General features: G+C 72.6%; 50 protein-coding genes and 1 pseudogene (1 of these 51 only partly in view). 17 read left to right on the top strand and 34 right to left on the bottom strand.

The window, feature by feature from the left end; all coding sequences use genetic code 11:
* On the bottom strand, window positions 1-830 hold the 5' portion of the coding sequence (locus IH09_RS21590; protein WP_240150492.1) for a class I SAM-dependent methyltransferase. Its footprint begins 34 nt before the window's first position; only the first 830 of its 864 coding nucleotides appear in the window; the start codon lies at window positions 828-830; its stop codon lies off the left edge, out of view.
* 320 nt (window positions 831-1,150) lie between these two features.
* On the opposite strand from IH09_RS21590, the gene IH09_RS21585 reads away from it, so the two are divergent.
* Window positions 1,151-1,537: an SCP2 sterol-binding domain-containing protein gene (locus tag IH09_RS21585; RefSeq protein WP_094793252.1), complete on the top strand. Its 387-nt coding sequence runs from the start codon at window positions 1,151-1,153 to the stop codon at window positions 1,535-1,537.
* A 201-nt stretch (window positions 1,538-1,738) separates the two neighbouring features.
* On the opposite strand, the gene IH09_RS21580 is transcribed toward IH09_RS21585, so the two are convergent.
* Complete coding sequence (locus tag IH09_RS21580) at window positions 1,739-2,425, bottom strand: ABC transporter ATP-binding protein (protein WP_052858911.1); 687 nt, start codon at window positions 2,423-2,425, stop codon at window positions 1,739-1,741.
* A 553-nt stretch (window positions 2,426-2,978) separates the two neighbouring features.
* Here IH09_RS21580 and IH09_RS21575 point away from each other — a divergent pair.
* Window positions 2,979-3,794: an SAM-dependent methyltransferase gene (locus IH09_RS21575; protein ID WP_052858853.1), complete on the top strand. Its 816-nt coding sequence runs from the start codon at window positions 2,979-2,981 to the stop codon at window positions 3,792-3,794.
* 135 nt (window positions 3,795-3,929) lie between these two features.
* Here the strand turns inward: IH09_RS21575 and IH09_RS21570 are convergent, their stop codons facing one another.
* Together IH09_RS21570 and IH09_RS21565 are read right to left on the bottom strand one after the other, a co-directional pair.
* Window positions 3,930-4,838, bottom strand: coding sequence for a helix-turn-helix domain-containing protein (locus tag IH09_RS21570; protein WP_052858851.1), 909 nt, complete (start codon window positions 4,836-4,838; stop codon window positions 3,930-3,932).
* A gap of 91 nt (window positions 4,839-4,929) precedes the next feature.
* Window positions 4,930-5,172, bottom strand: a complete 243-nt coding sequence (locus IH09_RS21565) for a DUF397 domain-containing protein (RefSeq protein ID WP_052858848.1) — start codon at window positions 5,170-5,172, stop codon at window positions 4,930-4,932.
* Between the two features lie 198 nt (window positions 5,173-5,370).
* On the opposite strand from IH09_RS21565, the gene IH09_RS21560 reads away from it, so the two are divergent.
* Complete coding sequence (locus IH09_RS21560) at window positions 5,371-5,880, top strand: ATP-binding protein (protein WP_052858847.1); 510 nt, start codon at window positions 5,371-5,373, stop codon at window positions 5,878-5,880.
* 89 nt (window positions 5,881-5,969) lie between these two features.
* Here IH09_RS21560 and IH09_RS21555 read toward each other — a convergent pair whose 3' ends face one another.
* From IH09_RS21555 to IH09_RS21520, 8 genes are all read right to left on the bottom strand, one after another.
* The gene (locus tag IH09_RS21555) at window positions 5,970-7,046 is read right to left on the bottom strand and encodes a DNA-binding protein (protein WP_190233366.1); all 1,077 of its coding nucleotides are present in this window, start codon (window positions 7,044-7,046) and stop codon (window positions 5,970-5,972) included.
* A gap of 269 nt (window positions 7,047-7,315) precedes the next feature.
* Entirely contained in the window at window positions 7,316-8,335 is a 1,020-nt protein-coding gene (gene meaB / locus IH09_RS21550) for a methylmalonyl Co-A mutase-associated GTPase MeaB (RefSeq protein ID WP_052858909.1), read from the bottom strand.
* Between the two features lie 13 nt (window positions 8,336-8,348).
* Window positions 8,349-10,574, bottom strand: coding sequence for a methylmalonyl-CoA mutase (scpA, locus tag IH09_RS21545; RefSeq protein WP_052858843.1), 2,226 nt, complete (start codon window positions 10,572-10,574; stop codon window positions 8,349-8,351).
* Window positions 10,574-12,466 carry a methylmalonyl-CoA mutase family protein gene (locus IH09_RS21540; protein WP_052858841.1) on the bottom strand — a complete coding sequence of 631 codons (1,893 nt, stop codon included), beginning with the start codon at window positions 12,464-12,466 and terminating at the stop codon, window positions 10,574-10,576. The genes scpA and IH09_RS21540 overlap by 1 nt, the downstream gene beginning before the upstream one ends.
* Before the next feature lie 186 nt (window positions 12,467-12,652).
* On the bottom strand, window positions 12,653-13,054 hold the full coding sequence (locus IH09_RS21535; protein ID WP_052858837.1) for a DnaJ family domain-containing protein: 402 nt from the start codon (window positions 13,052-13,054) through the stop codon (window positions 12,653-12,655).
* Between the two features lie 100 nt (window positions 13,055-13,154).
* Complete coding sequence (locus IH09_RS21530; protein WP_052858835.1) at window positions 13,155-13,730, bottom strand: GerMN domain-containing protein; 576 nt, start codon at window positions 13,728-13,730, stop codon at window positions 13,155-13,157.
* Window positions 13,727-15,391, bottom strand: coding sequence for an ATP-binding protein (locus tag IH09_RS21525; protein WP_172450761.1), 1,665 nt, complete (start codon window positions 15,389-15,391; stop codon window positions 13,727-13,729). The genes IH09_RS21530 and IH09_RS21525 overlap by 4 nt, the downstream gene beginning before the upstream one ends.
* Entirely contained in the window at window positions 15,388-16,095 is a 708-nt protein-coding gene (locus IH09_RS21520) for a response regulator transcription factor (protein ID WP_052858833.1), read from the bottom strand. The genes IH09_RS21525 and IH09_RS21520 overlap by 4 nt, the downstream gene beginning before the upstream one ends.
* A 153-nt stretch (window positions 16,096-16,248) precedes the next feature.
* Between IH09_RS21520 and IH09_RS21515 the strand changes: the two genes are divergently transcribed.
* Window positions 16,249-17,025: a polysaccharide deacetylase family protein gene (locus IH09_RS21515; protein WP_052858832.1), complete on the top strand. Its 777-nt coding sequence runs from the start codon at window positions 16,249-16,251 to the stop codon at window positions 17,023-17,025.
* 86 nt (window positions 17,026-17,111) lie between these two features.
* Here the strand turns inward: IH09_RS21515 and IH09_RS21510 are convergent, their stop codons facing one another.
* From IH09_RS21510 to IH09_RS21500, 3 genes are all read right to left on the bottom strand, one after another.
* Window positions 17,112-17,525, bottom strand: coding sequence for a spore wall synthesis regulator SsgD (locus tag IH09_RS21510; protein ID WP_052858830.1), 414 nt, complete (start codon window positions 17,523-17,525; stop codon window positions 17,112-17,114).
* Between the two features lie 285 nt (window positions 17,526-17,810).
* The gene (locus IH09_RS21505) at window positions 17,811-19,487 is read right to left on the bottom strand and encodes a PH domain-containing protein (protein WP_110952479.1); all 1,677 of its coding nucleotides are present in this window, start codon (window positions 19,485-19,487) and stop codon (window positions 17,811-17,813) included.
* Window positions 19,484-20,002, bottom strand: coding sequence for a PH domain-containing protein (locus tag IH09_RS21500; RefSeq protein ID WP_052858907.1), 519 nt, complete (start codon window positions 20,000-20,002; stop codon window positions 19,484-19,486). The genes IH09_RS21505 and IH09_RS21500 overlap by 4 nt, the downstream gene beginning before the upstream one ends.
* A 144-nt stretch (window positions 20,003-20,146) precedes the next feature.
* On the opposite strand from IH09_RS21500, the gene IH09_RS21495 reads away from it, so the two are divergent.
* Complete coding sequence (locus tag IH09_RS21495) at window positions 20,147-20,782, top strand: TetR family transcriptional regulator C-terminal domain-containing protein (protein WP_052858828.1); 636 nt, start codon at window positions 20,147-20,149, stop codon at window positions 20,780-20,782.
* Between the two features lie 112 nt (window positions 20,783-20,894).
* Here IH09_RS21495 and IH09_RS21490 read toward each other — a convergent pair whose 3' ends face one another.
* The 3 genes from IH09_RS21490 to IH09_RS21480 all read right to left on the bottom strand — a co-directional run bounded on the left by IH09_RS21490 (window position 20,895) and on the right by IH09_RS21480 (window position 24,147).
* Complete coding sequence (locus IH09_RS21490; protein WP_052858826.1) at window positions 20,895-21,938, bottom strand: methyltransferase; 1,044 nt, start codon at window positions 21,936-21,938, stop codon at window positions 20,895-20,897.
* 764 nt (window positions 21,939-22,702) lie between these two features.
* Window positions 22,703-23,167, bottom strand: a complete 465-nt coding sequence (locus IH09_RS21485; protein WP_052858823.1) for a group II truncated hemoglobin — start codon at window positions 23,165-23,167, stop codon at window positions 22,703-22,705.
* A gap of 296 nt (window positions 23,168-23,463) precedes the next feature.
* A complete protein-coding gene (locus IH09_RS21480) occupies window positions 23,464-24,147 on the bottom strand; it encodes a helix-turn-helix domain-containing protein (RefSeq protein ID WP_052858821.1) in 684 nt (227 codons plus the stop codon).
* Window positions 24,148-24,591: 444 nt separating this feature from the next.
* Here IH09_RS21480 and IH09_RS21475 point away from each other — a divergent pair, with 444 nt between their 5' ends.
* Window positions 24,592-25,848 (top strand): Cmx/CmrA family chloramphenicol efflux MFS transporter, encoded by a 1,257-nt coding sequence (locus IH09_RS21475; protein WP_052858819.1) that lies wholly within the window; start codon window positions 24,592-24,594, stop codon window positions 25,846-25,848.
* Window positions 25,849-26,005: 157 nt separating this feature from the next.
* On the opposite strand, the gene IH09_RS21470 is transcribed toward IH09_RS21475, so the two are convergent.
* On the bottom strand, window positions 26,006-26,419 hold the full coding sequence (locus IH09_RS21470) for a spore wall synthesis regulator SsgD (protein WP_052858817.1): 414 nt from the start codon (window positions 26,417-26,419) through the stop codon (window positions 26,006-26,008).
* A 240-nt stretch (window positions 26,420-26,659) separates the two neighbouring features.
* Here IH09_RS21470 and IH09_RS40060 point away from each other — a divergent pair, with 240 nt between their 5' ends.
* Window positions 26,660-28,240: a sigma-70 family RNA polymerase sigma factor gene (locus tag IH09_RS40060; RefSeq protein ID WP_275126152.1), complete on the top strand. Its 1,581-nt coding sequence runs from the start codon at window positions 26,660-26,662 to the stop codon at window positions 28,238-28,240.
* A 71-nt stretch (window positions 28,241-28,311) separates the two neighbouring features.
* On the opposite strand, the gene narI is transcribed toward IH09_RS40060, so the two are convergent.
* The 4 genes from narI to IH09_RS21445 are packed head-to-tail and all read right to left on the bottom strand — an operon-like array spanning window position 28,312 to window position 35,079.
* Complete coding sequence (gene narI / locus IH09_RS21460) at window positions 28,312-29,037, bottom strand: respiratory nitrate reductase subunit gamma (protein WP_205379240.1); 726 nt, start codon at window positions 29,035-29,037, stop codon at window positions 28,312-28,314.
* A 5-nt stretch (window positions 29,038-29,042) separates the two neighbouring features.
* Complete coding sequence (narJ, locus tag IH09_RS21455) at window positions 29,043-29,735, bottom strand: nitrate reductase molybdenum cofactor assembly chaperone (RefSeq protein WP_052858810.1); 693 nt, start codon at window positions 29,733-29,735, stop codon at window positions 29,043-29,045.
* Entirely contained in the window at window positions 29,732-31,372 is a 1,641-nt protein-coding gene (gene narH / locus IH09_RS21450; protein ID WP_052858808.1) for a nitrate reductase subunit beta, read from the bottom strand. The genes narJ and narH overlap by 4 nt, the downstream gene beginning before the upstream one ends.
* Entirely contained in the window at window positions 31,372-35,079 is a 3,708-nt protein-coding gene (locus IH09_RS21445) for a nitrate reductase subunit alpha (RefSeq protein WP_052858906.1), read from the bottom strand. The genes narH and IH09_RS21445 overlap by 1 nt, the downstream gene beginning before the upstream one ends.
* A gap of 201 nt (window positions 35,080-35,280) precedes the next feature.
* On the opposite strand from IH09_RS21445, the gene IH09_RS21440 reads away from it, so the two are divergent.
* Together IH09_RS21440 and IH09_RS21435 are read left to right on the top strand one after the other, a co-directional pair.
* On the top strand, window positions 35,281-36,009 hold the full coding sequence (locus IH09_RS21440; RefSeq protein WP_190233365.1) for a helix-turn-helix domain-containing protein: 729 nt from the start codon (window positions 35,281-35,283) through the stop codon (window positions 36,007-36,009).
* A 447-nt stretch (window positions 36,010-36,456) separates the two neighbouring features.
* Window positions 36,457-37,668 (top strand): WD40/YVTN/BNR-like repeat-containing protein, encoded by a 1,212-nt coding sequence (locus IH09_RS21435; protein WP_240150484.1) that lies wholly within the window; start codon window positions 36,457-36,459, stop codon window positions 37,666-37,668.
* Between the two features lie 326 nt (window positions 37,669-37,994).
* Here IH09_RS21435 and IH09_RS21430 read toward each other — a convergent pair whose 3' ends face one another.
* From IH09_RS21430 to IH09_RS21415, 4 genes are all read right to left on the bottom strand, one after another.
* Window positions 37,995-38,501, bottom strand: coding sequence for a MarR family winged helix-turn-helix transcriptional regulator (locus IH09_RS21430; protein ID WP_052858902.1), 507 nt, complete (start codon window positions 38,499-38,501; stop codon window positions 37,995-37,997).
* Window positions 38,502-38,713: 212 nt separating this feature from the next.
* Complete coding sequence (locus tag IH09_RS21425; protein ID WP_318279512.1) at window positions 38,714-40,450, bottom strand: FUSC family protein; 1,737 nt, start codon at window positions 40,448-40,450, stop codon at window positions 38,714-38,716.
* A gap of 205 nt (window positions 40,451-40,655) precedes the next feature.
* A complete protein-coding gene (locus IH09_RS21420; RefSeq protein WP_052858801.1) occupies window positions 40,656-41,798 on the bottom strand; it encodes an acyl-CoA dehydrogenase family protein in 1,143 nt (380 codons plus the stop codon).
* Window positions 41,799-41,859: 61 nt separating this feature from the next.
* Entirely contained in the window at window positions 41,860-43,029 is a 1,170-nt protein-coding gene (locus tag IH09_RS21415; protein ID WP_052858800.1) for an acyl-CoA dehydrogenase family protein, read from the bottom strand.
* Window positions 43,030-43,134: 105 nt separating this feature from the next.
* On the opposite strand from IH09_RS21415, the gene IH09_RS21410 reads away from it, so the two are divergent.
* The 3 genes from IH09_RS21410 (at window position 43,135) to IH09_RS21400 (ending at window position 45,922) form a co-directional block, all read left to right on the top strand.
* Window positions 43,135-43,923: an SDR family oxidoreductase gene (locus tag IH09_RS21410; protein WP_052858798.1), complete on the top strand. Its 789-nt coding sequence runs from the start codon at window positions 43,135-43,137 to the stop codon at window positions 43,921-43,923.
* 68 nt (window positions 43,924-43,991) lie between these two features.
* Window positions 43,992-44,606, top strand: coding sequence for a TetR/AcrR family transcriptional regulator (locus tag IH09_RS21405; RefSeq protein ID WP_052858796.1), 615 nt, complete (start codon window positions 43,992-43,994; stop codon window positions 44,604-44,606).
* 113 nt (window positions 44,607-44,719) lie between these two features.
* The gene (locus tag IH09_RS21400) at window positions 44,720-45,922 is read left to right on the top strand and encodes an acetyl-CoA C-acetyltransferase (protein WP_052858792.1); all 1,203 of its coding nucleotides are present in this window, start codon (window positions 44,720-44,722) and stop codon (window positions 45,920-45,922) included.
* A 59-nt stretch (window positions 45,923-45,981) separates the two neighbouring features.
* Here the strand turns inward: IH09_RS21400 and IH09_RS21395 are convergent, their stop codons facing one another.
* From IH09_RS21395 to IH09_RS21375, 5 genes and pseudogenes are all read right to left on the bottom strand, one after another.
* Window positions 45,982-46,293, bottom strand: coding sequence for a hypothetical protein (locus tag IH09_RS21395; protein ID WP_052858790.1), 312 nt, complete (start codon window positions 46,291-46,293; stop codon window positions 45,982-45,984).
* Window positions 46,294-46,589: 296 nt separating this feature from the next.
* Window positions 46,590-47,750 (bottom strand): NAD(P)H-dependent flavin oxidoreductase, encoded by a 1,161-nt coding sequence (locus IH09_RS21390; RefSeq protein WP_110952486.1) that lies wholly within the window; start codon window positions 47,748-47,750, stop codon window positions 46,590-46,592.
* Window positions 47,751-47,803: 53 nt separating this feature from the next.
* Window positions 47,804-48,628, bottom strand: a complete 825-nt coding sequence (locus IH09_RS21385; protein WP_110952476.1) for a CoA-transferase subunit beta — start codon at window positions 48,626-48,628, stop codon at window positions 47,804-47,806.
* The gene (locus tag IH09_RS21380) at window positions 48,625-49,524 is read right to left on the bottom strand and encodes a CoA transferase subunit A (protein WP_052858788.1); all 900 of its coding nucleotides are present in this window, start codon (window positions 49,522-49,524) and stop codon (window positions 48,625-48,627) included. The genes IH09_RS21385 and IH09_RS21380 overlap by 4 nt, the downstream gene beginning before the upstream one ends.
* Window positions 49,525-49,733: 209 nt before the next feature.
* Window positions 49,734-50,498: pseudogene (locus IH09_RS21375) on the bottom strand (enoyl-CoA hydratase family protein); the annotation flags it as partial.
* Between the two features lie 88 nt (window positions 50,499-50,586).
* Between IH09_RS21375 and IH09_RS21370 the strand changes: the two are divergent.
* From IH09_RS21370 to IH09_RS37650, 5 genes are all read left to right on the top strand, one after another.
* Window positions 50,587-51,417 carry an SDR family oxidoreductase gene (locus IH09_RS21370; RefSeq protein WP_052858786.1) on the top strand — a complete coding sequence of 277 codons (831 nt, stop codon included), beginning with the start codon at window positions 50,587-50,589 and terminating at the stop codon, window positions 51,415-51,417.
* 26 nt (window positions 51,418-51,443) lie between these two features.
* Window positions 51,444-52,355 (top strand): SDR family oxidoreductase, encoded by a 912-nt coding sequence (locus IH09_RS21365; protein ID WP_052858784.1) that lies wholly within the window; start codon window positions 51,444-51,446, stop codon window positions 52,353-52,355.
* Between the two features lie 1,140 nt (window positions 52,356-53,495).
* Window positions 53,496-53,672 carry an SDR family oxidoreductase gene (locus IH09_RS40055; RefSeq protein WP_240150483.1) on the top strand — a complete coding sequence of 59 codons (177 nt, stop codon included), beginning with the start codon at window positions 53,496-53,498 and terminating at the stop codon, window positions 53,670-53,672.
* A 65-nt stretch (window positions 53,673-53,737) separates the two neighbouring features.
* Window positions 53,738-54,184, top strand: coding sequence for an SRPBCC family protein (locus IH09_RS21355; RefSeq protein WP_052858780.1), 447 nt, complete (start codon window positions 53,738-53,740; stop codon window positions 54,182-54,184).
* 600 nt (window positions 54,185-54,784) lie between these two features.
* Complete coding sequence (locus IH09_RS37650; RefSeq protein WP_172450763.1) at window positions 54,785-55,309, top strand: hypothetical protein; 525 nt, start codon at window positions 54,785-54,787, stop codon at window positions 55,307-55,309.
* Here the strand turns inward: IH09_RS37650 and IH09_RS21350 are convergent.
* Together IH09_RS21350 and IH09_RS21345 are read right to left on the bottom strand one after the other, a co-directional pair.
* A complete protein-coding gene (locus IH09_RS21350) occupies window positions 55,222-56,430 on the bottom strand; it encodes an IS4 family transposase (RefSeq protein ID WP_052858778.1) in 1,209 nt (402 codons plus the stop codon). The genes IH09_RS37650 and IH09_RS21350 overlap by 88 nt on opposite strands.
* Before the next feature lie 64 nt (window positions 56,431-56,494).
* On the bottom strand, window positions 56,495-56,668 hold the full coding sequence (locus IH09_RS21345) for a transposase domain-containing protein (RefSeq protein ID WP_404827272.1): 174 nt from the start codon (window positions 56,666-56,668) through the stop codon (window positions 56,495-56,497).
* Window positions 56,669-56,760 lie beyond the last annotated feature (92 nt).

Below are 56,760 nucleotides of genomic sequence, written 5' to 3'. Positions count from 1 at the left end.
GGCGGGACATGGCCGGCCGCCGGTTTCACCGCCCGCAGCGCGAACAGCAGGGGGATGACCGGCTCCGACGGCGGCAGGCGCCACCAGCCGTTGTCGGCCGGCACCATGGCGTCGAAGCGCTTCCAGGGCAGCAGCTCGGTCTCGCGGATCAGTTGGACGGTCAGCCCGGCGCCGGTGACGGCCGAGACGACCTCGCCGATGCCGTGCCGCCACTCGTAACTCGTCGTTGCACCCGTCAGGGGCGGGCCATCGGTGTAGGTGCGGGGCGTATCGCTCCTGATGGGGCCGCGCCCGCCCAAGTAGTCGTAATGGAGCCGGAGCTGCTGCGGGTCCGGGCTGGTCGTCGGGCCGAGCGCGTCGAGCAGCGGGTGGAACTCGACCAGATAGAAGGTGCCGCCCGGCCGCAGCAGCGAGCTGATGACACCGGCCCAGACGGTCAGGTCCGGCAGGTAGCACAGGGCCCCCTTGCCGGTGTAGATGACATCGAAGCGGCGGTCGCCGAGCGCCTCCACGGCCCGGTGGACATCGGACCGGACGAACTCCACGTCCCGGCCCGCCGCCGCGGCGAGCCGCCGGGCCTCGGCGACCGCCGCGGCGGAGAAGTCGAGGCCCACGGTGTGCGCCGCACCCCGTTCGGTGAACGCGGCCGTCTCGGTGCCCAGATGGCACTGGAGATGCAGGACGTCCCGCCCCTGGAGGCTGCCGAGATCCGTCCATTCGAATGGCGCGAACCAGTCCTCGGCGGTCCGGGACCCGTCCAGGCCGTAGAACTCGCTGGCGACGTGGACGGGGGTGCGGGCGTCCCAGTTCGCCTGGTTGGCCAGGACCATCTCCTCGGTCGACGGCGTCCCCCCGGCCGCCGGTGCCGCCTCGGCGGACGGCGCGGCCCCGGTCATCGGCTGACTCTGCTCTGTGGTCATCCACCTCTTCTACCGGCCCGGCGGCCGACCGGCCAGACCGCCGGGACACCCCTGCGCCGCCGCCCTCCGGAGGCTCCGTCACCTGCTTGCCGGGCCCACTGCCGCACCGTAATCTTACTTACTGGTAAGTTTACTTTTTGGTAAGGAGTGTCTCCGTGGCCGACGATGTGCGTGCCCTCCTGGCCCGGCTCGACTTCGCGAGCGTCACCCCCGAAGAGTTCGCGAAGATCATGAAAGGGCTGACCGGCGGGCAGATCGACGAGATCGCGCACGGCGAGCTGCGGACGCGGGTGCTCGGTGAGGTCTTCGGGCGGATGGAGCGGCAGTTCCGGCCGGCGGCCGCCGGTGCGCTGAGCGCCCTGATCCGCTGGCGGATCACCGGTGAGTCCGAGGTGGTCTACGAGACCACCATCGCCGACGGCGTCTGCACCGTCCGCGAGGGCCGTACGGACACCGAGGCGCAGCTGACGCTGATGATGGGCGACGCCGCGTTCCTCCGACTCGTCTCCGGCAACGGCAACCCGGTGAAGATGGTCCTGACCCGCAAGCTCAAGGCGTCCGGCGACCTCGGCCTCGCCGCCGGGCTGAACCGCTACTTCGACATCCCCAAGGCGTAGGACGGGCCGTCACGGCGGCCCCCGGGCGGGCACCCGTCGGTGCGCGGGCATCCGAGCTCGCCGCTCCCACCGCCAGGCCGGCCGCCGACACCGAAGGCCCCGGTCGGACGCGCCGTCGCCCGGCCCGTCCACCGAGGAGGCCGACGCCCGCGCCGACACGGAGACATGGAGACACGGACGGGCAGGCCCGCCGTCGTCCGTTCAGCCGTGGGTACGGGGCGCCGCCGTCAGCGTTCCCCGCGACATCGTTGCCAGTCGCGGCGCCCGCCGGGCGAGGGCATCGTCCTCGGTGACCACGATCCAGGTGAACCGGCCCTGCCACCACAGCCGTTCGAGCAGGTCGGCGAAGCCGTCGCGGGCGCCGGGGCCGTCCAGCCCGGCGGTCGGCTGGTCCGCCAGCAGCACCGTGGGCCGTTTCACCAGCGCCCGCGCCAGCGCCACGCGCCGCCGCATGACCTCGTCCAACTCCGCCGGAATCCGGTCGAGTCGACCGCCCGCGCCGACCTCCTCCAGGGCCTCACCGGCCAGCTCCCACCGGTCGGCGGGCCGCAGCCGCAGCGGTACGAGGGCGCTCGCCACGTTCTGCCGCGCGGTGAGGCCGGGCGTGAGATCGCCGCGGCGCGGGACCAGCCCGATCGACTCGGCGCGTATCCGGCTCAGCCGGGACTCGGTGAGCGTGGCCAGGTCCGTGCCGTCGAGTTCCACACTGCCGTGGGTGGGGCGCTCCAGACCGCCCAGGATGCGCAGCAAGGTCGACTTGCCCGAGTCCGCCGGGCCCCGCACGACCAGGGTGCCACCGTCCTCGACGTAGAGCCCGATGCCGTCCAGGGCCCGTACGAGCTCGCTGCCGCGTCGGTAGCACTTGGTGACGCCGGTCAGGTGGTACACGTGCATTCTCCTCTGGGCTCCGTCGGCCGGGGGCGCCGAGCGGCTGTGCGGTGAGGGCTCGTAGCGGCGCAATCCGGGCAGGGCGGGGCGGTGACGGGCCTGCCGAGGACGGTAGGGGCGCGGTGTGACGAGGTGATAAGCACTGTGTGAGAGCTCGATGAGATTTCCCGGCGCGGGTGCCGGTGGCCGGGCGCCGGGACGCGGACGCCGGCGAGCCTCGTGGGCCGGAGCCCGTGGCGTGGCGCGGAGGGGCGTACGAGGTACCGGCGGCGCGGGAGCCGGGCGCCGCGGACCGGTCGGCCGCGGCCACGGCGGCCGTGCCCGGCGGACCCCGGGTGGCCGGTTGCGCCCTCTTGATCGGCACCCCGGGCGGATGCCCGCCCCGCGGCCGCGAGCGGCAACTCGCCCCCGCCCGAGCCCGGGAGTGCGCCGCTCGCCTGCAACAACCGCCATCCGGTGGGTATGTTGGGCACTGCACCGAAGCGGTCGTCCGTCGTGGCACGGTCGTCGCGCCCGCAGGGCGGTGGATGTCATAGCGACGGGAAAGTGTGGAATGAGCCAGGAAATACAGCCGCGGTCCGGTGTCGTCGATGTCAGCATCGCGAGTGTGGCGCGGATGTACGACTACTACCTGGGCGGCAAGGACAACTACGCCGTCGACCGCGAGGCATGCGAGGAGTTGAGCAAGGCCGCCCCGAGCACCCAGGTGCTGGCGATCAACAACCGGCGCTTCCTGCAACGGGCGGTCCGCTGGCTGGCCCGCGAACACGGCATCCGCCAGTTCATCGACCACGGATCAGGTCTGCCGACGCAGGACAACGTCCACCAGGTCGCGCAGCAGGTGGATCCGGAGTCCCGGGTGGTCTACGTCGACAACGACCCGATCGTGCTGGCGCACGGCCGCGCGCTGCTGGAGGAGAACGCCAACACGGCCGTCATCCAGGCCGATATGCGCGACACCGAGGGCATCTTCACCAGCCCCGAGGTCGAGCGGCTGATCGACTTCGACGAGCCGGTCGCCGCCCTCTTCGTCTCGGTGCTGCACTGCATCCCGGACTCCGACGACCCCGCGGCGCTGATCAGGCGGGTCGCCGACCGGCTGGCGCCGGGCAGCTTCCTGGTGGTGTGCCAGCTGGTCAGCGAGGACGCGGCGACCCGCGACTTCGTCACCGAGTTCATGCGGGTCAGCACGCACGGCCAGTGGGGCCGGGTGCGGCAGGAGCACGAGCTGGCGTCCTACCTGGAGGGTCTGGAGATTCTGGAGCCCGGTCTCGTGGAGGTCTCCACCTGGATGCCGGACTCGGATCTGGGACCCAAGCAACTCTCCATGGAATGGATCGAGTTCGGCGGTATCGCCCGCAAGCCGTAGCGCGCGGACACCGGCGTGGGCGCTGTCAGTGGGCGCCGATGACGGGCGCTGGCCGCGGACGCCGCCGGGGGAGATGAAGAAGAGAGGGACGGGCCTTTGAGGTCCGTCCCTCTTCTCGTCGCCGCCGGCGCTCCGTCAGCTCGCCTGCGTCAGCAGCCTCTCCAGCATCTCCTGGGACTCGCGCGGCGATTCCGCCTGCGCGCTCAGCCGGTCCATCACGGCGAGGTAGTGATCCACGTCGTCGCGCTTGTCCAGATAGAGCGCGCTGGTCAGCTGCTCCAGGTACACGATGTCGGGCAGATCCGGCTCCAGGAACCGCAGGATCGTGATCGGGCCACCGGCCGCCGCGAGACCTCCGAGGCTGAACGGTGCGATCTGGAGCGTGACATTCGGCAGCCGTGATACCGCCAGCAGATGACGCAGCTGACCCGCCATCACCTGCGCTCCACCGAGCGGGCGGCGCAGCGACGCCTCGTCCACCACCGCCCACAGTCGCGGTGCGTCGGGCGCGGTCAGCAGCGCCTGCCGCTGGAGGCGCAGCGCGACCCGGCGCTCGATCTCCTCCGCAGAGGCCCGCGGGTGGCCGAGCTGGGTGACGGCACGGGCGTAGTCCGCCGTCTGCAACAGGCCCGGAACGAACTGGACTTCGTATGTGCGGATGACGGAGGCGGCCTCTTCGAGACCGATATGCGTCTCGAACCAGCCGGGCAGCACATCGCCGTACTGATGCCACCAGCCGGGCGTGCCGGTCCGGCGGGCCAGGGCGAGGAAGTCGGCGCGGAACGCCTCGTCCGTGACGTGATAGAGCGTCAGCAGGTCCGAGATGTCCCGCTCCTTGCAGCTGACCCGGCCGAGCTCCAGGCGGCTGATCTTCGCGTGCGAGCCGCGGATGGCGTCCCCGGCGGCCTCGCGGGTGACGCCGGCCGCCTCGCGCAGCCGGCGCAGCTGTGTGCCGAGCACGATGCGGAGCACGGTCGGGCCGCCGCGTGGGTGCTCTAGATAGCGACGCAGAGACGGGTCGTGGCTCGGCTGCGCGGCGATCATGGTGACTCCCCTGGGTGGTCGGGTGAGCGCCCAGTGTCCCATCGCTACGAACGTACGTACAGCGATGGGGACTATCCAGCCGACATATGCCTCAGCCTCGGCCGACGAGGTCGTCGAAGTCGCCGTCCTTGGCGCCCTGGACGAAGGCCGCCATCTCGTCGCGGGTGTAGATCAGCGCCGGACCCGACGCATACCGGGAGTTGCGCACCGCCACCCCGCCGTCGGAAAGAACGGCCAGCTCAACGCAGTTGCCGCTGGGATTGCTGCGGCGGCTCTTGCGCCATACGGCGTGCTCGATGCTGGTCGCCCGTATGCCGTTGGTCACCGGCTCCATAACAGCTGCTCCTTGCTGGAGGACGTGCCTCCGACCGATCCCGAGCCTGCGATCACGTTGGCGTGAACAAGCCCCTGAACGACCGTCCTTGCCGATGTAATTGCAGATGCACTTGCAGCGGCGGGCGGCCACCCAGGATATTAGCCGTCCCGGGACACCCGGCCCAGCCCCCGAAAAGCCTCATTCGCGGAGATCGTGATGACCACACATCCGGCCGAGACCGTGCACGACGCCCTTCGGGAAGGACGGTGTGACGACGCCTGGTGGATACCGGGCCCCCGCGGCTTCGCCGCCTGCGGGCTCAGCCGCTCCGCGCGGACGGTCGCGGACGCCCGCCGCTTCACCCGGTCGACGCTCGAAGGCTGGCGGGTGTGCGCCGCCGTCGCCGACGACACCGCGCTCGTCGTCTCCGAACTCGTCAGCAACGCCCTGCGCCACGGCACCGGCCGGGGCGCCGACGACGCGGCCGCCGCCGTGCGGTCCCGCGCCGTCTGTCCCGCCTGGCTCGCCCTGACCCGCCGGGACGCCACCGTGCTCTGCGCGGTCTCGGACTCCGGCAGCGGCGCACCGGTCGTCAGGTCCCTCGACAAGTTCACCGAGTCCGGGCGGGGGCTGCACATCGTCGACCGGCTCAGCGAATCCTGGGGCTGGACACCGCCGGACGGCTCCGGCAAGACGGTCTGGGCCACCGTCTCGACGCGCGGCTGACGCGCCCGGCGACGGATGACCGGCGAGGACACCAGGGGCGGCTCCGCGTCGGATCGCATACGGCGGTCGTGCGCCGCGAGGGGCGCGCGTCAGGGCCGGGGGAGGCCGGCGGGCGCACCGGACCGGCGGCGCGTCGCGGGGGCGAGGGACGCCTCGACGCGGGCGGCGGCCGCGTACGCGCCGAAGGCGATCAGCCGGACCAGATCGGCGTCACCGGCCGTCCGGTCCGGTGCGGTGGACCGCCAGAACTCGATGTCGGTGTCGCGTACCTGATCCGGTGCCAGCGCGCCGAGCAGCGCCAGCGCGGCGGCCGGCCGGTCCGCGCCGCGCAGCGCGGACAACGACCCGTACAGCCAGGAGCGCGCCGTCGGCGGACGGCCGCCGTCCCAGTCGGTCACCGCCGCCAGCACCGTCGTGCGCACCGCGTCGGTCAGCGCCGGGCTGTCCGCCGTCGCGGCGCGCCGCAGCGCCGCGAACCCCGCGCCGACCGGCGCCCCGTCGGCCCAGGACGGCTCGGGGCCGCAGCCGCCGCCGAGCAGCGCCAGGCTCTCCCCGGGACGCGGCGGGCGCCGCTCGGCAGCCGTCCCAGACCGCCCGCCGAGCGCCCGCACCGCCGACCGGAGCCGCCGGGGGCCCGCCGGTGCGCGCTCGGTGAGCAGCGCGGCGGCGATACGGCCGACGAAATGGGCGGCGAGCGCCGTGCCGAGGTATTCGGGGGCGTGGCCGGGCGGGAAGGGCGGGTCGGCCAGTTCGGGGGCGCCCGGGGTGTGGGTGGCCGCGCCCCAGGCCAGCAGCCGGGCGTGCGCGGCGTCCTCGGGGGCGCCGCCGGTCCCGAGCGCTTCGGCGAACCGGCGGCCGCCGACGACGTGCGGGGCCGGCAGATGCCCGGCCACCCGGACCGCGCCGGGGGTGGCCCGCACGACTCCGGCCGCGACCAGCGCCTTGGCGTCCCGGGGTGCGCCGCCCGCGAGCAGCGATTCGCGCACCGCCACCCAGGACGCCACCAGCAGTGCGGGCGCGGCCGACAGCACCGTGAACGCCGGCGCCCGCCGGACACCCAGGTCGAGGTCCAACTGCCGGTACACGGCGGCGGTCTCACCGGTGGCCGCCTTGGGGGCGGCGGGCGTGGTGTAGCGGTACGGGCTCGGCACAGCGTGATCTCCCACTCCTGGACGCTGCGGCCCTGGTCGGCCGCTGTCTGGGTTCGATCCTCGCGGCCGGTCCGGCGGGCGTCGTCGTACGCAGGGCTGCTGTTTCCCCTACTGCACCCGGACCACTGCCCGGCCCCGTCTACACCGAGGGGAGTAGGGCAACTCCCCTAACCCGGAAGGGGCCGGATCAGGGGCGGCGTGCGGCGGGACCGGCCGGGCACCGCCGGTACGGCCGCGCCCGGCCCCGGGGCGACCCGCCCGGCGCGGCCGCCTCACGGCCCCAACTACCGCCCGTCCGGCACACCATCGGGGGAGCCGTCCGGCAGTCCGAACGCCGTCAGGAGCCGTTCGGCGGCCAGTGTCGCGGTGATCTCGCCCGCGCGGACCTCCCGTTCGACCCCGGGGCCCAGGCGGCGCACCTCCGGATGGTCCCGGAGGCGGTCCATCAGCCGTTCGCGCACCATCGCCCAGGTCCAGTCCACCTGTTGGGCGCGGCGCCGCTCGGCCAGCGCGCCGGTGGACTCCAGCAGGGCGCGGTGCTGTTCGATCCGCTCCCACACCGTCTTGAGCCCGGTGCCCTCGCGGGCGCTGCACGTCAGCACCGGCGGGGTCCAGACCGCGTCCGCGGGCTGCAACAGCCGCAGCGCACCGGCCAGTTCGCGGGCTGCGGAGCGGGCGTCCCGCTCGTGCGGACCGTCGGCCTTGTTGACCGAGACCAGGTCCGCCAGCTCCAGCACACCCTTCTTGATGCCCTGCAACTGGTCGCCGGTGCGCGCCAGCGTCAGCAGCAGGAAGGTGTCGACCATGTTCGCGACGGCGGTCTCGGACTGGCCGACGCCGACCGTCTCCACCAGGACGACGTCGTAGCCCGCGGCCTCCATCACCACGATGGACTCGCGGGTCGCCCGCGCCACCCCGCCGAGCGTGCCGGACGTGGGGGAGGGGCGGACGAACGCCGCCGGGTCGGTCGCCAGCCGCTCCATCCGGGTCTTGTCGCCCAGGATGCTGCCGCCCGTCCGGCTGGAGGACGGATCGACTGCCAGCACCGCCACCCGGTGCCCGGCGCCGGTCAGCAGCGTGCCGAGCGCGTCGATGAAGGTGGACTTGCCGACGCCCGGCACCCCGCTGATCCCCATCCGGCGGGCCGCGCCGGAGTACGGCAGCAGCGCGATCAGCAGCCGCTGGGCCGCCGCCCGGTGGTCGGCGCGGGTGGACTCCACCAGTGTGACGGCGCGGGCGATCCAGGCCCTGGAGCCGGCCCGGACCCCCTCGGCGTAGCGGTCGACATCGATGCTGACAGGCATGGCGGGCACCCGCTCACAGCTCGTGGCCGAGGACCGAGGCCAGGTCCCGGACCAGGTCGTGGGCGGCGTCGGGGATGACGGTGCCGGGCGGGAAGACGGCGGCGGCACCCATGTCGCGCAGCGTCTGCACGTCCGCCGGCGGGATCACCCCGCCCACCACGACCGTGATGTCCTCGCGCTCCTCCGCGGCCAGCGCCTCGCGCAGCGCGGGCACCAGCGTCAGATGACCGGCCGCCAGCGAGGACACCCCGACGATGTGCACATCGGCCTCCACCGCCTGCCGGGCCACCTCCGCCGGGGTCTGGAACAGCGGGCCGACATCCACGTCGAAACCCAGGTCGGCGAAGGCGGTGGCGATCACCTTCTGGCCGCGGTCATGGCCGTCCTGGCCCATCTTGGCCACCAGGATGCGCGGCCGGCGCCCTTCGGCGCGCTCGAACTCGGCCACCAGCGCCCGGGTGCGCTCCACACCGGAGGAGGGACCCGCTTCGTCTCGGTACACACCGGAGATCGTACGGATCTGGCCGGAGTGCCGCCCGTACACCGACTCCAGGGCGTCCGAGATCTCGCCGACCGTCGCCATCGCGCGGGCCGCGTCCACGGCCAGCGCCAGCAGATTGCCCGCCAGGCCCGGACCCGGCGCGGACCCGGCCGCCGCCGCCAGCGCCCGCAGCGCGTCCTGGCAGACGTCCTCGTCGCGCTCGGCGCGCAGCCGCCGCAGTTTCTCGATCTGCTGGGTGCGCACCGCGGAGTTGTCGACCTTGAGGACGTCGATCTCCTCGTCGCTCGCCACGCGGTACTTGTTCACGCCGATCAGGGCCTGCCGCCCCGAGTCGATCCGCGCCTGGGTGCGCGCCGCGGCCTCCTCGACCCGCAGTTTGGGGATGCCCGCGTCGATGGCCTTGGCCATCCCGCCGGCCGCCTCGACCTCCTCGATGTGCTGCCAGGCCCGCCGCGCCAGATCGTGGGTGAGCCGCTCGACGTACGCGCTGCCGCCCCACGGGTCGATGACCCGGCAGGTGCCCGACTCCTGTTGCAGGAAGAGCTGGGTGTTACGGGCGATGCGGGCGGAGAAGTCGGTGGGCAGCGCCAGCGCCTCGTCCAGCGCGTTGGTGTGCAGCGACTGGGTGTGCCCCTGGGTCGCGGCCATCGCCTCCACACAGGTCCGGGTGACGTTGTTGAACACGTCCTGCGCGGTCAGCGACCAGCCCGAGGTCTGCGAATGGGTGCGCAGCGAGAGGGACTTGGGGTTCTTCGGGTCGAAGCCCCGCACCAGCCGGGCCCACAGCAGCCGGGCCGCCCGCAGCTTGGCGATCTCCATGAAGAAGTTCATACCGATCGCCCAGAAGAACGACAGCCGCGGCGCGAACGCGTCCACGTCCATCCCCGCCGCCAGACCCGCGCGCAGATACTCCACCCCGTCGGCGAGGGTGTACGCCAGCTCCAGGTCGGCCGTCGCGCCCGCTTCCTGGATGTGGTAGCCGGAGATCGAGATGGAGTTGTAGCGCGGCATCTTCTGCGCGGTGTACGCGAAGATGTCGGAGATGATCCGCATCGAGGGCTGCGGCGGATAGATGTAGGTGTTGCGGACCATGAACTCCTTGAGGATGTCGTTCTGGATGGTCCCGGCCAGCTTCTCGGGCGGTACGCCCTGTTCCTCGGCGGCCACGATGTACAGCGCCAGCACCGGCAGCACCGCGCCGTTCATCGTCATCGACACGGTCATCCGGTCCAGCGGGATGCCCTCGAAGAGCTGGCGCATGTCGTAGATCGAGTCGATGGCGACGCCCGCCATGCCGACATCGCCGGTCACCCGCGGATGGTCGCTGTCGTACCCGCGGTGGGTGGGCAGGTCGAAGGCGACCGACAACCCCTTCTGGCCGGCGGCGAGATTGCGCCGGTAGAAGGCGTTGGACTCCTCGGCGGTGGAGAAGCCGGCGTACTGCCGGACCGTCCACGGCTGGTTGACGTACATCGTCGGATACGGGCCGCGCAGATACGGCGCGATGCCCGGGTAGGTGCCCAGGAAGTCCAGCCCGCCGAGGTCCGCCTCGGTGTAGAGCGGTTTGACGTCGATGCCCTCGGGCGTCTCCCAGGTCAGGTCCGCGACGCTCTTGCCGGTGGCCTGCTGTACCGCGTCCGCCCACCGCTCGGCCCCGCCGCCGGCCCCGCCCGCGTCCCCCAGCCCGACCGTGCTGAAGTCCGGGATGGCGCCCGCCCGTCGCGTCGTGTCGTCCATCACGCCACCTCCATGACGTCCAGGGCCGAGGTGAGGACCTCGACCGCATCGCAGCCCGCGAAGACGAAGGAGTCCACGCCGGCCTCTACGTAGTGCGCCCGGCGCTCGCCGGGCCGGCCCGCCAGATGGACCCGCGACGCGCCCGCCGATTTCAGCGCGGCCGCCACGGCCGCCGCCTGCTCGGCGTAGACCGCGTCGCCCGAGCACAGGCACGCGACGCCCGCCCCGCTGCGGACGAACGCCTCGGCCACCGACCCGGCGTCCACCGACGCCGGTTCGTGGACCGCCTCGATACCGCCCGCCTGGAAGAGGTTGGCGGCGAACGCGACCCGCGCGGTGTGCACCGCCGCCGGCCCCAGCGCCGCGAGGAACACCTTCGGACGGGACCCGGTCGCCGCCAGGTGCGCGTCGGACCGGGCCCGCAGCCGTTCGTACGCGTCGTCCCGGCGCACCCGCGGCAGTCCGCCGGACCCCCGGCTCGCCGGCACCGGGGCCGCCTCGCGCACCACGGGCACCTCGCCGAGGTGCGGGAACTCGCTGACGCCGGTGATCGGTTCGCGGCGGTGGGCGAGATCGGCCGAGCGCCGCCGCCAGGTGGCCGCCAGCCGCTCGCCGATCAGCCCGGAGCGCAGCGCGGCGGCCTGGCCGCCCGCGCCCTCGATCTCCTGGAACCACGCCCACCCCGCGCGGGCCAGCTCCTCGGTGAGCCGCTCCACGTACCAGGAACCGCCCGCCGGGTCGATCACCTTCGACAGATGCGACTCCTCCAGCAGCACGGACTGGGTGTTGCGGGCGATCCGCCGGGCGAAAGCATCCGACAGGCCCAGCGCGGCGTCGAACGGCAGCACCGTCACCGCGTCCGCGCCGCCCACCCCGGCGGACAGCCCGGCGACCGTCGTCCGCAGCATGTTCACCCACGGATCGCGACGGGTCATCATCACCGACGAGGTGACCGCGTGCTGGCGCTGGGCGGACGCGGCGGGCGACGCGCCGCACACCTCGGCGACCCGCGCCCACAGCCGGCGGGCCGCCCGCAGCTTGGCGATCGTCAGGAACTGGTCCGCGGTGGCGGCGTAGCGGAACTCCAGCTGCCGGCAGGCCGCGTCGATATCCAGACCGGCCCCGGTCAGCTCCCGCAGATAGGCGACGCCGGTGGCCAGCGACGTCCCCAGCTCCTCGGCGGGCGAGCCACCCGCCTCGTGGTACGGCAGCGCGTCCACGGCCAGCGCCCGCATCCCGGGCGCCTCGTCCGCGCAGCGCAGCGCCAGCCCGACGGCCGCGGCCAGCCGGGAGCCGAGCGCGCCGGCGTCACCGGTGCGGGCGAGCAGGCCCAGCGGGTCGGCGCCGAGCCCGCCGGCCGCCTCGCCGAGCGGAGCCTCGGACACGGCGTGCAGCCGCAGCAGTTCCTCGGCGGCCGGGGCGAAGTCCGCGCCGGCGTCCAGGACCACCGCGGCCAGGTCCAGATAGACGCCCTCAAGGGCCGCCGCCAGCCCTGACACCGGCAGCCCGCCGTCCCCGACGGTCAGCCAGAGCGAGGTGACACCGTTCTCCAGATCGGCGAGGACCGCCGCGTTGGCGCGCCGCGGATCGGTGTCCGTGTGGCGCTGGCGTACGTCCCATCCGGCGACGGCGCCGCCCTGGGGGCGCCCGGCCCGGACGAACGGGGGGAAACCGGGATGGCCCAGGGCACCGCCGCCGTCCTCGGCGGTGTACAGCGGACGGACGCGGATCCCGTCCTGGAGATCGGTGGCGAGCGCGTCCTCGGCGGCGGCGCCGGACGCCTCGGTGACGCCCGACTTGCGCAGCACGCCTTCGACGAGGCGCTGCCACTGTGCTCGGTCCGCTTCGGGGAACGCGGCGGCCAGGGGGAGTTCGGGGGACTCGGCGGTCATGGCAGCAGGCTAGGGGAACGGGTACGAGCGGGAGCAGGGGCTCCCGCTGTGACCTTGCCCTCTTCGGCCGCGGGTCCACCCGTCCGGTCGGCCGGGTGCTCGTGCGTCCCGCGCCTGTTCGTATCCGGGGCGGGGTGCGCGGTGCGGAAGGGGCCGGCCCGCCCTGTCCGGCGGGCCGACCCGCCGCTAACGACCGTGCCGGGCCCGCCAGTCGCGGGCGGCCTCGTCGATGTCGAAGGGGACGAGCGGGCGCGGCGGGCCCTCCAGCGGAACGCGGTGCGCCGCGCGGATCTTGTCGTTGACGGCCGTCAGGATGCGGCGCAGCGCGGCCTCCGAGGGAGCCCTGGACGCCGCCTCCAGCGCGTCCTCGGCCTCCTTGCTCAGGGCGAGCGTCGGCGGGAGGTACGAGAGGTTCTCCCGGCTCATCTTCTCCTTGACCCACCACAGCTCGTCATACGGCTTGTCGAGACCGGCGAGCGGTTTGCCCGCGCCCGTCAGATGGGCGAAGTCACCCCGCTCCGTCGCCTCGCGGATCTGCTTGTCGATCCACGACTCGAAGCTGACACCAGGTGGTTTGCGCTCGGTCATCGTGTGGGTCTCCCGAGGTCTCAGGGCCGTCCGATCCTCTTCGTGCCAGGCGGGTGCCTCCCTCCACCGTAACGCGCCCCCGCCCGCGCGCCCCGGCCGCCTACTGCGTGGGCGGCGACGACTCCGTCGGGCTGGGCTCGATGACCGGGAAGGCGTTGTTGCCGCCGCAGATCATGGGGCCGACGCGGGTCTGCGCGTCCATCAGGGTCACCAGGACCTGCCCCGGCGGTTTGTGCCCGGGGACCTGGGCGTTGGCCACGGTGCACACCAGCTGGTTCATCGCGGCGGAGTTCAGCGCCCGCATGCTCGGCAAGGTGATCTGGACCCGGCCTTCGGTCGTGTCGGCCGTCAGCGGGCCGGAGAACTTCGGCAGGACGCTGGAGAGCCCGCGCATCCGCTCCGCGTGGTCCGGGCCCGCCAGGAGCAGGTCGAGTGCGCTCTGCGGACCGGCCGGCGTCTTCGTCGGCCGGGTCGCCGAGCGGAGCCCCGACTGTCCGTAGAAGAACAGCTGGACATCGGAGACGGGCTGGCCCGGGGCCTTCACCCCGGAGGCGGGCACGCCCGCGTCGATGACGTCGGTGGGCGCGATACCGCAGCCGGCCAGCGCACCGGCCAGCAGGCCGCCCAGGGCGAGCCGTCCGGCCCGTGCGGCGGTCGGGGCGTTGCGGGCGCTCATGCCTCGCTCTCCTTACCGGCCGGGGGACGCAGCGCGTCCCGGCCGTCGTCGGTGGCCGCGGTGGCCGGCAGGGCGGCGGCCGGGTGCTTCGCGTCGTACGCGGCGGCCCGCTCGACCGCGTCGGCCGTCGGGTACCCCGCCGCGGCCGCGGCCGGATCGTCCTCCGCCGGGTCGTCGGTGGCCGTGTCCTGGGCCGTGGCGGTCCGCTCACCGTGGTGCAGCGGCAGATCCACGGTGAACACCGCGCCGCCCTCGGGGGCGTTGGCGGCGCGTACCGTTCCGCCGTGCAGCCGGACGTTCTCCAGCGCGATGGCCAGGCCCAGACCGCTGCCCTCGGACCGGGCGCGGGCCGAATCCGCCTTGAAGAAGCGGTCGAAGACGTGCGGCAGGACCTCGGGGTCGATACCGGGGCCGCTGTCGGAGATCTCGATCAGCAGCCGCTCCGCACCCGGCTCGGGCGCGTGCAGCAGCACCCGGACGGGCTCGCCGCCGTGGTGCAGGGCGTTGCCCACCAGGTTCGCGACCACCACGTCCAGCCGGCGGGGGTCGAGCCGGGCCCGTACGCCGGGCGCCAGGTCCGCCGTCACCCGCTGCTGCCAGGCCCTGGCCTGGAGGGTCTTGCGGATGGTCTCGGCGACGTCCACCTCGTCCAGGTGCAGCGCCGCGGCCCCCGCGTCGAACCGGGAGACCTCCATCAGGTCCTCCACCATCCGGGCCAGCTTGCCGGTCTCCTGGCTGATCAGCCGGACCGCGGCGGCGGTGTCGGGATCGAGGGACTCGGCGTCCTCGTCGAGGACGTCGGTGACCGCGGCCATCGCCGCGAGCGGCGTACGCAGCTCGTGCGAGACATCGGCCGCGAAGCGCCGGGCGTTGGACTCCAGCCGGCGCAGCTCGGCCACGCTCTCCTCCAGCTTCGCGGCCATGTCGTTGAAGGTGCGGGACAGATCGGCGAGTTCGTCGGCGCCCTTCACCTCCAGCCGGGTGTCCAGCTTGCCCTCGGCGATCCGCCCGGCGGCCTGCCGCAGCCCCCGTACGGGCCGCAGCACACCGCGCGCGGCGAGCAGGGCCGGGATCACGGCCAGCGCGAGCACCGGCACCGCCCCGCCGCGCGCGGCGCTCACCAGCGCCTCGACATTGGCCTCCTCGGCCCGCAGCGGCAGCTGGGCGTAGACGGACAGCGGCGACGGCGAACCGGTCGACTCGCGGACCGGCATCCCGATCACCAGCCAGGGATCGCCGCCGCGGTCCACCCGCTGGAAGACCGGCACATGGCGCTTCTCGACCGAGTCGATGACGCCCGCCGGCATCACCACATCGCGGCGCAGACCGCCTTCGCTGCTCTCCGGCAGACCGTGGTAGTAGACGGAGACGTCCCAGTCCCGGGACTTCCCGGAGCGCTCCAACTGCACCCGGAAGGAATCCAGATCGGCCTGGGAGGGCGGCACCGCGAGCTCCGGCGCCAGCGAATTGACCTGCGCCCGCAGATCGTTGACGGCGGCGTCCTGGGAACGCTGGAGGATGGCGTTACGGGCCTCGCGGTAGGTCAGCCCCGCGGTGGTCAGCGCGCTCACGGCGGCGACCAGCAGGAAGGCGACGACCAGCCGGGCCCGCAGCCCGCCCAGCTGCGAGCGGGTCGGTACGAGGCGGGTCAGGCGCCTCACAGCGGTCCGAAGCGGTAGCCGAAGCCGCGCACGGTCTGGACGTAACGGGGGCTGCGCGGGGTGTCCTCTATCTTCGTCCGCAGCCGCATCACACAGGCGTCGACCAGCCGCGCATCGCCGTGGTAGCTGTGCTCCCAGACGTGTTCGAGCAGTTGCTGGCGGCTGAAGACCTGCCCCGGGGTGGCGGACAGGAACAGCAGCAGCTTCATCTCCGACGGCGCCAGCGGCAGGTCCTTGCGGCCCTTGGTGACGACCAGACCGGCCCGGTCGATGGCCAGCTCGCCGTAGGTCTCGACCGGGGAAGGACCCGGTTCGGTGACGGCGGGCGCACCGTCGGCGGGCAGCGCGGTACGGCGCAGCACGGCGCGGATGCGGGCTTCCAGGACCTCGCCGCGGGCGGGCTTGATGATGTAGTCGTCGGCGCCGGCCTCCAGTCCGAGGACCACGTCCAGGTCGTCACCGCGGGCGGTGAGCATGATGATCGGCAGCTGGCGTTCGGCGCGGATCAGCCGGCAGACCTGGAAACCGTCCTTGCCGGGCAGCATCAGGTCCAGCAGCACGATGTCGGGGCGGAAGGCCGGCAGGACGTCGAGGCCCTCCTCGCCGCTGGCTGCGGCCTCCACTTCGTGACCGCGACGCCGGAGCGCGAGCGTCACTCCGTCCCGTACGGCGGCGTCATCTTCGATCAGAAGTACACGTGGCATGGGTTCAGTATCAATAAGTTTCATGATGGATCCGTAACAGGGGGAGCCTGCCCGGAATTCTGAGCATCTGTCGTGGTGCAGGGCGGCCGGCGTACGCATCCGCCCGCTGTCATACGGTACGCACACGGGCACGGCACAAGGGACGGGGTTCACATGGCACGGCGCTTCGGCATCCAGGGTGGCATCATCGGAGCGGCGGCGGCAGCGGTGGTGTCGTTCGTCGTCGCGGGGGCGCTCGCGTTCACCCCGTCCGGCGACGGCTCCCAGGCCCGTGCCGACGCCCCCGAAACGGGGCAGCAGGCCGGCCGTACCCCCGCGGCCGCCAAGATCGACCCGTCCATCGTGCACGCCTCGGACCGGCCGGGCCGCAGCCTGAACATCACCATCGACGACGGCCCGGACCCGATCTGGACCCCGAAGGCGCTCGCGGTGCTGAAGAAGTACGACGTCAAGGCGGTGTTCTGCATGATCGGCCCGCAGGCACGGGCCCACCCGGAGCTGGTCAAGAAGGTCGTGGCCGCGGGGCACAAGCTCTGCGACCACACCATGGACCACAACACCGCCATGGACCACCGGTCGCAGAGCTACCAGTCGCAGCAGATCCTCGACGCCCGGAAGATGATCGAGGACGCGTCCGGCGGCGCGGAGGTGGAGTACTACCGCGCGCCCGGCGGCGCCTTCACCCCCTACAGCAGGCAGCTCGCCGCGGCGCACGGGATGCGCCCGCTGGGCTGGAACGTCGACAGCAAGGACTTCGAGGGCGGCAGCGTCGCGACGATCGAGGCGACCGTCCGCGGTGAGTTGTCGAACGGCCCGACCGTCCTCTTCCACGACGGCGGCGGCAACCGCGCCCGGACGGTGGCGGCGCTGGAGGAGCTGCTGCCGTGGATGCAGCAGCAGGGTTACGGCTTCGGCTTCCCGCAGCGCTGAGCGTGCCGCACGGTGGGGGCGGCGCGGCGGATGCGGGCGGACCGAGGGGTTCCGGCCGGGCGCCGGGCCCCGCCGCCGGTGCCGCCTCACGCCGCGCCGAACAGCTCCGCGAGGCCGCGCTCGACGCCCAGGTGCGCCGGCTCACGTCCGGCCGGCACCACCGCGTAGGAGCGCGTCAGGAACTGCCGGACGTCCGCGGTGTCCAGCTGGACCATGGCGATGCCCTCGTCCGCGTGGAACTCCATCACGGTGCGGTCCGGGCCGCACGGCCGCACCCGTACATCTCCCCGGCCGGCCGGGGAGGACAGTCCCTCGGCGAGCAGTTCCCGGGCGAACGCCCAGTCCACCGCGACGCCGTCCAGTGAGATCTCCGGCGGGAACGACATCCGGACCGCGAGCGGATCGGCGAGGTGATAGTGCAGCACCGCGGGCACCGCGTGCGGGCCGGGCGCCGTCGCGATGAGACGGACCTTGACGGCTTGATCGATGACTCGGTCCATCGCGGCGGCTCCCTCACGGTGTCGGGTCATGGGCATGGCGCATGGAGTAGGACGGCGCGTCCGTGCCCGCCGTGCATGCGACAGGTGTGTGATCTGCGTCATGTTGTGAATCCCGGGTGTGAATCGGGGTAGCGGGCAGGGCCTGGAAATGGATCCGGAAGGCCGGTCGTACCCGTGGATCCAGCGGGAATGCGCAATATATGCCGAAATTGGCCGCTTCTGCGCCTTCCGTGCGGTCGGTGCCCGCTCACCCGGCCGCGCCGCGCACCTGACCCGCTGCCTCGGTCAACTCCCTTTGGTGTTGGGGGAGTTGACGCCATCGACGGCCGGCCGCCTCGTCCACCCGGTGGCTTCCGTCGCCCCCTTCCGCACCTGCTTCGCGCCGGGTGCGCCGTATGCCGGAACCCTCTGCGGTGCCTCGTCCGGACGCAGCAGGAATTCCTCCAGGATTCCCGGGGCGGCCATCGCGGCGAAGGCCGGGGCGCGGTCGGCGGCGACATCCGGAATGCGGTAGCCGTCCTCGCCCGCCGCGACCGCCGCGGTCAGCGCGACGAGGCCGGCCCGGCGGGTGAACGGGGAGGTGGTGAACGTCCAGGCGATGACCGCCTCGCGCTGGAGGGCGAGGGTGTCGCGGCTGAAGGTGCCCGAGCGGACGACCAGATGGCGGCCGCGTACACCGTGCCCCAGATTGCGGTACGCGTCGTGGGCCAGCCACCACACTGCCGGCATCGTGAGGGCGGCGTAGATCCAGGCGCAGTGCAGCAGTACGGGCGTGAACGCCACCCCGAGGCCCGCGAGGACCGCCGTGCCGGGCAGGACCGCGAAGAGCAGGCCGCGCGTCCGCCGCCGGCGCAGGGCGGCCCGCGGATGCCGGGTCAGCGTGTCCGGCGCCCGACCGGTCCCCGGCGTCGGCTCCGGGTCGGGGAAGGGGGACCGCAGGGCGCCGCCCGCCACCCGCAGCGCCTCCCGGCGGGGCGCGGGCGGCAGCAGCGCGCTGCGCCGCCGGTTCTCGTCGCGGTCGCCGAGCCCGCCCGCCACCGCGCGGACCGTCGCACCGCCGCCGGCCCGCAGCAGTAGCGGTTCGCGGAGCAGCACCCCGCGCAGCCGGGCCCGTTCGATGGTGACCGAGCGGGTGGTGAGCAGTCCGTGGCGCACCCGCAGTGTGCGCGCGTCGGCCCACTCCAGGGTGTGGTTCCACCAGCCCTCGATATAGAGGACGACGGCGCCGGCCGAGCCCAGGGCGACGACGGCGAGCAGCACCGCGGGGACGGTCAGCCACAGCATGCTCGCCCCGAACTCCCGGAACGCCCGCTGGACGAAGCCCAGTTTCCACGGCTCGATGCCGATGCCGTCCAGTACCCGGTAGACGGCGCCCAGCACGACGAACACCCCGCCGACGACCCAGAAGGTGAGCGGCGCGTACCGCAGCCAGCGCCAGTTGACGCGGGCCAGCACCGGGTCCTCGCCGGCCGCCCCGGTGTCGGCGTGCGCGAGCAGCGCGGTGCGCAGCCGGTCCGCCTCGGGTACCGAGAGCGCCTCCAGGGTCAGCTCGCCCCCGCCGTCCGCGGAACCCGCGGTACCGGCGCGCAGCACGGTGACGCCCAGCAGCCGGTGCAGCGGTGACGCCGTCAGATCGACCGTGCGGATGCGGTGCAGCGGCACACTGCGCAGCCGCCGGGTCAGCAGTCCGCTCCGCACGTCGAGGGTGTCGTGGGTGACCCGGAAGTCCGTCCGGGCCCAGCGGATCAGGCCGAGCGCGGTGACGACGGCGAACGAGACGGCGACGGCGGCCAGCGTGATCCATGCCCCGGTGCCGATCCGGCCGCCGGTGGCCAGCGCGGTGAGCGCGAGCGAGCCGAGCGGTGCGGCCAGCCAGCCGCAGTGCACCAGCAGGGTGCGCGGATCCAGCCGGCGCCACGGCGGCGGCCCGCCCGGTGCGGTGACGGGCTCGGGGGCGCTCATGCGGCATCACCCGGCACGTCCTGCGCGGCCTCGCCGATCCGGCGCGACAACTCCTCGGCGTCGGCGTCGGACAGCCCCGCGATCTTGATATCGCCCGCGGTGGAGGCGGTGGTGACGGTCACCGTCGCCAGCCCGTAGCGCCGCTGGAGGGGGCCGCGCACGGTATCCACCGTCTGCACCCGGGACAACGGCGCGATCCGGCGCTGCTGCCAGAGCCAGCCGCCCGCCGCGTAGACCGCGCGCTCACCCAGCTCCCAGGCGTGGACGGCGTACCGCAGGCGCGGCATCACCAGGAGATAGCCGAGGGCGGGCAGCACGAGCACGGCCAGCAGCAGTGGGCCCAGCCACGGCAGCGCGCCGGGGAAGAACAGTACGGAGAGCACGGCCAGGGCCAGCGCGGTGAGCAGCAGCGGGCCGCTGAGCGTCAGCAGCGCCTGGCGGGTCCACCAGGCGCGGGCGCGGGGATCGACGCGATGGCGGGGCGGGCGCAGAAGTGGCGCGGGGTGCTCGGGCATCAGGGTCACCGGTTTCCAAGTCAATCGTATTGATTACCGGTACGTTATAACGGTACAAGCGACTTGTAAAAGTGCGCCGGCCGGACGTGCGCCCCCGGCCACCAGGCAGCGGAACCGGCCGCTGAGCGGAGGAAGGAGTCATCGGTGCCCAAGAAGGTGGACCACGAGGCCAGACGGCAGGAGATCTCCGGGGCGCTCTGGCGGATCGCGAGCACCCGGGGCCTGGACGGCGCCAGCCTGCGCGATGTCGCCGCCGAGGCCGGCATCTCGCTCGGCCGGCTCCAGCACTACTTCCGCACCAAGGACGAGATGCTCGCCTTCGCGCTGCGGCGCATCAACCAGCTGGCCGGTGACCGGATCCGCGCGAGCATCGAGGCGGCCGGCGCCGAACCGTCCCCGCGTCCGGTACTGCGCGCCTGTCTGGCGGGGATGCTCCCGCTGGACGCGAAGAGCCGCATCGGGACGCTGGTCGGCGTCGCCTACTTCGCCCGCGCCGTGCACGACGAGCAACTGCGCGCCGAGGCCCGGGACGGCATCCCCGTACTGCGTGCCTTCTTCGCCGACCAGCTGCGGCTGGCCGCGGAACGGGGCGAACTGGCGCCGGAACGCGCCACCGAGGACGAGGCGATGTTGCTGATCAGCCTGGTCGACGGCCTCTCCACATACATCCTGCTGGACGTACACGGCCCGCAGCAGGCGCTGGAACTGCTGGATCTACATCTGGCGAACCTGTTCGGCTCGCCCGCGGACGGGGGAAAGGAAGCTGCGGGCGATCAATGATCACCCGCCGTGGCGATTCGCCGTCGTGGCAGATTCGCGGCTCATCGCTCCCGTGCCCAGGCCGCCGGGGCCACCATGACGGCGGCCCCGGCGGCGTACCGCGACGACCGGGTCAGACCGGTGCGATCTCGATGACGCTGAGACCGACGTGGGACGGCAGCGGCACCACCCTGGTGACGGTGAGTCCGGCCTGCGCGCACAGCTGGTCGAAATCGGCGCGGGTGCGTTCCTTCCCGCCGACGAGAACCAGCATCTGAAGGTCCTTGATGTAAGGGTCCAGCCCCGCGGTGTCCGGGGTCACCAGCTCGGGCAGCACGACATCGATGATCAGCAGCCGGCTCTCCGGGGACATCGCCGCGCGGCAGTTGCGCAGGATGGCGGCCGCGCGCTCGTCGTTCCAGTTGTGGATGACGCTCTTGATCACGTACAGATCCGAGCCCGCCGGTACGGCGTCGAAGAAGTCCCCGGTGGCGACCGCGCACCGCCCGTCCAGCCCCGCGGCCTTGAGGGTACCGGCGGACTGGGCGGCCCCCTCGACGGTTTCGAAGATCACGCCGTTCAGCCCGGGATGGCGTTCCAGGATCGCGATGATCAGCGTCCCGTCACCGCCGCCGATGTCGGTCACCGTGGTGTACGGGCCGAAGTCGAAGTGCTCGACCACCGTGTCGGCCGTTTCGCGGCTCTCCTCGCTCATGGCCGCGTTGAACAGCGCCGTCAGTTCCGGTTCGTCGGCGAGGTATGCGTAGAGCGGCCTGCCGAAGTGCTCGTCGAAGGCGGTGCGCCCGGTACGGATGCTGTCCTCCAGACGGGTCCAGGGGCGCAGCGTCTCCGGTGCGGTGTGGAACCGCGCGAAGTCGTACAGGGAGCCCGGGTGCTCCTTGCGCAGCAGGGAGCCGACGTCGGTGAGCGCGAACCTCCCCGGGGCACGTTCCTCGCACAGCCCCTGGCTCGCGAGCGCCCGGAGCAGCCGGTTCATCTGCTCCGGGGGGATCTCGTACCGCCGGGCCAGATCGGTGGCATCCGCCTCGCCCTCCCCGATCGCGTCGGGGAGATCCATCCTGGCCGCCAGGCTCACCACCTCGGTGATCCTCGAACCGAACAGCCGCTGCATCAGCGTCCGGCGTGCCTTGAGCTGTGCCGCGTTCCATTCCGCCATCTCTGGCACCTCTGGTCCTCTCGATGTCCGTGCTGTGCTGGTCGCGGGCTCCGGCGCGGGCGGCGGGAGTCACCGCCGCGCCGTACCGGTCAGCCGAGTTCGAGGCCGCCGATGGCGTACCCGCGCTCCGGCCGGGTTCTGGGGCCTGTGCCTCGGCCGGGCGGATGCAGCGGGCTGAGCGGGACGGTGCGACGGCCCGTCGCGAGCAGGGCGGCCGCCACGCCGCGACATGCTCGGGCTGGATCTCCCGAGCCAGCCCGATCCGGCCCGTGGCATCCACGCCCGCGTGGTCGGCGGCTCGTCGACGGCGCGGCCGGCCCCGGGTCCACGACCTGCTGTCGTGCTCGATGGCCCCCGCCTCGTCGGGAGCCCGCGCAACGACCGGGCGAGGCGGACTCGCATCCCCACCGTGGCCCCGCTCGTCGGCGCGACGCCCAGCCGTGTGTCAGCTGCCCGACCGGATTCACGCGCCCTGAAGTGAACTCGTCGGATACCGCCGGGAGTTCGGCGGCCGAAGGATTTCCGTGGAGCCGGCCCGTGACGTGCGTACCCGGCACACCGCGCGGAGCGCCGTCGGCTCCCCGACGCCCCGCGCGGCTGCCCGGTGTCCGTCCGGTGCGGTGTCCGGGCGCGGCGAGCCCGGCGGACGAGCCGCCGCCCGGCGCCGTACCGCGCCCGCGGTCCCGCCCGTCCGCCCCCGATGTCGCACGCCGACGCCTCGGCCCGGCCGTCCCGTCGCCGCTGAGGGACGGGACCGGCGGAGATCAGTCGGTGCCGGGGGGCGCCTCGCCCCAGCCCCAGGTCTTGATGGTTTCCCGGGTGCCCGGCTTCGCGTCCAGCTGCGAATTGGCCATGGCGCGGCGCGAGCCGAACTCGATATAGCCCACGAACGCGGACCGGAATTCCGCGTCGGTGGGCACTCCGACGTGGTCGGCGGCCTCCATGAAGAGTTTCACCCAGCGCTCCCGCTGTTCCGGCCGGATGCCCCGGCCGCGGTGCCGGGAGAGCATGTGCGGAAAACCGCCGTGCCCCTCGGTATAGGCTTCCGGCCCGCCGAAGACCTCGCCGAGCCAGACCGCGACATGCTGGGGGTGGTCATCCGCCATGCGGGCGAAAAGCGGGGCGAGTACCTCGTCCTCGCGGACCCGCCGGTAGAACTCCTCGGTCAGCCGCTCCAGCCGCTCCGCGCCGCCGATCCATTCGTACATGGTGGGAACTGTGTCCGTCATCGTGCCACCTCCGATTGGCCATCCGTTGTCCACGACGCGAACCCGGTTCGGGTGGCGGCGAGGTACACCGCCCGGCGGGCGCTCGCTGTCCCGGGACAGCAACTCGTGCGCGGCGCTTGGCGGTTGGTTCATGGTCGTTGTGCCGGTGTCCTCGCCAGAAGATAGAAGCGACGGACGGCGGCCTCAATACGGTGCCGCCGAAGGGACGACCGAAGGATTGCCTTCACCGCGCCGGGAACCGGGCAGGTCCGCGGGCCGGTCGCGGCGTCGGAGACAGGCCGGGAACCGACGCCGGGTCAGTGGCCGTGACTGTGGCTGTGGCCCGGATTGTGGTGGTGGTTGTGGTCGTGGCCGTGCCCATGGCCCGGTTCACGGCCCGTCTCATGGCCGGGCTTCTGGCGCCGGTGGGGCCTGGCGCGGACGTGCATGCGTTCGCCCTGCCGGCCGAAGAGGCTGAGGAGTTCGACGGCGCCGTGCCCGGTGCTGCCGAACCAGTGCGGCAGCCGGGTGTCGAACTCGGCGGCCTCACCGGCGTCCAGGACCAGATCGTGATCGGCCAGGATCAGCCGCAGCCGTCCGGAGAGGACATAGACCCACTCATAGCCCTCATGGGTGCACACCTCGGGCGTGTTCTGGGTCTCCGGGATCACCATTTTGAAGGTCTGGAGCGGACCGGGCTGCCGGGTCAGGGGCAGGACCATATTGCCGTTCACCTGCTTGGCGGCGAGGCGGATACGGGGGTCGCCGACCTCGGGGGCACCGACGAGTTCGTCGAGGGGGACCTGGTGGGCCTGGGCGATGGGCAGCAGCAGCTCCAGGCTGGGGCGGCGCTGGCCGGATTCCAGCCGGGACAGGGTGCTCTTGGAGATGCCGGTGGCCTCGGACAGCGCCGCCAGTGTGACGCTGCGCTGGGTACGCAGACGCTTGAGGCGGGGGCCGACTTCGGTCAGGGCCTGGGCGATGGCAGGAGAGTGTTCCACCTCTCCATTGCACCGCGTCCGTCCCGGAAACGGCAACAAATATCGTCGCGAACTTGCCACCCGCAGCACTCTGCGGATCAGCCAGGCCCTGTCGGAGGTGATCGCGATGAGTGAGACGGCCACGGAAATCCGGATGTGTCGTCGCGGCCGTCGTGGGCACGGCCGCTCCGCACCCCGCGCCGGTGGTGCTTCCGCGGGGGCGGCCCCGGCGGGCCGGGGCCGCCGCGTACGGCGCGGAGCTGACCGACGGTCGGACGGACGCCCGCGAGCCCGCTGCCCCGGCCGCCGTGCCCGTCCGATGTCGTGCACCGTGCGGAAACGCCCCGGTCACCGCCCGCCACCCGGCCCGACGGCAGGCTCCGGGCCCGCCCGTCCCGTACCCACAGCCCCTGCCCGTACCACACGCACCACACCGCACCGGCAAGACAAGAGAGAGACCCTGCCATGACCTCAGCACCCGGAGACAGCGTGAACGAGCAGAGCACGGCGCGACGCGGGATACCCCTCGCGGTCTACCTGCTCGGCCTGAGCCTCTTCGCCATGGGCACCTCGGAGTTCCTGATCGTCGGCGTGCTGTTGGACATCGCCGGTGACCTCCAGGTGTCGCTGCCGACGGCCGGCACGCTGATCTCCGCGTTCGCGGCCGGTGTGCTGCTGGGCGCCCCGCCGCTGGCCGTGCTCACCCTGCGGTGGCCTCCGCGCACCACCCTGCTGGTCTGCCAGACGCTCTTCGTCGTCGCCATCGCGTTCGGCCTGCTCATACCCGGGTACGGGGCGCTGGTGGCCGCCCGCGCGGTCAGCGGAGTGGCGTACGCCGGGTTCTGGGCGGTCGCGTCGGCGACCGCGATCCGCATGGTCCCGCCGGACCGCACCGCCAGGGCGCTGTCGGTGGTGGTCACCGGGCTGAGCCTGGCCATGGTCGCCGGTGGTCCGGCCGGCACCCTGATCGGTGAACACTCCGGATGGCGCGCGGGGTTCTGGGCGGTGGCCGCGCTGACCGCGGCGACCGCGATCGCGGTGCGGCTGACGATGCCCGGCACCGACCGCGGCAAGGAGGCGGCTCCCGACCGGGGCGCCGAGCTGCGCGCGATGGCCCGGCCCAGGCTCTGGGTGGCCTACGGCAACACCATGCTGACCACTGCGGCGTACATGGTGTCGTTCAGCTACCTGGGCGCGCTGCTGACCGACAGCGGCGGACTGCCCGCCGGCTGGGTGCCGGCCGTGCTGGCGCTGTTCGGGATCGGCGCCTTCGCCGGGCTGACCATCGGCGGCCGGACCTCGGACCGGCACCCCTTCCCGACGCTGTACGCCGGGATCCTCGGCATGGTCGTCGTCTCCGTCGCACTGGCCCTGCTGGGCAGCCACCTGGCGGCCACGGTCCCGCTGGTGTTCCTGCTCGGACTGACCGGATTCCTCGTCAACCCGCCGGTGCTCTCCCGGGTGTTCACGATCGCGGTCGGCGCGCCGACCCTGGCCGGGGCGACCAATGTCTCGGCGATGCAGCTGGGGATCACGGTGGCGCCGCTGCTGGGCGGCCTGGCCATCGGCGCCGGCCTCGGGCTCCCTTCGGTCGGCTGGGTGGGCGCCGCGCTCGGACTGGTCTCGCTCGGCGCGGCGCTGACCGACGCCCGGCTGGACCGCCGCGCGAACGCACAGCCGGCCGCCGCCACGCAGACCGCGCCCACCGGGCTGACGGGCTGACGGGCTGACGGGCTGACGGGCCCGAGCATCTCGGCCGGGCGGCCGCTGCCGCTCGCCCTCGCACAACCGATAACGGACGTATGCGGCTTCGGGTTCCCGCCGGGCGGAGTCCGTCGGGCGGGAACCCGAAGCCGCACCTGAGCCGGCCGCAGGCGGCCTAGGCGCCGCGCAGCAGCGCGGCGAGATCGCCGTCCACATCGAGGTGGTGCATTTCGCCGCCTTTCGGGACGAGTTCGTACGACCGGGCCAGGAAGTGCCAGAGATCCCACGTGCCGAACTGCACCATCGCCACCCCGTCGGCGGTGTGGAACTCCAGCATCGTGGCGTCCGGGCCGCACGGCCAGATGTGGACATCGCCCGTCCCGGAGGGCTCTCGCAGCCCCGCCTCCAGCAGGTCGCGGGCGAAGGACCACTCCGCCTCCGCCCCGTCCAGTGAGGCGATGGGGGGAAACACCACGCGCACCGCGAACGGGTCGGTGCGGTCGTAGCGCAGGGCCGCCGGGATCATCCGTGATTGTGGTGCGGTCGCGATGAGGCGGGCGTGGACGGCTTGGTCGATGGCGGTGGACATCGCCGGCTCCCTTGCATTCGGTGCGGATCCTTTCCCCTATGACCACTATGACGACCGGGGCATTACGCCAGTACACCGGATTCCAACGTGACCTGTGTCACGCAACTTTGAATGAGAGAATATGGCCTCCTTACGCTTGCGAAACCCAAGCAATGTGCCGATGGTCCAGTGGTCCGGGCCGTGCTCACCATGAGGTGCGGAGCCGGACCGCCGGGGTGATATATCAGGGGTTGTGCCGCCATGTCAGATGCCGTGCCCGATGTCGCCGTTGTGGCTTGTGAGGAGTCGCCGGCGGACGCCTACGCCGCGCTCTATGAACAGGAGCACCCCCGTCTGGTCGGCTACGCCCGCTCACTGACCTCGAACGCCTGGCTCGCCGAAGACCTCGTCGCCGAGGCCCATTTCCGCGTCTGGCGACGGATCCAGGGCGGCCACCACATCGACAACATCCCGGCGTATCTGCGCACCACCATCCGCCACCTCGCCACCACGGTCGGCGCCAACGCCGCCCGCGAGATCCCGCGCGACCCGGAGGGCGGCCACGCCTGGCCCGAGGCCGCCGAATCCGCCCCGGACACCGACCCGATGCAGCGCATCGCCTATGTCGATCTGCTCGCCAGGGTCCTCGACCAGCTGCCGCAGCGCTGGGTGAAGGCACTGTGGCTGGCCGAGGCCGAGGACCAGTCGCTGGAGGCGGTCGGCAAGGCGATCGGCGCCGGAAAGGGCGCGACCGCGGTGCTGCTGCACCGGGCGCGCGAGGGGATGCGGCAGGCGTTCCTGCGCACGATGCCCGGCGCACCGGACAATCCGGCGTGCGCCGCGTACTGGGAGCGGATGCCCGCGTTCGTCCGGGGCGAGGCCACCGACAAGCAGGCCGGCGACGTCGACAGCCATCTCCTGGACTGCCCGGACTGCCACGGCAGGATGAGGCTGCTGGCCCACGCCAACCACCGGCTGCCGGCGCTCACCGGCCCCGCGCTGCTGGTGTTCCTGACGAGCGGTTCGGCGAAGTTCCTGCTGGCGCTGGCCGGTACCGGAGCCGCCGCCGCGGGCTCGGGCACACCCCCCTCCGGGGGCGGCGCGCTCAAGGTGGCGCAGCGGTCCGTACGGCATCTGCTGCGCGGCCAGGTCCGCCAGGCCGGACCGCTCGCCGTGACGGTCGCCGGGGTCGGGGTGGTGGCGGTGGCCGGGGCGGCGGTCGCCGCGGGGCTCGCCCTGACCGGCAACGACCCCGGCGCCGCCCAGCAGCGGGCTGCGGCTCCGTCGCACAGCGGTGGCGGTGAGCCCCCGCAGCCCGCCCCGCCGGGAGGGGCGTCGGGCGGGGGAACCGGAGGCGCGCCGGGTGGCGGGCCGGGCACCGCGGCGGGCGGTGCACAGGGAGCGGGCCCGTCGGGGGATCAGCCGCAGTCCTGGCGGAGCGAGCCGACGCCCTCGCGTTCCGTGGCCGCCATACCGTCCCTGCCGTCGCCCCTCCTGCCGCTCGCCCCGGCCGAGCCGGGAACGCCGGGACTGACGCCGAATCCCTCGGTGTCCGCCCAGACGGCCGCGCCGACAGGAGCTCCGCCGCCCAGCCCGACGACCGGTCCGACGAGCGGTCCGACCACCGGTCCGACGAGCGGCCCCACGGCGGCGCCGACGGTGACGCCCCGGCCGCCGACCCCCACCCCGTCGGTTCCCACGCCCACCTTCACCCCCACGGACCCGACGCCGAGCGTCCCCGTCCCGCCCACGGCGGAGCCGTCGCCCGACCCCACCTCGTCCCTGCACTGCGGCTGGCACTGGTGGGGTTCGACGCTTGTCTGGATCTGCACCTGGCAGTGAACACGGACGCCGACCGGCGCGGCCCCTTGAGGCCCTGCCGGTCGGCGTATGGTTCTCGCCCCCGCTGGCAACTACCGGTTGCGTCCCGACAGCTGCCGCCGCGGCTGCCCCGCCGGCGTCCGGCGGCTGCGGTAGACGACGTACGGCCGGAAGAGGTACTGCACCGGCAGGGCGACGACATGCATCAGGCGGGTGAACGGTGCGAGCAGCAGCAGGCCGAAGCCCAGCAGGATGTGCACCTTGAAGGCCATCGGGGCGGCCGCCATCAGCGCCACCTCAGGCCGGAGGACGAACAGGCTCCGGAACCACACCGAGATGCCCTCCCGGTAGTTGTAGTCCTCGCCGCCCACACCGGCGATCTGCACCAGCACGGTCGCCGTCAGACCGGCCAGCATCGCGGCGATCAGCAGCGTGTACATCAGATGGTCGCTGCCCAGCGTGGACCGGCGCACCGCGGGGACGGTGAGCCGGCGGTAGACGAGGATGCCGAGGCCGGCGACCGCGCAGGCGCCCGCCAGCGTGCCCGTGACGACCGCCATCAGGTGGTACGCGTGCTCGCTCAGCCCGGCCGCGCCGGTCCACGACGCGGGGATCACGAGCCCCACCAGGTGCCCGAGGATGACGAAGAGCATGCCGTAGTGGAAGAGCGGGCTGCCGATGCGCAGCAGCCGCGACTCACGGAACTGCGACGAGTGGGTGGTCCACCCGAAGCGGTCGTAGCGGGCCCGCCAGACGATGGCGGTGACCATCACGACGACGGCGACATAGGGGAAGACCCCCCACAGCATCCAGTCCAGGGTGTTCATGACGTCACCTTCTGCCACAGGGCACTTGCCGGGATCGGGGCGGGCGCGAGGTCGATACCGACCAGCTCCTGCGGGGGGCCGCTGCGGGCCAGCGCCTTGGCCTCCTCGCGGGTGCGCGGGGACGGGCCGGGCAGCGTGCCGCAGACGGCCCGCAGCACGGCGGCGTACGGGGAGCCGCTCTGCTCGACCGACAGCCGCAGCAGCTCCAGTCCGGCGCGGTGCCCGTCCAGCAGCTCCGTGCCCGCCGCATCGCCGGCGAGCGCGGCGAACTCCAGCATCACCGGCAGGAAGTCGGGCAGTTCGCCGCCGAAGTCACCCGCCATGCCGTATCGCCGGTAGAAGTCCTTCACGGCGACCAGCGCCGCGCCGCGGTTGCGGGTGTCGCCCGTCGTCCACCACGTCAGATACAGGCAGCGGCGGTTGCGGCTGTCGAAGGTGGCGACGTAGTGGGCGGCCAGGTCCAGTTCCGGGGTGGCCGCGAGGTGGTCGAGGAAGGCGGGCAGGCCGGCGGCCGCGTCCCCCGCAGACTCCGGCGAACTCGGCGACCGCGTGTGCTCCGGCGCCGCGGAGGGCCCCGCCAGCTCCGCCAGCGCCTCCCGCATGAGCGGCAGCTGCTCGCGCAGGAGCCGCTCGTCCGGGTAGCACAGGCACTGTGCGGCCACCCACCTGATCAGCGCGGTCGGGGTCATACCGCACCGCCCGAAACGCGGCCCGGCGTGCGGGGCGGGAAGAGGCCGTCCGGGCGGCCGTTGGCATCCCAGTTGAGCAGGTTCACCTTGGCCCCGCGCCCGTCGGACACCGGGTCGGACGTGTCCCCGGGGGCGCCCTCGCAGCCGGCCGGGGCGCCCTCGCCGGGACCGATATAGGTGTCCTCCAGCCGCTGCGCGTCCGCGCGGGCCGCCGAGGGGACGACGTACCGGTCCTCGTACTTGGCTATCGCCAGCAGCCGGAACATCGCCTCCATCTGGCCGGCCGTCAGCCCGACCTCTCCGGCGATGTCCGCGTCCCGCTCGTCGCGCAGATTGACGCCCCGCATGTACGACCGCATCGCGGCCAGCCGGCGCAGCACCGAGTCCACCGCGACGGTGTCCCCGGCGGTCAGCAGCTCCGCCAGGTACTCGACGGGGATGCGCAGCGACTCGATCGCGCCGAACAGGTTCCCGGCGTCCTCGCCGTCGAAGCCCGTACCGGCCAGCGCGTCCACCACCGGGGAGAGCGGCGGGATGTACCAGACCATCGGCATGGTGCGGTACTCCGGGTGCAGCGGCAGCGCGACCTGGTACTCGCAGATCAGCTTGCGGACGGGGGAGTTGCGGGCCGCCTCGATCCAGTCGGGCGCGATACCGCTGGCCTCCGCGTCCCGGACCACGTCCGGGTCGTGCGGATCGAGGAAGACGTCCAGCTGCGCCGGGTACAGGTCCCGGTCGTCCGCCACCGAGGCCGCCGCCAGCACCTTGTCCGGGTCGTAGAGCATGACACCGAGGTAGCGCATCCGCCCCACACAGGTCTCCGAGCAGACCGTCGGCTGCCCGGCCTCGATGCGCGGATAGCAGAAGGTGCACTTCTCGGCCTTGCCGGTGGCGTGGTTGAAGTAGACCTTCTTGTACGGGCAGGAGCTGACGCACATCCGCCAGCCGCGGCACTGGTCCTGTCCGACCAGCACGATGCCGTCCTCCTCGCGCTTGTACATCGCGCCGGAGGGGCAGGCCGCCACGCACGCCGGGTTGAGGCAGTGCTCGCAGATCCGCGGCAGATAGAACATGAAGGACTGCTCGAACTCGAACCGCACCTTCGTGCCCAGCTCCCGGCGGAGCTTGGCGATGACCGGGTCCTTGTCGCCGTGCTCGCTCGCCCCGCCCAGGTCGTCGTCCCAGTTGGGGCCCCAGGTGATGGTGTCCATCGGCTCGCCGGTCAGCTGCGAGACGGGCCGCGCGGTCGGCATGTCGTCACCGGCCGGGGCGTCCAGCAGCTGCTTGTACTCGTACGTCCACGGCTCGTAGTAGTCCTCGACGCCCGGCAGGTCCGGGTTGGCGAAGAGCTTGCCGAGGCGGCCGGCCCGGCTGCCGGAGCGCAGCCGCAGCCTGCCCTGCCGGGTCCGCTCCCAGCCGCCCTTCCAGCGCTCCTGGTCCTCGTAGGTACGGGGATAGCCCTGCCCCGGCCGGGTCTCGACGTTGTTGAACCAGACGTACTCGGTGCCCTCCCGGTTGCTCCACACCTGCTTGCAGGTGACGGAGCAGGTGTGGCAGCCGATGCACTTGTCGAGGTTCATCACCATGGCGACCTGGGCCATGACGCGGCGCCCGGTGCGGGCCTTACGGGGGGCCATCAGTACTGCACCTCCTGCGCGCGGCGGCGGATCACGGTGACCTCGTCGCGCTGGTTTCCGGTGGGGCCCTGGTAGTTGAAACCCCAGGCGAACTGGGCGTAGCCGCCGATGAGATGGGTCGGCTTGATGACCGCGCGGGTGAGCGAGTTGTGGATGCCGCCGCGCTTGCCGGTGGTCTCCGTCTTCGGCACCGCGAGCGTGCGCTCCTGGGCGTGGTACATGTACACCGTCCCGGCCGGCATCCGGTGCGAGACGATCGCCCGCGCCGTCACCACGCCGTTGCGGTTGACGGCCTCCACCCAGTCGTTGTCCCGGACGCCGATCGACGCGGCGTCCTGCGGGCTCATCCACACCGACTGGCCGCCGCGGGCCAGCGTCGCGATGTGCTGGTTGTCCTGGTAGGAGGAGTGGATCGCCCACTTGTTGTGCGGGGTCAGGTAGCGGACCGTGACGCCCCGTTCGTCGACCGTGCCGACGGCCGGCTCCCCGTACAGGCTCGTCATGTTCAGCGGCGGCTTGTACGTCGGCATCGCCTCGCCCGCCTCGTGCATCCAGTCGTGGTCCACGAAGAAGTGCTGACGGCCCGTCAAGGTGTGCCAGGGCTTGAGGTGTTCGGTGTTGATCGTGAAGGCGGTGTAGCGCCGTCCGCCGGCCTCGCTGCCGGACCACTCCGGTGAGGTGATCACCGGCACCGGACGCGACTGGGTGTCCTGGAACGAGATCTGCTTGCCCTCGGCCTCCGCCGCCAGATGCGCCATCTCCTGGCCGGTCTGCTTCTCCAGCTGCCGGAAACCGTGCGTGGCGACCCGGCCGTTGGTGGTGCCGGACAGCTTCAGGATGGCCTCGCAGGCGCGCTGCGCGGTGTCGAGCCGCGGCCGCCCGTCGGCGACCCCGCCGCTTACCGTGCCGTTCAGCCGCCCCAGCGTCCCGACCTCGGGCGTCACGTCGTACGTGACCGCCTTCTGGGTCACCCCCAGGGTGTCGACGAGCGGGCCCAGCGCGGCCATCTTCTCGCCCACCGCCGTGTAGTCGCGCTCGACGACCGTCAGCTTCGGCATCGTCCGGCCGGGCACCGGCGCGCAGTCGCCCGCCCGCCAGTCCAGGGCCACCCCGCCCGGCTGGGCGGTCTCGTCCACCGTGTCGTGCTGCAACGCGGTCGCCACCAGATCCCGCCGGGTGTCCAGCCGCCCCTTCGCCAACTCACTGAACTTCTGGGCGAGTTCATGGAAGATGTCGAAGTCCGGCTTGGTCTGCCAGGGCGGGTCCACGGCCGGGGTGAAGGCGTGGACGAACGGATGCATATCGGTCGAGGACAGATCGTGCTTCTCGTACCACGTCGCGGCCGGCAGCACGATGTCCGACAACAGGGTCGTCGACGTCATCCGGAAGTCCAGCGAGACCAGCAGATCCAGCTTGCCCTCGGCGCCCTCGCGCCACTTCACGTCCCGCGGCCGGCAGTCCGCCGGGGCCGCCCCGCCCTGCACATGGCTGTCGGTGCCCAGCAGATGCTTGAGGAAGTACTCGTTGCCCTTGCTGGACGAACCGAAGAGGTTCGCCCGCCAGACGGTCATCACCCGCGGCCAGTTCTCCGGCGCGTCCGGGTCCTCACCGGCGAACCCCAGCCGCCCGTCGCGGAGCTGGTCCACCGTGTACGCCACCGGGTCCACGCCCGCGGCGTCCGCCTCGGCCACCAGATCCAGCGGATTGCGGTCGAAGGTCGGATAGGACGGCATCCAGCCCATCCGGGTCGCCGCCGCCAGACAGTCCGCCGGCGACATCCCGTCCAGCCGCCCCTCGCCCAGCGGCGACGCCAGCTTCTCGGCCCGGAACGGGTCGTAACGCCACTGGTCGGTGTGGAGATAGAACCAGCCCGTGCCGATCATCTGGCGCGGCGGCCGCTGCCAGTCGCCCGCCGACGCGAGGGTGGCCCAGCCGGTGGCCGGCCGGCACTTCTCCTGCCCGACGTAGTGCGCCCAGCCGCCGCCGTTGCGGCCCTGGCAGCCGGTCATCGTCAGCAGCGCCAGGAAGCCGCGGTAGGCCGTCTCGGCGTGGAACCACTGGTTGGTGCCCGCGCCCAGCAGGATCATGCAGCGGCCCCTGGACTCCTCGGCCGTGGTCGCGAACTCCCGCGCGATCCGCTCGGCCTGGGCCGCCGGCACGGAGGTGTGCTGCTCCTGCCACGCCGGGGTGCCGACCTGCCCGGCGTCGTCATAGCCGGTGGGCCACTCGCCCGGCAGACCCAGCTCCTCGCGCCCGACGCCGTACTGGGCCAGCAGCAGGTCGTAGACCGTGCACACCGGCGGGCCGTCCGCGGACAGCTGCTGTACCGGCACCCCGCGGCGCAGGACGCCGGTGGAGCCGCCGGACAGGTCGAAGCGGGGCAGCAGCACCTCGGCGGTGGTGTGTGCACCGTCCGCTACGGACAGCCGGGGGGTGACACCGCCCAGGTCGAGATTCCAGTCGCCCCGGTCGGTGGGCTTGCCGTCGGCGCCCCAGCGGTGGCCGAGGGTGCCGTTGGGTACGAAGACCTCGCCGGTCGCGTCGTCGATCAGCAGGGTCTTCCAGCGGTCCCGGGGGTCGTCGGACGCGTCCCCGTCGGCCGCGCCGCCCAGATCGGCCGCGGTGGCGAACTTGTCCGGGACGTACGCCCCGTCCTTCTCGCGCAGCGTCACCAGGAACGGCATATCGGAGTACGTGCGCACGTACTCGTCGAAGAACGGCACCCGCCGCTCGACGAAGAACTCCTTGAGGACGACATGGCCCATCGCCAGCGCCAGCGCGCCGTCGGTGCCCGGGTGCGGATGTACCCACTCATCGGCGAACTTGGTGTTGTCGGCGTAGTCCGGCGACACCGCGACGACCTTCTGGCCCCGGTAGCGGGCCTCGGTCACCCAGTGCGCGTCCGGCGTCCGGGTGACCGGGACGTTCGCGCCCCACATCATCAGATACGCCGCATCCCACCAGTCGCCCGACTCCGGGACGTCGGTCTGGTCGCCGAAGACCTGCGGTGAGGCGATCGGCAGATCCGCGTACCAGTCGTAGAACGACAGCATCGAACCGCCGATGAGCGACATGAAACGGGCCCCGGCGGCGTGCGACGCCATCGACATGGCCGGGATCGGCGAGAAACCGGCGATCCGGTCCGGACCGTGCTCGGCGATGGCGTGCACATGCGCGGCGGCCGCGATCTCCAGCACCTCGGACCAACTCGTCCGCACCAGGCCGCCCTTGCCGCGCGCCTTCTGGAAGCGCCGGCGACGGGCCGGATCGCCCATGATGTCGGCCCACGCCGCCACCGGGTCGTCGCCCAGCCGCTGCTTGGCCTCCCGGTACATCTCCAGCAGCACCCCGCGCACATGCGGGTAGCGGACGCGGGTGGGGGAGTAGCAGTACCAGGAGAACGCCGCACCGCGGGGGCAGCCGCGGGGCTCGTACTCCGGTCGGTCCGGGCCGACGGACGGGTAATCGGTGTCCTGGGTCTCCCAGGTGATCACGCCGTCCTTCACATAGACCTGCCAGCGGCAGGAGCCCGTGCAATTGACGCCGTGCGTGGTGGAGACGACCTTGTCGAAACTCCAGCGGTCCCGGTAGAAGACGTCTCCGTCCCGCCCGCCCTTGTGGTGCACCGTGCGCAGATCGCCGGATACCTCACCGCCGGAGAAAAACCGGCCGGCCTTCAGCAGTGCCGCGCCCGCCGGTGTGGCCATCGACGGTTTACCGGACTCTTCGTGCCTCATCCGCGCCTCCTCATAAACCCGCTGGGTCCACGAAAAGGCTACCGGGAAATTTCCGGCAGCCGGCCCGGCCGCGATTTTATCGATTCAATCGAGGGGACTTTGGTCCCGGCTGCTCGGGATCTAGTACCCGGCTTTTTACGGCACCACCTCTTCTACTGTGGAGCCGTGCATGTGGCAGCAGAGATGGATATGCGAGAAGGCGCCCTCCCCTCGGCGGACCCGCGGTTGCGGCTCCTGGAGGTGCTGCGGACCGGCGGCCGGCCGTACGCGGTCGTCCAGCTCGCCGACGCCTCGGAACTGACCCCGGCCACCGTGCGCTACCACCTCGCCCGCCTGGAGCGGGACGGCCTCGTCCGCCGGGAGCCGGAACGGCCCACCGGCCGCGGCCGCCCGCGCCTCGTCTACCGCCTGACGGCCGGCACCGAGGGGTTCGGCCCCGGAGCCGCGGTCGTCCCCGAACCGGGCGTCTACCGCGGTTTCACCCGCGCCCTCGCCGAGGCCGCCACGGACCGCTCGGCCGCCGACCCGCGCACCGCCGCCCGCGCGGCGGGCCGCGCCTGGGCCCGGCGCGTGATGGCGGACGGCAAGGTCGAGCCGGGCGACGGCACCGCGCAGGACCGCGCCATCGCGGTCGCCACCCGCGCCGGTTTCCGGCCCCTGCCCGACGGGCCCGAGGGCGGGGTCGGCCAGGTGCGCTTCCGCGAGTGCCCGGTACTGGACGTCGCGTTGCAGTTCCCCCACATCGTCTGCATGATCCACGAAGGCCGCCTCGACGAACTCTGCGGGAGCGCCGTCGACGTCCGCATCCGCCCTTTCTGCGCGCCGGGCGTCTGCGCGGCGGAATTCCACAACGTGAGTGTTGCGGAAAAGGCGTATGCGGTGGGTGATTCCGCGGGGTGATGGCGGGGTGATGGCGGGGGCCCTCCGGCGGCTGTGGTAATTCGCCGATATTTCGTGTGAGGAGTGCCGTCGGGGCGGGGGCTTGGGCGGCCATTTCGGTGGCTATTTCGCTGTCCGGACTGCCGGCCGTGTTGTTGTTCGGCCCGCCGGTCATTCCACCGTCGATTTCGGTGTGGATTCCGGTGGGCTATTTCCTTGGTGTGCCGTGTGCCGCGTGGCGTGTGCCGTGTGCCGTGCTCTGCGCGCCATGTTCTGCGCTCCGTCTTCTGTGCTCCGTCAGGCGTTGCCCCCCGGGGTCCGCAGTCTTGGTCCCGGTTTCCGGGGCGAGGGCTCCGGTCTGGACGGGGTGGCCGGGCTGGGTTAGCTTCCAGCGCCATGAGTGCCGTGAGCATCTTGAGAGCCATGAGGGCTTCGAGGGGCACGGTGAACACGAGTGGGGTGGGGCGGATGCGGCGCACAGGACGGCTGTGGCACAGGAGATTCCTGAGGTACGGGGGACAGCTGGCCCGCCAGGGCGCCGGGCCGCTGCGCCGGGTGTCCGTCTCCGTGGCGGCCGGGGCGGTGGCGCTCGCCGGGCTGGCCACCGGCCCGGCCGCCGTGGCGCAGCCGGCCGGCGTCACGGCGACCGCGCGGACGGCCCCGGCCGCGGTACCCGCCACCACGTCGGCACCGGCGTCCCGCACCCGCCACCTCGGCTGGCACCTGACGGACAGCGGCAGTACCGCCCGCTTCCGCGGTCTGGCGGCCGTCAGCCGGACGACCGCATGGGCCGCCGGCACCGAGGGCACCGTGCTGCGTACGCACGACGGCGGTAAGCACTGGAGCGATGTCTCCCCGCCCGGCGCCCGGACGCTGGAGTTCCGCGATATCGAGGCGTTCGACGCGCGTCATGCGGTCGTCCTCGCGATCGGCGCGGGAGAGGCGTCGCGCGTCTTCCGCACCGATGACGCCGGCGCCACCTGGACCGAGAGCTTCCGCAACACCGATCCGCGGGCCTTCTACGACTGCCTGACCTTCTTCGACCGGCGGCACGGTATCGCGCTCAGCGACCCCGTCGACGGGAAGTACCGCGTCCTGTCCACCGGCGACGGCGGCCGCAGTTGGCGCGTACTGCCCTCCGGCGGCATGCCGGCGGCCCGGCCCGGTGAGTCCTCCTTCGCCGCGAGCGGACAGTGCCTGGTCTCCGCCGGCAGCCGTGACGCCTGGATCGCGACCGGCGGCGCGGCCACCGCTCGCGTCCTGCACACCGCCGACCGCGGCCGCACCTGGACGGCCGCCGAGGCCCCCGTCCCGGCGGGCGATCCGGCCCGCGGCGTCTTCGCCCTCGCGTTCCGCGACCGTACGCACGGTCTCGCGGTCGGCGGCGACTACCGCTCCGGACAGCCGTCGCCCCGGGCCGCCGCGGTCAGCGCCGACGGCGGCGCCACCTGGACCACGGCCGCCACACCGCCCACGTCGTACCGCTCCGGCGTCGCCTGGCTCCCGCACTCCCGGCGGACCGCCCTCGCCGTCGGCCCGACCGGCAGCGATCTGACGCTCGACGGCGGCCGCACCTGGCACCCCTTCGACACGGGCTCGTACGACACCGTCGACTGCGCGCCCGACCTCGGCTGCTGGGCCGCCGGCGAACAGGGCCGGATCGCCCGCTTGGAGCCGTGAGGGCGAGCCTGACCGCGATGGTCGCGGCGCACTCGACCGCGACGGTCACGGTGCCGGAGACTGCGACGGTCACGGTGTCGGAGACCGCCACGGTGCGACGGCGAACGCGATCGTGAGCGTGAACGCGGCTGGGGCCGTCCACGTGGCCGCAGCCGCGCCCACGATCAGCATCACGCCCGCGCCCAAGCCCACGGCAGCGACCGTGACGCCGAACGGCCGTCCGCCCGTTGGCCATACGCGGCACCGAGCCACCGGGCCACCGGACCGCGAGGCACCCGGGCCACCGGCCCGGTCCGGGGGACGGCTCAGACCCGGCCCCCGCCCCCTCAGTCCAGCAGACTGCCGAGCCGCCCCTCCAGAACGACCAGCAACTCGCCCAGCGCATCGGAGAGTTCGCCCTGCCGCTGGTCGCCGATGCCGTCGAGCAGGGCGGCCTCGTACCGCAGTTGTTCGGGCAGCAGCCGGTCGATGGCCGCGCGGCCCTCGTCGGTGAGGGAGAGGTGGGTGACGCGGCGGTCCCGGTCGTCCGGCCGACGGGCGATCAGCCCGCGCGCCTCCAGCTGCCGTACCCGCTTGGTCACCGCGGCCCCCGAGGCGAAGGTCTCGCGGGCGATCCGGCCCGGCGTCAGCTCGCGGTCCATCCGGCGCAGCGTGCCGAGGATGTCGAACTCGGGGCGGGTCAGTCCGGCGCGCCGCAGCGGGGCGTCGGACGCCTGCTGGAGCAGCGCGGAGCAGCGGTTGAGCCGTCCGATCACCGCCATCGGGCCGGTGTCCAGCCCGGGGTGCACCTGCTGCCACTGGCGCAGCACCCCTGCGACGATGTCCTCGGTCACCCGCACTCCCCTTTCGGCCACTGCCACTTCCCTGGACGCATGACGACCGGCCTACGGCACCCGGCCCACGGCGAGTGGACGCGTGCCGACCGGCGGGTGACGGCCGGCGTACGGCCACTGGCGTACGGCCGGTGCCCGCGCCGCCGGCCACGGCCACCGTCATCGGCGTACAGCCCAATTGTGCCTGCCGCCGGGCCGGGCGGACACACCGGTCAGACGGTCGGCGCGGGGGCCGGGAGCCGGCGGACGAGACCGGCCAGGGTGCGGTGGCCCTGCTGTTCCGCGTGGGCGATGCGCTCCTCCGGGAGGGCCCGCTGCCACCACTCGCCGGCCGCCACCTCGACCGCCTCGCGGAGCTCGACCAGACAGGTGGTGAGGCGGTCCCGGGCCCAGCCGGTCTCCCGCGCGTCGTGGGCCCCGGGCACCGCTCCCGCGGTGAGCAGCCGGAGCGCCGCGGCCTCGGCGTCCGCGACGCGCTCCAGAGCGCTGTCGATACGGTTCGCGGCGCGCCGGTTGGTGACCAGTACACAGCAGGTCAGACCCACCGCCGCACCCACCACGGTGTCGATCCAGCGGTCGCGGACCAGCGTCCCGGCCGGCTGCCGGCTGCCGAACTCGGTCAGCAGCAGCGCCATCGGCGTCACCCACACCGAGCCGAGCCAGTAGTTGCGGGTGATGCACGCCTCGGTGCCGAGCTGGCAGGCCAGGGCGAGCGCGATCATCGCCGGACGGCCGGTGTGGATCAGCGGCAGCAGGGCGGTGAACAGCAGCAGGCCGAGCAGATTGCCGAGGGTGCGTTGCAGTGCGCGCTGCCAGGAGAGGGTGGTGTTGGCCTGGTAGATCGAGGCCGCGGTGACCACGGCCCAGTACGGGTGTCCGACGCCGACCGCCATCGACGTCCAGCCCGCCAGCGCACATCCCGCCGCGACCCGCGCGCCGATGGGCAGCAGCGGCGACCCGGGGGCGAGGCGTGCCGCCACCGCCCGTATCCCGCGCGGACGGCCGGGGGCGGGCCGCCGCAGCCCGCTCTCCCCGGTCCCGGAACCGGCCCACGCCGCACCCTCCGCCGCCACGCCCGCCAACTCCTCGGCCTGCGCCGTGGAGAGCGCGACCTCGGGGAGCGGGCGCCCGCGGCGCAGTTCGCGCGCCCAGCCGTCGAGTCGGCCGGCCTCGACGCCACCGTGCTCGCCGGCGCATTCTCCGGCGTGCCGGGCCACCCCGGCCGGCCATCCGAGCGTCGACTCGGCACGGACGAGCAGCCGCTCCAGACCGGCCCGTGCCGCCGCCTTCGACGGGGTGCGCGCCGGGACCAGGAAGAGGGTGTGCCAGGCGGCGTTCACCGCGGCCGCGGTCGCGTGCCGGGCGTGCCCGGTCCCGGGAGGGCCGGACCCGCCGGGGCCGGGGGCCGTCCGCAGCAGCGCGGCGGCCGCCTCCAGCGCGCGAGCGGTGGCGATCCGCTCGGGGCCCCGTGGCCGGACCAGCGCCGGCGCCATGCACACCAGCCAGGCGAGCGCGCCGGCGCCGAGCGCCGTCGCCAGGTGCACCGGCACCTGCCCGAGCCGCTGCGGTACGAAGAACGCCGACGCGGCGATGAAGGTCGGGATGAGGTTCCCCGGCGGGCCGATGCGGGTCGCGTCGCAGACCATCTTGTGGACCGCGGCGAGCAGTGCGGCGCACCCGACGAGCAGCGCGGTCGAGGAGATCAGCGCCCCGGCGGTCAGCGCGAGGCCGAGACTCGCGACCATCCCGAGCACCACCCAGGGCAGGGTGCGGGCGCGGGCGGCGTACGGCAGACCGTGCCCGTACAGCGCGCACAGCGCCCCGGCCGAGGTGTAGAGCACCAGATTCAACTGGTCCAGCGCGAACAGCGTGGCATCGGAGATCGCCATCGCGACGAACGCGCTGAGCGCCGGCTTGTGCCAGATGTCGACGGGACGGCGCAGCCGCACGGTACTCCGGACCGGCAATGGACGGCAGCGCACCGGACGCCCCGCCGTGCCACCGGCCGGCGTTCCGCCCCTCGCCGCCGCCCCTCCCGGTGCCGCGCTCCCCGCTGTCGTGCTTGTCGGTGTCCCACTCCCGGGCAGGCCGGCGGCTCTCTTCCCGGCAGGCTTGGCGTGCTTCCCCATAACGAGAAGATTAGCAGGTGTTTTACTAGTAAAAGATATCCTGCCCGGTCAGCACGCGGGCCCGGCACTCCGAGGGGGTTCCCCAGGCGGTCCGCAGCGCCCGCGCCTTGCGGATCCACAGCGACAGATCCAGTTCGTCGGTGTAGCCGATCGCGCCGTGCAACTGGAGCGCGGCGCGGGCCGCCCCGTACGCCGCCTCGCCCGCCGCCACCTTCGCCGCCGCCACCTCCCGCCGGACGGCCGCCGCGCGCCCGGCACCCTCCGTCGCCACGAGCCGACCCCGTTGCCCGTCCGCCCCCGTCTCCGCCGCCAGCGCCACCGCCGCCCCGAACACCAGCGGCTGTGCGAACTCCAGGGCCACCAGCGCATCGGCCAGCCGGTGCCGCACCGCCTGGAAGGAGCCGACCGCCACCCCGAACTGCTTCCGCTGCCGTACGTAGGTCACGGTGTCGGCCAGCAGCCGCCGCCCGGCCCCGAGCGCCTGGGCGGCGGTGAGGGAGGCCGCGACATCGACCGCGTGCCGGGACGCGGCCCGGACCGCGGGCCCGCTCGCCAGCACCTCGCCGCCGTACGCGGGGCGGGCGAGCCGCCGCGCCGGGTCGAGCGACGGCTGGACCGGCCCGTGGCCCGTCGCGGACAGCAGTCGGTCGCCCGCCACGACGAACGTCGTATCGGCGGTATGCGCGTCCAGCGCGTACGGCCCGCGCCCGCCACCCGCGTCCCCACCCGGGTGCCCGCCCTCGCCCGTACCGTCCGTCCCGGCTGTGCCGTCCGTCCCGACCGTCTCCCCGTAGGTGTCCGCGTACGACACGAGATGGCCGCCCGTCGCGATCCCCGGCAGCCATCGCGCGCTCGGCGCCGGATCGCCCAGCCGCCGCAGCAGGGCCGCCGCGGCGACGGTCTCGACGACCGGACCCGGCACGCCGTGGCGCCCCAACTCCACGAAGGCGACCGCGAGTTCGACGGGGAGGAACCCTGACCCGGCGTGCTCCTCGGGTACTGCCAGCGCGAACACCCCCAGATCCGCCAGCCGTTGCCATACCTTCCGGCCCGGCCCGGTGTCGTCCACCGCCCAGGCGCGTACGGCGCCCGCGATGTCCGCCGCGCCCAGCATCCGGTCGAGCGTCCGCCCGAACTCGCGCTGCTCGTCGTCGAGGAGAAACGTCACCTTCGGCCGCCCTCTCGTCCCGTCGTGCCGCGGCCGCCGGTGTGCCGCCCGGCGCCGCGCTTCACCGTCGCCCCTTGGGCAGTCCGAGCAGCCGCTCGGCGATGATGTCGCGCTGGATCTCATTGGTGCCCGCGTAGATCGGACCGGCCAGGGCGAAGGTCCAGCCCGCCGCCCAACTGCCGTGATCCGGCGCCTCGTCGGCGCTGTCGGCGAGTTCGCCCGCGGCGCCGAGGAGGTCGAGGGCGGTCTCGTGCAGGGCGATGTCGAGTTCGGACCAGAAGATCTTGTTCAGGCTGGACTCGGCGCCCAGGTCGTCGCCCGTGGCGAGCCGGGCGGCGCCGGCGCGGGCGAAGAGATGGTAGGCGCGGGCGCCGATCACCGCGTCGGCGACCCGGTCGCGCAGTGCCGTATCCGCCGGATCGGCACGTTGCCGCCACAGCGCGACAAGGCGGTCGGCGGACGCCGTGAAACGGCCGGGGCTGCGCAGGGTGAGTCCGCGCTCGTTGCCCGCCGTGCTCATCGCGACCCGCCACCCCTGGCCCGGCTCGCCGATCACGTCCTCGTCCGGGACGAAGACCTCGTCGAGGAAGAGTTCGGCGAAGGCCGGCTTGCCGTCCAGCCGCCCGATGGGCCGTACGGTCACGCCCGGCGCGGCGAGATCGAACATCAGGTAGGTCAGCCCGCGGTGCGGCCGGTCCGCGTCCGGATGGCTGCGGAACAGGCCGAACGCGCGGTCCGCGAAGGCCGCCCGCGAGGACCAGGTCTTCTGCCCGCTGAGCAGCCAGCCGCCCGCCGTCCGTACAGCCGTGGAGCGCAGTGCGGCGAGATCGGAACCGGCCTCCGGCTCCGACCAGGCTTGCGCCCAGATCACCTCGCCGCTCGCCATCGGCGGGAGCACGCGGGCGAGCTGGGCGGGGGAGCCGTGGGCGAAGAGGGTCGGGGCGAGGAGGCTGATGCCGTTCTGGCTGACCCGGCCGGGCGCCTGCGCGGCGTAGTACTCCTCCTCGAAGATCAGCCAGCGCGCGAGGGACGCGCCCCGGCCGCCGTACTCCTCGGGCCACGAGACCACCGACCAGCGGTCCGCGGCCAGGGTGCGCTCCCACTCCCGGTGGGCGGCGAAACCCTCGGCGGTCTCCAGCGACGGCAGGGGCGTGCCGGGCACCCGGGCGGCGAGCCAGGACCGTGCCGCGTACCGGAACTCCTCGTCCTGTGGGGCGTGTCCGAGATCCATCGACGCGCAGCCTCTCTCTCGATGACCTTGATGGCGCGCAATTTCCCGACGAGTGTTCCCTGACAACCGTTCCCTAACAAGTGTTTGGTAGGTTAGCGTACGGCCATGACGACCGAGAAGCCTTCCTACGTTCCCGGGCACGGCCTGCTGACCGGCCGGACGGCCGTCGTCACCGCCGCCGCGGGCGCCGGCATCGGGGGCGCCACCGTCCGCAAGCTCCTGGAGGAGGGCGCGGACGTCGTCCTCTCCGACGCCCACGCCCGCCGCCTCAAGGAATCCGAGGACCGGCTCGCCGCGGAGTTCGGCGCCCGGCGGGTCGCCGCCCTGCCCTGCGACGTCACCGACGAGGCGCAGGTCGGCGCGCTCTTCGACCTCGCACAGCAGCGGCACGGCCGACTGGACATCGTCATCAACAACGCCGGCCTCGGCGGCACCGCCGATCTCGTCGAGATGACCGACGACCAATGGGACAAGGTCCTCGACGTCACCCTCAACGGCACCTTCCGCTGCACCCGGGCCGCCCTGCGCCGGATGCGCGACGCGGCCGGGGGCGGGGTGATCGTCAACAACGCCTCGGTCGTCGGCTGGCGCGCGCAGCGCGGCCAGGCCCACTACGCCGCCGCCAAAGCCGGCGTGATGGCGCTGACCCGCTGCGCCGCGGCCGAAGCGGCCGCCTACGGGGTCCGCGTCAACGCCGTCTCGCCCAGCCTGGCCATGCACCCGCACCTCGCCAAGGTCACCACCGAGGAACTGCTCGACGAACTCACCTCCCGCGAGGCGTTCGGGCGCTACGCCGAGCCCTGGGAGGTCGCCAACGTCATCGTCTTCCTCGCCAGCGACTACTCCTCGTACATGACCGGCGAGGTCGTCCCGGTCAGCAGCCAGCACGCCTGACACCGGCCCGGAGCCGGGGCGGGCGCACGCCTGTGAACAGGCCCGATACGGGGAGCGACAATGGCCACGTGCCGACCGCAAAGAAGAAGACGACCGTGAGCGCGACCCCGGAGCGCCGCCGCGAACTGCTGAACACCGCGGCGGAGGTCTTCGCCGCGCAGGGTTACAACGCCACCACCGTCCGCCGCATCGCGGACGAGGCCGGGATGCTCGCGGGCAGCCTCTACTACCACTTCGACTCCAAGGAATCGATGGTGGACGAGATCCTGTCCACCTTCCTGACCGAGCTGTGGGACGGCTACGACGCCGTGCTCGCGGCCGACCTCGGCCCCAGGGAGACCATCGAAGCCCTGGTCACCGAGTCGTTCCGGGAGATCGACCGGCACCGCGCCGCGGTCGCCATCTACCAGAAGGAGTCCAAACACCTCGCCGCGCAGCCCCGCTTCGGCTATCTCACCGAATCCCAGCAGAAGTTCGAGAAGGCATGGCTCGGCACGCTGGAGCGGGGCGTGGCCGACGGAGCGTTCCGCGCAGACCTCGACATCCGGCTCACCTACCGATTCGTCCGCGACACCGTCTGGGTCGCGGCGAGCTGGTACCGGCCGGACGGACACCACAGCCCCGAGGAGATCGCCCGCCAGTACCTCTCGATGGTCCTGGACGGCATCGCCCGTCGGGACTGACGACCCGCCACCGACCACCGGCCACCGATCACTCACCACCGACCACCGAAGGCCAACGCCCAGAGGAACCCGAGACCTCAGGACCCCGAGACCCCACAACCCAGGGAGTCGCCATGGCCACGCCGCACGAGTCGGCCGAGCACACCGCGCGCCACGCACCACGCGAGGCGTACATCATCGACGCCCTGCGCACCCCGGTCGGCAGACGCAACGGCGGACTCGCCGCCGTGCACCCCGCCGACCTCGGCGCGCACGTCCTCAAGGCGCTGATGGCCCGCACGGACGTGGACCCGGCCGCCGTCGAGGACGTCGTCTTCGGCTGCCTGGACACGGTCGGCCCCCAGGCCGGCGATATCGCCCGCACCGCCTGGCTGGCGGCCGGGCTCCCCGAAGAGGTACCGGGCGTCACCGTCGACCGCCAGTGCGGCTCCTCCCAGCAGGCCGTGCACTTCGCGGCGCAGGGCGTGCTCTCCGGCACCCAGGACCTGGTCGTCGCGGGCGGTACCCAGAACATGTCGATGATCCCGATCGCCTTCGCCAGCCGCCAGGCCGCGGCACCGCTCGGCCTCACCGAAGGCCCGTTCGCGGGCAGCCGGGGCTGGCGCGCCCGGTACGGCGACCGGCCGGTGAACCAGTTCCACGGTGCCGAACTGATCGCCGAGAAATGGGGCATCTCGCGCCGCGATATGGAGGAGTTCGCGCTGCGCTCACATCAGCGCGCGGTCCGCGCCATCGACGAGGGCCGTTTCACCCGCGAAATCGTGCCGTACGGGGCCGTCGCGGTGGACGAAGGGCCGCGGCGTGACACCTCCCTGGAGAAGATGGCGGGCCTCAAACCGGTGGTCGAAGGCGGCCGGCTGACCGCCGGGGTCTCCTCCCAGGTCTCCGACGGGGCCGCCGCGATGCTGCTCGCGAGCGAACGCGCCGTACGCGACCACGGGCTCACCCCGCGCGCCCGCATCCACCACCTGTCGGTACGCGGTGAGGACCCGATCCGGATGCTCACCGCACCCATCCCGGCCACCGCACACGCGCTGAAGAAGACCGGCCTGACCCTCGACGCGATCGATCTGGTCGAGATCAACGAGGCGTTCGCGTCCGTGGTCCTCGCCTGGCTCAAGGAAACCGGCGCCGACCCCGGCAAGGTCAACGTCAACGGCGGCGCCATCGCCCTGGGCCACCCCCTCGGCGCGACGGGCACCAAGCTGATGACGACCCTCCTCCACGAACTGGAGCGCACGGGCGGCCGCTACGGCCTCCAGACCATGTGCGAGGGCGGCGGCCAGGCCAACGTCACCATCATCGAACGGCTCTGAGCCCCGGCCTCCGGTTCCGGCGTTCCGGACTCCCGGCCCGGCAGCTCCGGTCCGTCAGCTCAGCAGTGCGTGTTCTTCACGTACAGGGCGCGCGGCGCCGTCGTCGTGGCGTAGCGGATGTCCCGCGTCGCGGCCTTGGCGAGGCGGCCGCGCGGGTCCGGGCGGTGCGGAAGGACGATGACGTAGCACGCGGCGCGCCCGGCGCACAGGTTCGTCAGCCGGACATAGCGCTGGTGACCCCGGTTGAAGAACTTCCGTACCTTGACGCACTGCGGCGACCGCCCGGCGGCGACCGCGTCCGAGGCCGTGGTCAGCGTCAGCGAAGCACCGCAGGCCACGACCGCCAGCACCATGGCGATGATCTTCCGCACGTCATCTCTCCTCCCCGAGGAAAACTCCTGCGAAGGCGATCCCAGGAAGGTCATCTCAGGCTGGTTGTCTCGGATCGGTTGTCTCGGGCTGGTCATCTCGGGTGGGCGGGCTCGGGCGGGTCGGTCAGGAGGGCCGGATCGGGACGGTGATCCCGGGAAGGGCGTCCAGGCCGCCTTCACGCGTCCGTTCTCCGTCGCCCATTGTCCCCGTGCCCGGGGAGAAAATCAGCCCGGGGTACCGCACGGGCCATGGGGGAGGGGCCCGGGGACGGTGCCGGGGCACGGGAACACCTGTGTCAGCCGTGCGGGGGGCGTGGTCCCGGCGGTCCCGGCGGACCCGATGGACCCGATGGGCGCGAGAGGACGGAGTGGCCGGAGCCGCCGGTGTGGCCGGAGCCGTCGGTGTGGCCCGGGGGACCGGGAAGACGGGCCAAGGTCTCATACGCCTCCGTCATGATGCGGTCCACCAGCTCCGCGCAGGATGGCAGGTCCTCGATCAGCCCGGCTATCTGGCCCGAGGCCATCACGCCCAGATCCGGCCGCCCCTCGACCATCGCGGCCCGCAGCATCATCGGCGTATTGGCGGCCAGCAACAGCTGACTCCAGCTCAGCTCCTTGCCGTGCTTCATGGCCAGACCGTCGCGGATCAGCTCCGCCCAGCGCATCCCGGACCGTTTGCGGAACGCCGCCGTGTGCCGTACGGCCCGTAGCAGCGCCGCCGGACGCCCGCTCCGCTCCAGCGCGTCGACGAGATCCGTGCGCAGCATCCGGTGCGGCAGCCCGTCCACCTTCGTCGTGACGGTGATGTCCTTGACCGACGCCGCGAGATAGCGCGCCTTGACCGCGTCGGGGACGGTGCTGTCCGACGTCAGCAGGAAACGGGTGCCCATGGCGACCCCGCACGCCCCGAAGGCGAGCGCGGCCACCAGGCCCCGACCGTCGCGGAAACCGCCCGCCGCGATGACGGGGATACCGACCGCGTCCACGACCTGCGGCAGCAGCACGCTCGTCGCCACGTCACCGGTGTGCCCGCCGCCCTCGCCCCCCTGGACGAGCACGGCGTCGGCACCCCACGCCGCCACCTTCTCCGCGTGCCGTCGCGCCCCGATCGACGGGATCACCACGACCCCCGCGTCCTTGAGGCGCGCGATCAGCTCCCGGGAGGGGGCCAGCGCGAACGAGGCGACCCGTACGCCCTCCTCGATGACGACCCGCACCCGCTCCCCGGCGTCGCCCGCGTCCGCGCGCAGATTGACGCCGAACGGCGCGTCCGTACGGGACCGCACCTCGCGGACCGCCGCCCGCAGCTCCCCGACCGTCATCGTGGCGGAGGCCAGAATCCCCAGCGCCCCGGCGTTCGCGGTGGCGGACACCAGCCGCGGCCCGGCCACCCACCCCATCCCGGTCTGGACGACGGGGTGCCGTACGCCGACCAGTTCGGTCAGCGCGGTCCGCAGGGGCGGCGGCTTCGGGGCAGGCGGTGGTGGCGTGTCGTGCTCGCGGCCGGCGGTCATGTACGTACCTCGCGGTCGCGCAGCCCCCGGGGGTCGATCACCTCGCGGATCAGCCGCAGCTCCGCCGCGGTCGGCTCCCGGGTGAACGGCACCCGCGCGGGCACCACCAGCTCGAAACCGGTGGCCTGCCGGACCTGCTCGACGGTCACACCGGGGTGCAGCGAACGCAGCCGCATCGTACGGTCCGGCGTCGCGAAGTCGAACACACCCAGGTCGCTGACGACATCGGGAAGGCGATGGAAGCGGGTCGCGGACGGCCCGGCCGCGGCGGCCCGGTCGTAGCCGACGCCGCAGACCATGTCGACCCGCTCGACGAAGGTCCGGGGGGAATGCCGCGGAATCCAGTAACTCGTCGGATTGTTCACGGTGTTGGCGGGCGCGCCGCGCACCCCGAGGAGCTGCCGGGCCGGCCGGGACCAGTCGCCGATACAGGAGATGTTCTGATTGCCGAAGCGGTCGATCTGGCTCGCGCCCATCATGACGTGCCGACGCCCGGTGGCGACCAGCGCCAGATGCTGACGGTAGGGCAGCCAGCCCTCGGTCGCCTCGGACCGGGCGCCGACCGCCGGGGTGTCGCCGATCAGCAACGCCTCGCCGTTGGTGAGCAGCAGCTCGGGGGAGAAGGTCAGCCGGGCCAGCCGCGCCCCGATCGAGGGCACGGTCCCCATGGGACTGGCGAGCACCTCACCCGCGCCGCGCCACACCTCGGCGCAGGCCAGTACGGCGTATTCGGCACGGGTCGCCGGGGCGATGGGGGCGGGAGGAGTGACGGAGGAGGTGGGCGTTGAGGGGGAGCCCGGGGCTGCTGACGCGGCACTCATGCGCCGACCCCCTTCGCACCCTTTTCCTCCGTACTCTTCTCCCGCTCGTGGAAGGCGGCGACCGCGGCCTGGTAGTCCCGCTCGTCGCCGGAGAGGAACCGCTTGACGAACGCCGCCCATTCCTCCGGATCCGCGGCCGCCGAAGCGTACGCCCGCTGGAACGCCTCGTCCCGGCCGTAATCCGGGTCGCAGGACGTGAAGTGCGCACCGTTCGGGGCCGCCACGACCCCGGTGACGAACGGCCGCTTGACCAGCAGCGACTGCGGCCCGCCCGCAGACGTCAACTCGGCACCGTCCACGATCTGTTCACAGGACAGGTACGCGGCGTCCGCGGCCTCGCAGAAGAGGTCGTCGAAGTACGGATCGGGGCCCAGATACTGCCCGTTGCCCTGGGCGTCCGCACGGTGCAGATGCACCAGCGCGGCATCCAGCCGCAGCGCGGGGACGGCGACCAGCTCTTCGCCGTCCTCGTACGGCGAAGTCACCGTCCGCAGCTGCGGGTTGACCCGCAGCACGTCGGAGCCGAGACCGGCGCGGACCGGCATGAACGGCAGCCGCTGGCCGGCGGCGGTCAGTCCCCACATGAACATCGCCTCGTCCAGTTCGGTCAGTTCGAGGGTGCCGCGCTGGCGGGCGGCGCGGAAGTGCGGTTCGAGGGGGATCGAATCGAGGGTGGCGAACGGCGCGATCAGACGCCGGATCCGTCCCGCGGCGGCCAGCAACCCCACATCCGGGCCGCCGTACGCCACGACGGTCAGATCGGTCAGCTCGGACCGCAGCAGGGCGCGCACCAGGGCCATCGGCTTGCGACGGGAGCCCCAGCCGCCGATCCCGATCGTCATCCCGCTCGCCAGCCGCCCCACGGCCTCGTCGGCACTCATCGTCTTGTCGCTCAACTCTGCCCCTTCGACCCGTCCTGCCGTGCCGGTCAACTCTTCGCGCGGTGCCCTTGCGCGCCGCCCGGGGACGCGGGGGCGGCTGCCGTCGCGTCTTTCGGCCCCGGGGGCTGCCCCGACTCCCGGCGCTCTCGCGGATCCGCCGCCTCCTGCGTTCCCCCTGGCTCCCCGGGCTCCTGGCGCGCCACCTGGTCGCTTGCCGCCGGTCTTCCCTCCGGCGCTTCGCCGACGAAAGCGTCGCGATGCCGGTCGGCGATACCGCTGAGGTTCGCCTCGAAGGTGAAGCCCTGCTCGAAGCGGTAGCTGCGCCGCACATCGACCGGATCGATGCCGTTGATGGACGCCTTGGCGAGGCGGATCAAGTACCCGTCCTTCGCGGCGATCTCACCCGCCAGCGCCAGCGCCGCGTCCAGCACCCGCTCGCGCGGCACCACCTCCCAGACGGAACCGTGCCGGTGGAGCTCGCGGGCGGTGACCGTACGCGAGGTGTAGTACAGCGTGCGCATCAGATGCGGCGGTACGAGCCGGGCGAGATGGGTGGCCGCGCCCAGCGCGCCGCGGTCCAGCTCGGGTAGCCCGAACGTCGCGTCGTCGCTCGCCACGATCGCGTCCGCGTTGCCGACCAGTCCGATGCCGCCGCCCAGGCAGAAGCCCTGCACGGCCGCGACGACCGGCACTTCGCAGTCGTAGACCGCCGCGAACGCCGCATAGCAACCGCGGTTGGCGCCGATCAGCGCGGAGTGCCCCTCCGTCCGCTGCATCTCCTTGATGTCGACTCCGGCATTGAACCCGCGCCCGGCCGAGGCGAGCACCACACACCGCACCCCCGGGTCCAGACCGGCCGCCCGCACCGCCTCCGCCAGGTCGTACCAGCCCTGTACGGGAAGGGCGTTGACCGGCGGAAAGTCGACCGTGACGAGCGCGATGCCGCCGTCACCCGAGGGCGGGGCGGGGTGAGAGGTGGAGACACCCATGAGCGGATCAGCTACCTTTCCACCAAACATTTGTTAGGTGCTGTTGATGAGAAGGTAGCAGCGCGCCGCGCGCTGCGGGAGGTCCCCCATGGCGCTCACCATCGATCTGTCGGGCCGGGTCGCGGTCGTCACCGGCGGCACCCGCGGCGTCGGCGCGGGGATCACTGCGGCCCTGCTCGACGCCGGAGCGCAGGTCATCGCCTGCGCCCGCAGGCCCCCCGACCGGACACCGGAGGCGGCGGGCCGGACGGCGCGATACATCGAACTGGACCTGCGCGACGCCGACGCGGTCGGCGCCTTCTTCCGCCGCGTACGCGCCGAATACGGACGGCTCGACGTCCTCGTCAACAACGCCGGCGGCACGCCGTACCGCCTGCTCGCCGATTCCGCGCCCCAACAAGCCGCACGGGTGGTGGAGTTGAACCTGATCACACCGCTGACCGCGTCCCTCGCCGCCCGCGCGGTGATGGCGGATCAGGAATCCGGCGGCTCGATCATCATGATCGGCAGCGTCAGCGGCACCCGCCCTTCGCCCGGCACCGCCGCATACGGCGCGGCCAAGGCGGGCCTCGACAGCCTCGCCCGCTCCATGGCCGTCGAATGGGCCCCGAAGATCCGCGTCAACACCCTCACCCTCGGCATGGTCCGCACCGAACTGTCCCATCTCCACTACGGCGACGAGGCCGGTATCGCCGCGGTCGGCCGCACCGTACCGCTCGCCCGGCTGGCCGCCCCTGCCGAGGTCGGCGAGGCGTGCGCGTTCCTCGCCTCGGACCTGGCGGGGTACGTGAGCGGCGCGAGCCTCCTGGTACACGGAGGCGGCGAACGCCCGGCCTTCCTCGACGCGTCAACGGCCGATACCGGAGGAGGCCCCGGGGGTGCCCCCCACCCACAGCAACCAGTAAGTAATGACAGGTAATGACAGGTAATGAGAGGAGACCTCGGATGGCCGGGATCTGCGAAGGACGCGTCGCCATCGTCACCGGCGCGGGGCGCGGACTGGGCCGCGCGCACGCCCTCGCCTTCGCCGCCGAGGGCGCCCGGGTCGTGGTCAACGACCTCGGCGTGGGGCTGGACGGCGCGGGCGGCGGCGAAGGCCCCGCGGAGCAGGTGGCCGCGGAGATCCGTGCCACCGGTGGCGAAGCCGTCGCGCACGGCGGCGATATCGCGACGACCCAGGGCGCCGCCTCCCTCATCGCCACCGCCCTCGACACCTACGGACGCCTCGACACCCTCGTCAACAACGCGGGCTTCCTCCGCGACCGGATGCTGGTCAACCTGGCGGAGGACGAGTGGGACGCAGTCGTGCGGGTCCACCTCAAGGGCCACTTCCTCCCCCTCAAACACGCCGCGGCCCACTGGCGCGCGGAGGCGAAAGCAGGACGTATACCGCAAGCCCGGATCGTCAACACCACTTCCGGTGCGGGCCTGTTGGGCAGCGTCGGACAGGGAAACTACTCCGCGGCCAAGGCCGGAATCCTCGGCCTGACACTGGTATCCGCGGCCGAGCTGGGCCGCTACGGCATCCAGGTCAACGCCATCGCCCCGGCCGCTCGCACCCGGATGACCGAAGAGACCTTCGCCGACACCATGGCCACCCCGGAAGCCGGCGGCTTCGACACCATGGCCCCAGAGAACGTCTCCCCGCTGGTGGTATGGCTGGGCTCCGCCGCCTCGGAGGGCGTCACGGGCCGGGTGTTCGAGACGGAGGCCGGCCGCATCACCGTCATGGAGGGCTGGCGCCCCGGCCCGACCCGCGACAAAGGCGCCCGCTGGACCCCGACCGAAGCCGGCACCACCGTCCGCCAACTCCTCACCGCCGCCGAGACACCACGGCCGGTCTACGGGGCGCGGTAGCGGCACAGCTCTACGGGGGGCCGCGCGGCGGTACGGAGCGGCGCTGCCCTGGACTGCCGCACGCCTCGGCCGCACGCCCCGGTCGCACGACCGTCGGTGCGGTATCCGAGCGCTCGGCGCCGATCCCGGCACGGAACATGGCCGCACGTCGGTCGGCGCGGACGGTACAGAACGGCGCTGCCCTGGACCGCCGCACGCCTGGGCCGCCCGGCCGTTGGTGCGGTATCCGAGTGCTCGGCGCTGATGCCGCACAGAACGCGGCCGCGCCTCGGACGGCGCGGACGAGGACGAAGGTCCGTACGACAATGGTGATCACGCCGTTCCGGACGTTCGTCTCCCTTCCCCTTCCCGCACCTCGACGAACGGCAGGTCCGGCGCCGGACCGGATTCGGACGGGCCGCCGCCTCGGTCCCGTCCCTTTCGGCTTCCGGCCACGACACCATGGCCGGACGAGACGTGCGGGCATCGTGTCCTGGCAGAGCGCGTTACCCGGGACGTGACGCCCCCAAGGGACACCGACGCCCTCCCGTACACAGCGGCAAGCCACCGTATCCGGATCGCTGAAACGCTGCCCATGACGCGTACCAGCCGCCGTGCCCGGCGCGGTATCCGCGAGGCCGCCGGGCCGTGGCCGGGGTGCCGAATGCGTTCACCCTTGCGCCGCACCGGTCAGAGGCTCACCGACGGGCCGAGCAAGCCTGACCGGCGGACGCCTCGCCGCCGCGATCGCCTGAACCGAACTCGCCCACTTGCACCGAACTCGCCCACTTCGCCCCACCCACCGTCCCGGTCAACTCCTTCAACGCGGTTGCCACCCTCGAAGGACTGCGCCCCTTACTTGCTGAGAGCAGCGGCCCGCGAGCGGTCCTGATCTCTCCCGCCGTATCCGCGCACCCGTCCGCCCCAGCCGTCGTCGACGCGGCGCTCGCCGACGACGGGACGCGGCCATTGCCGCTGCTCAAACCGCCATCGACAGGGTTGAGGACTACGCGACCCAGCTCGTCCCAGCAGGCCAACGCCCGCCGACTCCGTCGCAGGGCCCTCGCCGACGACCGGACCGGCGCCAAGATGCCTCGCAGCGGAGCCGCACCCGGCACGATTGTCACCCCGATAACCGAGAGTATGCTCGGCGTCACCGAGATGCGTAAGGTCGTTGACGCGAGCGTCCCCATGCCGCTGCACGGCCACGCCCGCCCCGAGCAAGTCGCCCCGTTGCCGGCATGGCTGACGTCCCAGGAGAACACTCACGTCACCGGCCAGGTCGTCTTCATCGACGGCGGCACCGACGCCGCCCTGCGTGGCGACGGCGCCTGGTAACGGCCCGCCAGGACCCCAGGAAGCCCAGGACGTTCGGGGCCACACGATCCACAACAAGGGACACCATGCACAGCCTCATCCGTACCACCGTGCTCCCCGCAGACCCCGACTCGGTCTGGCGCGTCATCGGCCGCTTCAACGGCCTCGCCGACTGGCATCCGCAGGTCCCGCCCTCGATCATCGAGGACGGAGCCGATCCCGAAACCCCCGGCGCGGTAAGGACGTTCACCATCGACGGCGAGGTCGCCGCCCGTGAACGCCTGCTCGCCAAGGACGACACTCTGCGGGTGTACCGCTACTCCCTCCTTTACTCGGTCCTTCCCATCACCGATTACGAAGCCACCCTCGCCGTCCTTTCTCATGACGAGGGCGCAGAGGTGCGCTGGACGGCGACCTACCGCGGCGCGGACGAGGCCGTGCCACAGGTCGAGGAGGTTTTCGGCGAAGCGGTATTCGCGACCGGCCTGGCAGCTCTCCACGTCCATTTCGCCGCTCACCCCGCAGTCGAATAGCCCCACCAGCCCGCCCCGGCACCACAATTCGCCTGGCCGAGGAACGCACCGTCCGGTCGACAAGCACGGCCCACGGTCGAAGTGCACGTCGCCTGACCAGGAGGCGCGGCGCACGATCGAGGGACGCAACATCTGGTCAGGAAGCACACCCCCTGGCCAAGAAGGGCATGGCCCGGTCAAGAAGCGTCCCGCCAGGTCAGAGGCACGTCGCACAGCTTCAGAGGCACGTCGCACAGCTGAGGAGCGCACCGCAGACTGACGGGGCCGTGCCCGGTCAACGTGGCGTGCCACACGGCCCTCGTACGGGCGGCAATATGGGGTGAGAGCGGTCGGCGCTTCGGCAGGGTGCGGGGGCGAACAGGGTGCGGGGCCGGGAAGGTGAAGTGTCGGGTCCGGAGGCTCCCGCAGTCAATGCAGTTGCTTTAGGCATTGCTTAACTTGGCGAGTCGGCTGCATCGTGATGCTGTCCATGCCCGCCCAGTTCACAGGGCTCCTCTGCGCTTCGGCTTCACTGCCGCAGGCGCTCGCCGCCATCACCCGCAGCTGCCAGGCGGCCCCGGGATACACTGCTCCGCCCCACCCTGCCTGGAGGTCATCTCAGTGTTCCCCGCACGGGTACTTGCCGGTGCCCCGCTGGCTCTGGTGATTCTCGCCCTGTCCGGCTGCTCTTCCTGGGGCTGCACCGACACGACGGCGGAGCGCGGTAAGGCCGGTGTCAGGGTGCAGGTCGTGGACACGTCTGGGCGGCCTTTCGGCGTCACCGCCGAGGTCGTTGACTGGCGCCTTGAGCCCCACCCGCAGGTGCCCTCCGAGGGTGACAAGGTGCACTTCCACTTCCGCTTCGACGGCGCCGACGAATATTCCGGCCCTGCAGTGGATGCCTGCGCGGTCGACAAGAAGCGCGTGGCGTTGGGATGTCAGACGGTTTATTCGTCCCAGGCGTTCGGGCCGGACGATCCCCTCACGGGCGACGACTGGCTCGCCGTCGAACATCCTGAGCAAGTTGCCGAAGTGCTATTGATACCCAATGACCAGTCCTACCACGGACGAACCTGCGAGCAGGACATCAAGGACGGAGGCGGGCTGCATCCTCCAGAACCAGCCGGCAGGGGGGACCAGTTGTAAGGAGGCCAAGGCGGCTGAGCGCGAGGCATGGGTCTGCCGGCGCCCCGGTGTTTGCGCTGTTTGGTGGTCTGGTTGTGCGCCCATCGCCCCGGCTCGACCTTGCTGTGGCCGCTCCGAGTCCTCAGGATCGGCCACAGCATCGGCTTCTTGATCGCTCGGGGCCAGTCCCGGCCGGAACGGGGCGGCAGCAGACGGGACCGCGCTTCCTGGCAGTCCTCCTTCCAAGCATTGGTCAGCGAGCGTCTGGAGGTGTCGTGCTGGGACGGCACGCTGCGCCGGGCGATCCGGACGCAGCGGAGGTAGGAGAGTCGGTCGGCATCCAGGACCGGGCCACTCGCTGCGGCGGCGTGAACAAACCGGCGGACGGCCTGGTGGACCGCGAGCAGGGCCCACAGCTCCTGCCGCACGGCTTCAGGGGTGCGCGATCGGAGCGGACCGCCGGGGCCGAGGTGGTTCTTGATCTCGTCGAAGGCCAGCTCGATCTCCCAGCGCTGCCGGTAGAGGGCGACCAGCTCGTCCGCCGGGTACTGCTCGGTGTCCAGTAGGGACGTGCCCAGGTGCACGGCCTTGTCATCCTTGGTGAAGGTGATGACGCGGTAGGTCGTCTCCTTCGGCAGGTCCCGGCCTTCGCGGGCTGCCCGGAGGCGGACATCCTTGCCGGGGCGCATCAGGGACAGCCGGGAGCCGTCCGGCAACTCAGCCTGGGTGGTGCCGAGGTGGTTGGACTGGAGCCTGGCCAGCAGATGGGCGCCGGACGTGGTGAAGGCGTGGACGAACTCGACCGACCAGAACCCGCGGTCGGCGATGACGAGGTCACCTGGGCCTGTCGAGCTGGCCAGCGGGTAGGCCAGGCGCCGTTCGCCGTCCCGGTAGCCGCCCAGGCTGGCGTCGAGGACGGCATGGGTGCCGATCTCCGCGAGCACGGCGGCTCGCACCTGCGGAAAGCCGAACGGCGTCCCGCCTGTGGAGGGGCCGTCGAAGGTGTCACCGTTGCTCACTGAGTCCGGCACGTCGAACTGCGTGCCGTCCAGCGCCAGGAGGCGCAGACCGCGCCACCACGCGCCTGGCGTCTCCGGGACCGCCAGCGGGCCGGCCACCTGCCGGAACACCGTCTCCAGCACCTCTTCACTGAGCCGGACTCGCGCCCGGCACAGCGACGAGCGGTTGACCCGGGCCAGAACCCGGCTACCGGGGTATGCCGCTGGTCAGTATGCGTATCACCTCCTCGTACGACTCCCGGGCGAACAGACACAGCCCGAGCGCGAAGTACACGACCAGCCGGGCCGGAAGCAGTCGGCGCCGCAGCTCACCCCGCCCGTGCTTGGCGACGGCCGCGTCCACGAGCTCCGGCGTGAACACCTTGGTCAAGATCCCTATGCGCGACCGGCACCCCTGCCCCCCTCCACGAGCAGGTCAACGGACCAGCCAGCCCAAAAGCAACTGCATTGGCC

Source organism: Streptomyces celluloflavus, from assembly GCA_000720995.1.
GTDB lineage: Bacteria > Actinomycetota > Actinomycetes > Streptomycetales > Streptomycetaceae > Streptomyces > Streptomyces celluloflavus.
Note: the sequence above shows the minus strand (reverse complement) of the source record. Positions and strands in the feature narration are given on the sequence as shown.

Excerpts from the sequence above, each read along its gene's own strand:
- IH09_RS21585 (WP_094793252.1), top strand. The coding sequence starts at position 1,151 with ATGAAAGGGCTGACCGGCGGGCAGATCGACGAGATCGCGCACGGCGAG.
- IH09_RS21575 (WP_052858853.1), top strand. The coding sequence starts at position 2,979 with ATGAGCCAGGAAATACAGCCGCGGTCCGGTGTCGTCGATGTCAGCATC.
- IH09_RS21570 (WP_052858851.1), bottom strand. The coding sequence starts at position 4,838 with ATGATCGCCGCGCAGCCGAGCCACGACCCGTCTCTGCGTCGCTATCTA.
- IH09_RS21565 (WP_052858848.1), bottom strand. The coding sequence starts at position 5,172 with ATGGAGCCGGTGACCAACGGCATACGGGCGACCAGCATCGAGCACGCC.
- IH09_RS21560 (WP_052858847.1), top strand. The coding sequence starts at position 5,371 with ATGACCACACATCCGGCCGAGACCGTGCACGACGCCCTTCGGGAAGGA.
- meaB (WP_052858909.1), bottom strand. The coding sequence starts at position 8,335 with ATGCCTGTCAGCATCGATGTCGACCGCTACGCCGAGGGGGTCCGGGCC.
- scpA (WP_052858843.1), bottom strand. The coding sequence starts at position 10,574 with ATGGACGACACGACGCGACGGGCGGGCGCCATCCCGGACTTCAGCACG.
- IH09_RS21540 (WP_052858841.1), bottom strand. The coding sequence starts at position 12,466 with ATGACCGCCGAGTCCCCCGAACTCCCCCTGGCCGCCGCGTTCCCCGAA.
- IH09_RS21535 (WP_052858837.1), bottom strand. The coding sequence starts at position 13,054 with ATGACCGAGCGCAAACCACCTGGTGTCAGCTTCGAGTCGTGGATCGAC.
- IH09_RS21530 (WP_052858835.1), bottom strand. The coding sequence starts at position 13,730 with ATGAGCGCCCGCAACGCCCCGACCGCCGCACGGGCCGGACGGCTCGCC.
- IH09_RS21520 (WP_052858833.1), bottom strand. The coding sequence starts at position 16,095 with ATGCCACGTGTACTTCTGATCGAAGATGACGCCGCCGTACGGGACGGA.
- IH09_RS21515 (WP_052858832.1), top strand. The coding sequence starts at position 16,249 with ATGGCACGGCGCTTCGGCATCCAGGGTGGCATCATCGGAGCGGCGGCG.
- IH09_RS21510 (WP_052858830.1), bottom strand. The coding sequence starts at position 17,525 with ATGGACCGAGTCATCGATCAAGCCGTCAAGGTCCGTCTCATCGCGACG.
- IH09_RS21505 (WP_110952479.1), bottom strand. The coding sequence starts at position 19,487 with ATGAGCGCCCCCGAGCCCGTCACCGCACCGGGCGGGCCGCCGCCGTGG.
- IH09_RS21500 (WP_052858907.1), bottom strand. The coding sequence starts at position 20,002 with ATGCCCGAGCACCCCGCGCCACTTCTGCGCCCGCCCCGCCATCGCGTC.
- IH09_RS21490 (WP_052858826.1), bottom strand. The coding sequence starts at position 21,938 with ATGGCGGAATGGAACGCGGCACAGCTCAAGGCACGCCGGACGCTGATG.
- IH09_RS21485 (WP_052858823.1), bottom strand. The coding sequence starts at position 23,167 with ATGACGGACACAGTTCCCACCATGTACGAATGGATCGGCGGCGCGGAG.
- IH09_RS21475 (WP_052858819.1), top strand. The coding sequence starts at position 24,592 with ATGACCTCAGCACCCGGAGACAGCGTGAACGAGCAGAGCACGGCGCGA.
- IH09_RS21470 (WP_052858817.1), bottom strand. The coding sequence starts at position 26,419 with ATGTCCACCGCCATCGACCAAGCCGTCCACGCCCGCCTCATCGCGACC.
- IH09_RS40060 (WP_275126152.1), top strand. The coding sequence starts at position 26,660 with ATGTCAGATGCCGTGCCCGATGTCGCCGTTGTGGCTTGTGAGGAGTCG.
- narJ (WP_052858810.1), bottom strand. The coding sequence starts at position 29,735 with ATGACCCCGACCGCGCTGATCAGGTGGGTGGCCGCACAGTGCCTGTGC.
- narH (WP_052858808.1), bottom strand. The coding sequence starts at position 31,372 with ATGGCCCCCCGTAAGGCCCGCACCGGGCGCCGCGTCATGGCCCAGGTC.
- IH09_RS21445 (WP_052858906.1), bottom strand. The coding sequence starts at position 35,079 with ATGGCCACACCGGCGGGCGCGGCACTGCTGAAGGCCGGCCGGTTTTTC.
- IH09_RS21435 (WP_240150484.1), top strand. The coding sequence starts at position 36,457 with ATGCGGCGCACAGGACGGCTGTGGCACAGGAGATTCCTGAGGTACGGG.
- IH09_RS21415 (WP_052858800.1), bottom strand. The coding sequence starts at position 43,029 with ATGGATCTCGGACACGCCCCACAGGACGAGGAGTTCCGGTACGCGGCA.
- IH09_RS21410 (WP_052858798.1), top strand. The coding sequence starts at position 43,135 with ATGACGACCGAGAAGCCTTCCTACGTTCCCGGGCACGGCCTGCTGACC.
- IH09_RS21400 (WP_052858792.1), top strand. The coding sequence starts at position 44,720 with ATGGCCACGCCGCACGAGTCGGCCGAGCACACCGCGCGCCACGCACCA.
- IH09_RS21385 (WP_110952476.1), bottom strand. The coding sequence starts at position 48,628 with ATGAGTGCCGCGTCAGCAGCCCCGGGCTCCCCCTCAACGCCCACCTCC.
- IH09_RS21370 (WP_052858786.1), top strand. The coding sequence starts at position 50,587 with ATGGCGCTCACCATCGATCTGTCGGGCCGGGTCGCGGTCGTCACCGGC.
- IH09_RS21365 (WP_052858784.1), top strand. The coding sequence starts at position 51,444 with ATGGCCGGGATCTGCGAAGGACGCGTCGCCATCGTCACCGGCGCGGGG.
- IH09_RS40055 (WP_240150483.1), top strand. The coding sequence starts at position 53,496 with ATGCGTAAGGTCGTTGACGCGAGCGTCCCCATGCCGCTGCACGGCCAC.
- IH09_RS21355 (WP_052858780.1), top strand. The coding sequence starts at position 53,738 with ATGCACAGCCTCATCCGTACCACCGTGCTCCCCGCAGACCCCGACTCG.